Here is a 57272-nt window from a genome sequence, read left to right as displayed (position 1 = left end):
AATTGCCATTAAAGGCAAACAAAAATTATGGTAAATGGATAAGCGTAGCAGCAGTAGCGGCAATAGTTTTTAGTCTTTATTTTGGAAATTTATACCAAGAAAAGCAAGCAGAACAAGAGGAAGCACAATATGCGTATAACCAAACAAAAAAAGCATTAGACCTTTTGGCACAAAATTTTAGTAAAGGAACACGGAAAGTTGCTTACTTAAATCAATTTGAACAAACAAAACAAAAATTATACAAAAAAAAATAAATTAATATTATGAAAAAGTTCCTAATTATAACAGTGATAGCACTAATGCCTTTAGTGGGTATGTCTCAATCATTATTTGATAAATATGAAGATTTAGATAATGTAAGTGCTGTAGTAGTAAACAAAAGTATGTTTAACCTTTTAAGTAAGATAGATGTTGAGGTAGACGATCCAGAAGCGCAAGACTTTATGGATATAGCTAAAAGTTTAAAAAATTTAAAAGTTTTTATAACAGAAGATAAAGCAATATCAGCAGATATGCTTAAGTCTATGAATTCTTACTTAAAAACCGCAAAGCTAGAAGAGCTTATGCGTGTAAAAGATAAGGATGCTAACGTGAAGTTCTATATTAAAGAAGGTAAAGATGCAGATCATGTAAGCGAACTTTTAATGTTTGTTACTGGTATAAATAATGCCGATATAGAAATGAACGGAAGAAAATTTGAAACAGTATTATTGTCTTTAACTGGCGATATAGATTTAAACAAGATAGGTTCTTTAACCAATAAAATGAATTTACCACAAGAATTAAATAAAGCTGGAAAAAAGAACAATTAAAAAAATTCCTGATTCTTCAGGAGTAATTAATAACATCAATCAATTTAATAATCAATCCTATAAATTTCCCTTTTAATCAAATAGGGAATAGGATAAAAAACAAAGTAGTCATGAGAAAATTTAGTTTAGTAGTAGCAATCGTTTTAGTACCGTTTTTTGGTTTAGCACAATCTATGTTCGATAAATATGAGGATATGGATAAAGTAGGAACCGTAGTTGTTAATAAAGGAATGATAAATTTGGTTAGTAAAATAGGAAGCATGACCGATGATCCTGAAGCACAAGATTTTGCAGAAGTAGCTAAAGGTATTAAAGGCATTAAAGTTTTTATTACGGAAGACAAAGCGGTATCAGCAGATATGACATCTACAGTAAAAAAGTATTTAAGAAAATCTTCTATGGAAGAGTTAATGCGTGTAAAAGACAAGGATGTTAACGTAAAGTTCTATATTAAAGAGGGTAAAGATGCAGACCATGTAAAAGAACTTTTAATGTTTGTGTCTGGTATGAAGAATATGGATGTAGATGTACACGGAAGAAAATTTGAAACAGTACTGGTTTCCATGACAGGAAATATAGATTTAAACAAGATTGGCCAAATTACCAATAAAATGAATCTCCCAGAAGAATTAAACAAGGCAGGAAAAAAATAAAAAACAATTTGCTACTGAGAACTTATGTGCTCAGTAGCATTTTTTAATTAAAAAAAATGACAACAATAAGGAAAAGTATTTTGGCCTTTGTAATTCTTCTTTTAGTAGGGGCATGCTCATCCACACAAAGTTTACAAGAATATTATGTAGACAACTCTGAGAACCCTAATTTTATTTCTTTTGATGTTCCTGCAAGTGTATTGAGTTTAGAGAAAGCAAATTTAACGGATACTCAAAAAGAGGCTATAGGTTCTTTAAAGAAACTTAATATTTTGGCTTTTAAAAAATCGAAAGAAAATGAAGCCGATTTTGTAGCTGAAAAAACACAGGTTAAAGCTATTTTAAAAAACAAGAAATTTACCCAGTTAATGAAAATGAATACCAGTTTTGGTAAAGCAACTATTACATATTTAGGAGATGAAGAAGCTATAGATGAAGTTGTTATTTATGGAGATAATGATGAAAAAGGTTTTGCTTTAATAAGAGTTTTAGGGGATAATATGAATCCAGCTCATTTAGTAGAGTTAATAAAGGCAATGGAGAAATCTAATTACAACGGAGAAGGTTTTAGCAAACTTAAAGGATTCTTAGAGTAAGAGATTTAATAAAAGTTAGAAAGTCCTGTTGTGAGTTTTGTCGCAACAGGACTTTTTGCATTAAAATAATATTAAATTTTTAAAAAATAGGTAAGAATTAGTGACCTTCTATATATATTCGTGTCTCAAATACTAAACACTAAAAACTTTTAAATTATTATGGAGAACACAGATGTAAGCTCATGGATGAGTAAAGGAATGGATTTTATAACAGAATATGGGCCTAAGGTAATTGGTGCAATTATTATTTATATAATTGGATCATGGGTTATAGGTAAAATCGTGAAACTTGCCAAAAAGGGAATGGCTAAGAGTAATTATGAAGAATCTTTACAGAAGTTTTTGCTAAATCTTATTAGCTGGGCATTAAAGATATTTCTAATTATTATGGTAATATCTAAACTTGGTGTAGAAACAACAAGTTTTGCAGCTATTATTGCAGCAGCTGGTTTGGCAATTGGTTTAGCTTTACAAGGTTCTTTGTCTAATTTTGCAGGAGGTGTTCTTTTAATGATTTTTAAGCCTTATAAAATTGGAGATTTAGTAGAAGCTCAAGGAGTTTTAGGGGCTGTAAAAGAAATTGAAATTTTTACAACTAAATTAATAACGCCACAAAATAAATTAGCAATTGTACCAAACGGAGCAATGGCTAATGGTAATATTATTAATTATACCGCAGAAGGTAAAATGAGAGTAGATACTACTGTTGGTATTGGATACGGGGAAGATATGAAAAAAGCAAAAGAGGTGCTTTTGGCAATGTTAGTTGCTAACCCTAAAGTATTAAAAGATCCAGCACCATCTGTAAATGTTGAAGAGTTAGCAGATAGTTCTGTAAACTTAGCGGTACGTCCTTTTTGCAAGCCAGAGGATTACTGGGATGTGTATTTTGCTACAATTGAAGGTTCTAAAACGGCACTAGATAACGCTAAAATTGAAATTCCTTACCCACACGAAGTTCAAATTAATAAGTAATTAATTTATTTATTTCTAAAATTTAAAAAGACCGCTAATTGCGGTCTTTTTTAGTTTTTCTTTTTTGCTTCAATAAATAAAACAATAACAGCTATAAAAAATATAATATAGGCTATATTCATTAAATGACTTCCTGTTATAAAATTTAGGAATACCCAATGTAAAATTTTTACAGTACGTCCTATAAGATAAAATACTAAAGCAATTATTACTAAATAATGCCCAGCTTTCATATTAAATACCAGTATAATTACTAGGTGTTATAGCTTTTAGTTCCGTTTTAATAGTATCTGATACTTCTAGGGAGTCTATGAAGTTAGCCATAGAATCTTTAGTTATTTTTTCATTAGTACGTGTTAAACCTTTTAATGCTTCATAAGGATTAGGATACGCTTCACGTCTTAAAATGGTTTGTATAGCTTCTGCAACTACAGCCCAATTATTCTCTAAGTCTTGTTCAAACTTTTCTTTGTTTAAAAGAAGTTTATTTAAACCTTTTAAGGTAGACTGAAAAGCAATAAGAGTATGAGCAAATGGTACACCAACATTTCTAAGAACAGTACTATCTGTTAAATCTCTTTGTAGTCTAGAAACCGGTAGTTTGGCAGATAGATGTTCAAAAATAGCATTTGCTATTCCTAAGTTTCCTTCTGAATTTTCAAAATCTATAGGGTTTACTTTATGTGGCATTGCAGAAGAACCAACTTCCCCTTTTTTAATTTTTTGTTTAAAATAATCCATAGATACATAGGTCCAGAAATCTCTATCTAAATCTAGGATAATAGTATTTATTCTCTTTAATCCATCAAACAAAGCAGCCATATGGTCATAGTGCTCAATTTGTGTAGTAGGGAAAGAATGGTGTAATCCTAATTTTTCTTGTACAAACTTCTCTCCAAATGCTTTCCAATCTATACTTGGGTAAGCAACTAAGTGAGCATTGTAATTACCCGTTGCTCCTCCAAATTTAGAAGCACTTGGTATATCATTTAATAAATTAAATTGTTCTTTTAAACGGGTAACAAAAACATTAATTTCTTTGCCTAATCGAGTAGGGGAAGCAGGTTGCCCATGTGTTCTTGCTAGCAATGGTATAGCATCCCATTCTTTAACCAATGCTTCAAGCTTAGCAACTACTTCTAAATATTGAGGAACATAAACCTCATTCATAGCTTCTTTTATAGAAAGCGGAATGGCAGTATTATTTATATCTTGAGATGTTAATCCAAAATGGATAAATTCTTTATGAGCACTTAATCCTAAAGAGTCAAAAGCTTTTTTGATAAAATATTCAACCGCTTTTACATCATGGTTGGTTACCTTTTCAATATCTTTTATTTCTTGTGCATCCTGCGCGTTAAAATTGGTGTAAATTTCTCTAAGAGCTCCAAATTTAGATGTGTCAAAATCTGATAATTGTGGTAAAGGAATTTCACATAAAGCAATGAAGTATTCAATTTCTACTCGTACTCTATATTTTATCAATGCTTCTTCAGAAAAGAATGGAGATAATGAATTGGTTTTACTACTATATCTTCCGTCTATAGGAGAAATTGCATTTAGTTGCGTAAGTGACATTTGCTTAAGAATTGATTAGTAATTAACAAGGCGCAAATATACTTATAACTTAAGGAGTTTAAAAGTCTATAAAAGTTTAATCTGATGTTCTATTTTAGGTATATGTTATAGAGAAAACTTATTTAATTTTTTCTAACGTCATTCTGGCTCTTGCTTTATAAGCGGCACTACCTTTGGCATAATTTTGTTCTAAAACCATACGTAGTTCTGGGTAAATCCAGTCAAATTTACGGCCAAGAAGGAGTAAAGATGTCATGGAATATGCTTGGGCAGCTACTTTGTGTTCTCCTATTAGCCAATCAAAACAATTACTTGCTATAATTTCTAAATGCTTATCAGACAGACTTTTAATGCATTTTGCATCTTTTTTTTGAAAATAACTCTTTGTTAAATACTCGCAAATTTTTGCCATAGGTCTTAAAGAGGGCTGTAAGTGTAATTTATGTAAGGATTTGGTGAAGTCGTTTAAATACGGTAGTATAAAATCTAAATTTTCTTTAGCGGTAAACTCTAAAACCCAGCAGGCTCTAGAAGAAATTGGATTGTCAACAGTAAATGCAATAGAAAGTAAAGGTTCTATTAAATGTGGGGTTGTGAGAATTAGAGTAGCCATCTCTTGGCGTTTCTCTCTAGAATGATTAACATAATCTAATGCATTAAAAAGAGCTTCTTTATTCATGAAAAAAATGTATTTTTATGGAAATTTGTTTCCCCAAATGAAAATACTAAAAAAAACTGCAATTATCCTACTTGTTGTTTTTGTTGCTATCCAATTTTTTAGACCAGCGCAAAACATATCTAATGGTAATCATACAAAACAATTTATTTCAGAAACTAACCCTTCTGAAACAGTAAAAGTTATTCTAGAGCAAACCTGTTATGATTGCCATAGCGATAATACTAATTATCCTTGGTATAATAATGTTGCTCCTGTTTCTTTTTGGATGTCTGACCATATTAAAGATGGAAAAAAGCATTTAAATTTTTCGGAATGGCAAAGCTACTCTAATAAGAAAAAAGACCATAAGTTAGAAGAGGTTATCGAAACATTAGATACTAGTGAAATGCCTTTAAAAGAATATACTTGGACACATAAACAAGCTAAACTCACTGAGAAGCAAAAGGGTTTGGTAAAAGAATGGGTACAACGTTCTAGAGCATTGTATCAATTAGAAACTTTACAATAGAAGGAACCCCTTTTGTAGCAGATTCTGTCAAAATATTTAAATTAGAATAATTATTTTCCGTAATACTTGGTTTAGGGTCTATAAAATATATGGGTGTGTTTACAGGCGCATAATCTATTAACCCAGCTGCAGGATATACTTGCATGGAAGTGCCGACTATTATTAAAACATCGGCTTTTTCTGTTATCTGCATAGCTTCATCCATCATAGGAACATCTTCTCCAAACCATACAATATGTGGCCTTAACTGTGAGCCTTTGCTGCAGAGATCCCCTAAATTAATATCTTTTTTCCAAGGTAATATTATATTTTCATCTATAGAACTTCTTACTTTTAATAATTCCCCATGTAAATGAGTAACTTGTTTACTTCCAGAACGTTCATGTAGGTCATCTACATTTTGAGTTATAATATGTACATTAAAATAATCTTGCAAATGTGCTAATGCATAATGAGAGGCATTAGGTTTTACAGTCAATAACTGTTTTCTTCTTTGATTATAAAAATCTAATACTAAGGAAGGATTATTATTGAAACCTTGTGGAGTGGCAACCTCCATAATATCGTGCCCTTCCCATAAACCATCAGCATCTCTAAAAGTTTTTATTCCGCTTTCGGCACTTATTCCGGCACCTGTAAGGACAACTATATTCTTTTTCATGAATATAAAAGTATACTTTTTATTATATTGAGCATATGATTGATGAAAAGCTTTTAGCTTATTTGGAAGAAATGATAACTCCAGAACGTATAGAGCGTTTTAAGGAAATACTAGAAGAGCGAACAAAATATATAACTGTAGCAATTGAAGACGTTTTTCAAAGACATAATATGAGTGCAGTAATTCGCAGTTGTGAGGTCTTTGGAATACAAGATGCTCATGTTATAGAAAGAAGAAATGCTAAATGCTTAGATGAGGAAATTTCTATGGGAGCCCAGAATTGGGTAGATGTTTATGAATATAAAGACACCATGAAGTGCATAGAAAGTTTGCGTAAAGAAGGGTATAAGATAATAGCAACAACACCGCATAATGATTCTTGTTATTTAGATGATTTTGAAATTGATGATAAGGTGGCTCTTTTTTTTGGAACAGAAAGAGACGGTTTAAGTCCAGAGGTTATTGAAAATGCAGATGGGTATTTAAAAGTGCCTATGGTTGGCTTTACAGAAAGTTTAAATATATCTGTCTCTGCAGCAATAATATTACAAAGTTTAACTAATAAACTTAAAACTAGTAATATAAAATGGGAGTTAACAGAGGAAGAGAAACAAGAAAAGCAATTAGATTGGACAAAAAAGTCTATAAAAAGTATTGATGCAATACTTGATAGGTATTCTAAAAAAAGCTAAGTTTTTATTATATTTAAGAGAAACAACCAAACTTATACAAATATGACAGCTGTTATTTACATACTTGGCGGAATTATACTACTATTGTTGATTTTAGGGATAGTAGCTCCAAAAACTTATAATGTTTTTAGAACTATAAAAATAAATAAGCCAAAGACCCAAGTTTTTGAACACCTTAAATACTTGAAAAAACAACAAGAATGGTCTCCTTGGGCAAAAAAAGACCCCAATATGGAGAAAAAATTTACAGGAACAGATGGTGAAGTTGGGGCAATTAGCTATTGGAACGGTAATAAAGAAGTAGGGGAGGGAGAACAAGAAATAACTAAAATAATAGAAGGAGAAAGAATAGAAGGGGAGCTTCGTTTTTTAAAGCCATGGAAATCTACATCTGATTGTTATTTTGATGTAAAGGAAGTGGATAAAGAAACAACGGAAGTTACATGGGGCTTTTCTGGTTATAATAAATTTCTTGTGAGTATAATGATGCTTTTTATGAATATGGATAAAGCTGTTGGAAAAGATTTTGAAGAAGGTCTGGCAGCTTTAAAAGAACAATTAGAAGCGTAATATTTTTAAATTTTTTCTGTTTAGGAATGCTCAGGGCATTTGTTGCAGGTGCATTTTCCTTTTTCACATTTACATTCTTTTTTGTCTTTACAAATGCAAGTTGTTTCTTTTTTAGAACTTTTACTATGTTCTGGGCACGTACTGCAAGTGCATTTTCCGTCTTTGCATTTACATTCTCCTTCATGAGAAGCACATTTACAATCCTCAGAATGGCTTAGTGTTTTTAGGTCCATTTTACACACAGGGCAGTTATTTTCTTCTGTATATATTTTGCCATTTTCACAATCCATAGGGCATTGGTACAATACAGTAGCAGTATCCTGTTTGGCTTTTTCTTTACAGGAAAAAACTAATGTACAAAGTAGTATAAGTGAAAAAAGTCTGGCCATACTAGTGAGGAATAATGGTTGAATACAATGCAATTTAAGGTTTTATTTTGAATACAAAAACCTTCTAGTGCGTAAAAAGTTTTTATCTCTTTTTACCTCTGTTAAGAACTTTAAAATCTTCATAACAGCCACTAATGGCGTCTAAGATTTGTAAATCATTAGCTGTTGTGATAAAGGATTTAGAGTAGTTACAATTGTTTAAAATGTCCTCTATGTCCATTTTTTCTATTTGTAGAAGTTCTATTAAAGTTTCTCTATCAAATTTTGAAGCAAGGAGATTTCTTATTTGGTCATCTTCTTTAATTTTTCTCAGTTTTCGCATTTGGTTAGGTTTTTTACCAAATAAATTACGGAGTAAATCTGCAGGATTTAGAATAGCGCCTAGCACCTTGGTTACAGCACTTGGGTTTTTGTTTCCTGCCTCATAACCAACTGAAAGACCGGATATGCTATATTGATATGCATTATTAATAGGAAGATTTTTAACATCAATCTCTAGGTAACCTGTAAGTTGGTAGGGTCTTACTATTACTTCTTCTAAGGCATACGCAAGTTCCGTTAAAGATATTTTGGTATCCTTAAACTTAAACATATCATTAGTAATTCTAATTTTTTGCGATTTAAATCCTAGAAAGGAAAAGTATAAAGTATCGTTTACTGCAGCAGTTAATGTAAATTCCCCTTTCTCATTAGTAATAGTTCCTTTTACTTGATTAAGGTTTACAATATGCACGCTTTCCATAGGAGCGTCTGTTTGCGCATTAATAACTATTGCGCTTATTTCTGTTTCTTCGTTGGTTTCTGAATTTTCTTGACTAAAAACAACACTGCTTATAAAGCAAAGTATAACGAGTAATTTTTTTCCCATAATTCTAATATACATCAATAAAAATGCAAACAAAACAAAAAAATACGCCGAAGCGTATTTTTTAATATAGGTTTAACTAAAAGAAGTCTGTATTTCTTTTTTTGCTTCTTCGTTTGCCAGAGAAAGTTCCACCGCCGCCTTGAGAAGAATTTTCATCTCTTCTTCGGCCTCTTCCACCATCTCTTCCACGGTCTCTATCTCTTCCACGACCTCCGCCGCCTCCGTTTCTTCTTCCGCCGCCTCTTCTTCCGCCACCACCAGGGTTTTTAGAAACTTCAACGTTTACAAAACGTCCATCTACTTTAAATTCAGTAAACGTAGATAGTATTTGTTCAGTAACAGCAGCATCGGTATTAAAGAAAGAAAAACTTTCTTTACAATCTACTTTAAAAACATCTTCTTTTCCTAATTGTACTGTATCACGAATAAAATCTTTTAGAGACATCCAATCGTAACCATCTTTTTCGCCAACATTAATAAAGTAACGCACTGAGCCACTTGTAGGAGCTTCTCCGCCTCTTTCTCTTCTATCATTTCGGTCTCTTCTGTCTCCACCAGAATTTAAATCTTTGGCTTTGTTGTAGTAGTTAAAGAATCGTGTAAATTCTGCAGAAACAATTTTTTTAATAAGTTCTTCGCGATCTACATCTGCTAAAATTTCATTAATAGCAGGTAAATGGCTTTCTATTTCTTCATTAATTTCTGTGTCTTTTATCTTATTTGCTAAGTGTTGTAGTTGTATTTCGCAAATATCTTTTCCTGTTGGAACCGTTTTAAGTAAGAATTTTTGATTTATTTTATTTTCAATTGCTCTTATCTTACGAGTTTCGCTTCTGGTTACTAAAACCATAGAAATCCCAGATTTACCAGCTCTACCAGTACGACCACTACGGTGTGTATAGGTTTCTATCTCGTCTGGTAATTGAAAGTTAATTACATGTGTAATATCATCTACATCAATACCACGAGCAGCAACATCTGTAGCAACAAGCATTTGTATTTGCTTTTTACGGAAAGAGTTCATCACCAAATCTCTTTGGTTTTGACTCAAATCTCCATGTAATGCTCCAGCGTTGTAGCCATCTTCAATTAGCATTTCTGCAACGCGTTGCGTGTCTCTCTTGGTTCTACAGAATACTACAGAGAAAATACCAGGGTTAGTATCAGCTAGCCTTTTTAAAGCAGGGTAGCGGTCTCTACCACTTACTTGGTAATACTCATGTTGTACTGTAGATGCCCCAGAATTTTTAGCACCAACCGTAATCTCTTTTGGAGAATGCATAAATTTCTTAGCAATTGTAGATACTTCTCTTGGCATGGTAGCAGAAAATAACCATGTAGATTTTTCGTCTGGTGTATCCGAAAGAATATCTTTAATATCTTCAAAGAACCCCATGTTAAGCATTTCATCTGCTTCATCTAAGACACAGTAATCTATTTTGGTGATATTTACTAAGCCACGGCTTATCATATCTTTCATACGACCAGGAGTTGCTACAATAATCTGTGCACCTCTTTTAATTTGTCTTGCTTGGTCTGTAATACTTGCGCCACCATAAATGGCAACAACGTTTACATTTTTTTCGTATTTAGAATATAGTTTTAATTCGTTTGTTATTTGCAAACAAAGTTCTCTAGTAGGAGATAGGATTAACCCTTGTGTGGTTCTACTATCACTATCAATTTTTTGAATAAGTGGAAAACCAAAAGCTGCAGTTTTACCTGTACCTGTTTGTGCAAGTGCAACCAAATCGGTTTCGCTTTCTAATAAAATTGGAATTGCTTTTTCTTGTACTTCGGAAGGTTTCTCAAAACCTAAATCTGTAACAGCGTCTATTAAGGACTGATCTAGTCCTAAATCTGTAAATTTTGTCATAATGTTTAAAATGTTAATCGCAAATATGAATGTTGCATAGAGCGATTAACTTGTAACCCATTTAGACTCAGCGCAACACATGCTATACCAGCGGCGTTTAATAAAGCCGCAAAGGTACTCTATTTAATTAGAATAGGAAAATGTGTTTTTATATTTAGTTAAGGTGTTGTAAAACGCCTGTTAACAACCTATTGTAGCTGTTTAAAAAGTTTGTTTAGGTGTAAAATATTTCTTGTAATTAAATTAATGCAAACTTTTTTCTACAGTTAGAAAGGCTTTGCGTGTAAATACTTTATTAATTGGTCTATAGCTTTTCCTCTGTGGCTTATTTTATTTTTAGTGTCTAATGGTAGTTCTGCAAAAGTTTTATTATACCCGTTTGGTTTAAAAATAGGATCGTAACCAAAACCTTTTTTTCCATGTTTTTCTTTTGTGATTTCTCCTTCTGCAATACCACTAAATAAAGTCTGTGTATTGTTTAAATTTAATGCAATTACGGTCTTAAAGTGTGCAGTTCTATCTGTTTTATTACTAAGTTTTTGTAATAATAGGTACATGTTATCCTCAGGGGATTTTTGTTCTCCAGCATATCTTGCAGAATATACACCTGGCGCTCCGTCTAAAGCTGTAACTAATAAACCTGTATCATCAGCAAAACAAGGTAGATTATATTTTTTTGTAATATAATCCGCTTTAATTTTGGCATTACCTTCTAGGGTATTTGCTGTTTCTTCAATGTCTTCTGTGCAGTTTATATCCTTTAACGATAGTAGGGTAATAGTCTTTGGAACTAGTAATTGAACTTCTTTTAATTTGTTAAGGTTGTTTGTAGCAAATACAAGTTTCATTTATAAGTGGATTGTGTTCTATTTTACAAATCAAAAATAGTAATTTTATAAGATGAAATTAAAATTACCTCCTGTAGTTGTTTTAGGCATATTTGCTTTGTTAATGTTCCTTTGTGTAAAAGTGTTGCCTTTTGGGAATTTTAATTTTTTTGGGCGTATTTATTTAATGTACGTTTTACTAAGTGTTGCTTTGCTCATTGGTTTTTTTGCTGTTGCGCAATTTTACACACAAAAAACTACGGTAGATCCAATGAACCCTAATAAAGTTTCTAGTTTAGTAACAGGTGGTTTATATAAATTTTCTAGAAATCCTATGTATTTAGCTATGCTTTTGGTATTAATTAGTTTTTGTTTGTGGCTTGGTAATGCTTTTAACTCACTGCTAATTGCTGGTTTTGTTCATTTTATGAATAAATTTCAAATTATTCCGGAAGAAGAAATTTTATCTAATCATTTTGGAAAAGCGTATAAAGCTTATTGTGCAAAAGTTAGAAGGTGGTTCTGAAAAAGCTTATATTTATAAATATTAGTTTATTTGCTTATATTTTTATATATTAGCGTTTTAACTTATATATTATGATTGCAGTTATTACAGGTGATATTGTTAATTCGGAGAATTATAATTCTTTAGATTGGATGCCTATTTTAAAAAACTATCTAGAAACTTTAGGAGCTTCTCCGTTAGATTGGGAGGTATATAGAGGAGATGAATTTCAGATTAAACTTCCTGTAAATATAGCATTAGAGTCAGCAATACATTTAAAGGCGCAAATAAAAAAAGTAAAGAATTTAGATGTAAGAGTGGCTATAGGCATAGGTTCCGAAACCTATGTTGGGAGTAGTGTAAGTGAATCTAATGGGGAAGCATATAAGCGTTCTGGAAGAATATTTAATACCTTAAAAGCGTCTAAATTAAATTTAAAGATAGCCACTGGAGACAAACAACATGATAAGGTATTAAATTTGATGTTTAAGTTGGCTTTAGATTTTATGGACGATTGGAGTGTTGTCTCTGCAGAGATTGTAACAATAGTACTTAATAATCCGAATGTATCACAAAAAGAAATTGCTAAGCAACTAGGAATAAAACAGTCTGCAGTAAGTCAACGATATAAAAGAGCAAGATTAGATTTGGTTTTAGATATGTTAGATTTTTATCAAGAATTACGTAAAGAAATAAAGGAATGATATTTTTTATAAAACTGTTTTTAGCACATTTAATAGGTGATTTTATGCTACAGCCTACAAAATGGGTAATACATAAAGAAGCAAATAAGGCAGGATCTAAGTACTTATACTTGCATATTTTTTTACATTTTTTAATTACCATGATAGTTTTATGGGATTTTTCTATGTGGAAAATAGCCCTAATAATTATGGTTTCTCATTTAGTTATAGATGTAGCAAAACTTTATACCACACCGTTTTTTAAAAATAAAAGTATTCCATTTTTTATAGACCAGTTATTACATATTTTAGTGTTGTATTGCTGCGCATTTTATGAGAATTTATATGAGAATACAATAACTGTTTTTGAAAATTTAGATTGGGCTTTAGTAACTGCAGTAGTATTTGTTAGTTTTCCTGCGGCAATACTAATGGGAAAACTTTTAGAAGCAATGTCTAATCAAATACCAACAGACCATAAATCACTCCCAAATGCGGGTAAATATATAGGAATTTTAGAACGCCTATTTGTTTTAATATTTATAGTTCTAGGCAGGTGGGAGGCAATAGGATTGTTAATTGCAGCAAAATCTGTTTTTCGTTTTAACGATTTAAAAGAGAGTAATAACAGAAAGCTAACAGAGTATATTCTAATAGGAACATTAGTGAGTTTTGGCCTTGCAATTTTAGCAGGTATAGCCTATACTAGTATTAGTTTGTAAAATATTTTTTTAGATTGAATTTTAAACTTCTATGGAGATTTTATTTTTATTACTATTTGTCTGTTTTCATGTGTAAATAACATCAAATTGTAATCATTTTGTTTTATTTGCCTTTTCGGCTATTATCAGATAGAAATAAGTTTTATTTTTACAGCTTAATTTTTTTAAAAAAAATCAATTACTGTGGGAAGGAAATACGTTTTCGATTTTGATAGCACCTTAACAAGAGTAGAAGCATTAGACGTTCTAGCAGAAATGACATTAGAGGGGCGCTCTAATCGCGAAGAAATTATTGAGGAAATACAAAAAATAACTAATTTAGGGATAGACGGTGATATATCTTTCACCGAGTCTTTAGAGCGTAGAATTAAGCTTTTAAATGCGCATAAAGATGATTTAGGGCCTTTGGTAACAGAGTTAAGGCAAAAAATATCTAAATCCATAGAATCTAATAAAGAATTTTTCGAAAAATTCTCGGATGATATTTATGTAATATCCTGTGGTTTTAAAGAATTTATAGTTCCTATTGTAGAAGAATACAATATTCCTAAGGATAGAGTATATGCTAATACTTTTGAGTTTAATGAAAAAGGAGAAATAATTGGTTTTGATAATGACAATGTGTTATCACAACACAATGGAAAAATTGACTGCCTAAAACAAATGAACTTGGACGGAGAAGTGCAAGTTATTGGAGATGGCTACAGCGACTATGTAATGCGCGAAGCTGGTATAGCAGATAAGTTTTTTGCTTATACAGAAAATGTGCATAGAGAAAAAGCAGCGAGTAATGCTGATTATATTACACCTAACCTAGATGAATTTTTATTTGTGAACGATTTGCCAAGAAATATATCATACCCAAAGAACAGAATTAAAATAGTATTATTAGAAAACATTCATCAAGATGCTTACCAATTACTTACTGATGAAGGTTTCTCTGTAGAATTAATAAAACACAGTCTTCCGGAAGAAGAGCTAATAGAAAAAATAAAAGGCGTACATGTTTTAGGGATACGTTCTAAAACACAGGTAACCAAAAAAGTTTTAGCAGCAGCAGATAAACTATTAGTAGTTGGAGCTTTTTGTATAGGAACCACACAAATAGATTTAGAAGAGTGTAAGAGCAAAGGAGTAGTTGTTTTTAACGCACCTTATAGTAATACGCGTTCTGTGGTAGAGTTAGCAATAGGGCAAATAATAATGCTTATGCGTTCTGTTTTTCAACGTAGCTCAGAAATACACTCAGGACAATGGAATAAGACGGCAGCAAACTCTAGAGAAGTTAGAGGTAAAAACCTTGGTATTGTTGGTTATGGTAATATAGGAAAACAATTATCTGTCTTAGCAGAAGCTATAGGTATGCGTGTGTATTATTATGATGTTGATGATAAATTGGCTTTAGGTAATGCAGTAAAATGTAATACATTAGAAGACTTGCTATCTGTTTCTGATGTAGTTACATTGCATATAGATGATAATAAAGCAAATAAAAACTTCATAGGAGAAAGAGAAATAAACCAAATGAAGAAAGGAGCTATGCTAGTAAACCTTTCTAGAGGTTTTGTAGTAGATATAGAAGCATTAGTTGTTGCTCTTAAAAGTGGACAAATAGGAGGGGCGGCAGTAGATGTTTATCCAGAAGAACCAAGAAGTAATGGAGATTTTATAACGGGTTTACAAGGACTTCCAAATGTAATTTTAACACCACACGTTGGAGGTAGTACGGAAGAAGCACAAAGAGATATTGCAGATTTTGTACCTAATAAAATTATGGATTACATAAACTCTGGAAATACGGTAGATGCGGTTAACTTTCCTAATATAAGACTTCCAAAGCAAAATAAGGCGCATAGATTTTTGCATATACATAAGAATGTACCAGGTATAATGGCAAAAATAAATGAAGTTTTAGCTAAGTATGAGATGAATATTTCTTCACAATACCTTTCTACAGACAATGAAGTTGGCTATGTGATTTCAGATTTAGATAAGGAATATGATAAAGAAGTTTTAAAGGCTTTAAAAGAAGTAGACAATACAATTAAATTTAGAGTTCTATACTAGTAAAGTGTAAATTCAAATAATAAGAAAATCTAAGTTATTTTAAATAGCTTAGATTTTTTTATTTGCAAACTGTTTGTACACCATGAAAAAATGTATTTATACAACATTTAGTTGGATGCATTTTTTTATCTCCATAAATTGTGGGAAAAATCTTATATATCATAATGAAGATAATCCCAGAAATAGTAAAAAGTTTTTTTAAAAAGAACTTTAGGAAAGGTTTTAATGCATATTACCTTTTAGTGCTTACTATTATATTACTTACTATAGGTACACAATCTATTGTGCAATATTCATTGGCAAAACAAAGTTCCGATGCTGTGGTAATAAACATTGCAGGTAGGCAACGTATGCTTTCTCAAAAAGTAGTAAAAGAATTTTACAATTGTAGGTATGGGGAAAAATGTGAGTATGGGGAATTAAAATCTGCACTTGCTTCTTTGAGAAGGGTAGATACAGATTTACAAGAAGGAAATGATAAAATTGGGATATTTCCTTTAAAAAATGAAGAAATTAGGATGAATTTTGCTATGCTTCGCCCTTATTTAAAAGGGATTCTGGGAGCTTTAGATAATGTGCAAGATATAGAGAATGTGTCTGTTAGTGATTTACAATATAACGAAAAACAGTTTGTTCTTTTAATGGATAAAATTGTTTGGCAATTTCAGAAAGAATCAGAGAAAGATGTAAGGAATATGATGGTTTTAGAAAAATATTTAGCAATACTATCTGTTTTAATTGTTTTGGTAGAAATTATATTTATTGTAAACCCTATAATTAATAGAATAGTAAAACAGAATAAAAAGTTAGAAGAAATTGCTTGGCATCAATCTCATGCATTTTCTAACCATGTTAAAAATATTAAAGACCATCAATATGTTTTAAAAGTAGAGAAAAACCCAGAACGGCAAAAAGAGATTATAAAATTTGTTGTCGAAGAATTAGATGGGGTAGAGCAAGTATCAGAGTTTATGGTAAAGGCTTTAAAAAAAGCATAATTATTACCTATGATGATACGGTTCGTTTTTAAGAATGGTATAGCCTCTATATAATTGTTCAACCATAAATAACCGAACCATTTGGTGTGAGAATGTCATTTTAGATAAACTAATTTTCCCTTGTGCTTTTTGGTAAACACTTTCACTAAATCCGTAAGGGCCTCCTATTACGAAAACCAATTGCTTGTTACCTGCGTTCATTTTTTTTTGTAAAAAAACAGAAAAATCTATTGATGTAAATTGTTTCCCGTTTTCATCTAATAAAATCAATACATCTGTAGAGGTTATAGTTTTTAAAATAAGTTCTCCTTCTTTTTCTTTTTGTTGCTTTTCGGATAAATTCTTTACATTTTTTATATCGGGGATAATATCTAAAGTAAACTTTATGTAATGTTGCAAGCGGTTGGTATAAATATGTATTAATTCTTGTAGTTGCTTGCTATCTGTTTTTCCAATAGCTATTAATTTTATAGTCATGCTTCAAAGTTAAATTATTTCTATAAAAACATCCAAGAATTAAACGCAAAGCGGGGATTAAATAGAGTATGTTTTTAGTATTTTAGCATAAAGCAATATAAAATAAATGATTTCAGAGGCACAATTTAATATAGAGGTAGAAGGAATAATAAAAAATGCTATAAGAGAAGATGTTGGAGACGGGGATCATAGTTCCTTAGCATGTATTCCGGAAACGGCAACAGGCAAAGCAAAATTATTAGTAAAAGATGATGGTATAATTGCCGGGGTAGAATTTGCAAAACTAGTTTTTAATTATGTAGACTCCAGTTTAAAGATTGAAACATTAATTAAAGATGGGGCTACGGTAAAGTATGGAGATATTGTTTTTTATGTAGAAGGTAGCTCACAAAGTATATTAAAAGCAGAAAGATTGGTTTTAAATGCAATGCAACGAATGAGTGCAATTGCAACAAAGACAAACTTCTTTGTAAAGTTATTAGAAGGTACGGGTACTAAGATTTTAGACACAAGAAAAACTACCCCAGGAATAAGAGCTTTAGAAAAGTGGGCTGTAAAAATAGGTGGTGGTGAAAACCATAGATTTGCTTTGTATGATATGATTATGCTAAAAGATAATCATATAGATTTTTGTGGAGGCCTTACGCAGGCAATTGAAAAAACGAAGCAATATTTAAAGGAGAATAATAAAGATTTAAAAATCATTGTAGAAGCAAGAGATTTAAATGAGATTAGAGAAATATTAAAAACAGAAGGAGTTTATCGTATTCTTATAGATAATTTTAACTATGAAGATACGCGAACTGCAGTAAAATTAATAGGAGATACTTGTTTAACAGAATCCTCTGGAGGTATAAATGAGGAAACAATAAGACAGTATGCAGAATGTGGCGTAAATTATATTTCTTCGGGAGCACTAACACATTCTGTTTATAATATGGATTTAAGTCTTAAAGCAGTATAAATGTCCAAAGAAATAGAGGAAAAACTTAATAAAATACCTGTTGTAAATACAGTGGTTTCTCTATTAAAAAAAATAAAATTACCTGGGTTTAGAGGACTTTCTGGTTATGATTTAATAGAAATGTATGTAGTAGGCGTGGGGCAAGGAGCCTTGTCTACAAGAGCTAGTTCTATTGCTTTTAGCTTGTTTATGGCTTTATTCCCTTTGTTAATTTTCTTATTAACCCTTGTGCCTTGGATTATACCTTATGCAAGTGTAGGTAACGAAAATTTTGATGCGCAATTTTTAATGTTTTTAGAATCTTTTTTACCATCTGCCACTAGTGATTATTTTGGAGATATTTACCAGCAAATAAAAGACCAGAAACAAGGAGGTATTCGTTCTTCAGCATTTTTAATATCTATATTTTTAATGGCTAATGGCGTAAATGCTATTTTTGGAGGTTTTGAAAATTCATACCATATAAGTTTAACACGTAACTTTTTTAGACAGTATGCGTATGCGCTATTAGTAGGTTTGCTTTTGTCTTTACTACTTATAATAGGTGCTGTTGCTTATGTATATTTTGAGTTTTATATAATAGATTATTTAAGTGAGTGGGCTGCGAAGACACGGGGATATGACTTAACAGATAATGATATAGTTGGTGCACAAATAGGGAAAGTGTTATTCTTTATTATTCTATCTTACTTTACCACAGCTATTTTATATTATTTTGGAACTGCAGAAGGTAAAAAAGCAAGATTTTTTTCCTTAGGAGCTTTAATGACTACATTGCTCTTTATGGTAACATCTTATTTATTTGGTGTTTATGTAGAAAAATTTGCAAGATATAATGAGTTATATGGTGCCTTAGGAGGATTGTTAATTTTAATGGTGTATATCTGGTTAAATTCTAATATATTGCTACTTGGGTTTGAGCTAAACGCTTCTTTAAATTCCCTGAGAAAAATATCTTATAAGAATGATGAAGTTTAATAAAGAGGTAATAATTGTATTATTTCTATTAGCAGTTAATTTAGGTCAGTCTCAGAGTGTTTTTGGAAAATGGAAAACCATAGATGATAGAACAGGTTTACCAAAAGGTGTTATAGATATTTACAAAAAAGATGGCCTTATGTATGGCCGTTTAATAAAAGTTTTAGAGTCAGGAAAGGAAAATATGCTCTGTGGTAAATGTGAAGGAGATTTAAAAGATAAGCCAGTTTTAGGAATGACTATTATTGATGCTGCCGAAGAAAATGAAGATGGAGAATGGAAGGGGAAAACACTTTTTGATCCAGAACAAGCAATGACTTTTCGCTGTAAAATATGGTTAAACCCTGATAATGAAAATGAATTAAAAGTAAGGGGTTATTTAGCTTTTATATATAGAACCCAAACTTGGGTACGTGTAGAAGAATAATAAATGAGTTATTTTATTGATGTAATATTACCAATACCTTTAGAAAGGCTATTTACTTATAGTGTCTCAGCAGAAGAAGCTCAGATATTACAAGCGGGTATGCGTGTAGCAGTACCATTTGGAAAATCTAAAATATACACAGCTTTAGTGCATAATGTGCATACTACAGCGCCTACAGTTTATGAGGCTAAAGAAATACATCAAATTTTAGAGGATGAGCCTTTGGTCAATACTTTTCAGATTAAACATTGGGAGTGGTTGGCAGAGTATTACATGTGTACTATTGGGGAAGTTTTTAGAAGTGCCGTTCCGAGTGCTTTTTTATTAGAAAGCGAAACCCTTATTTTAAAAAATGAAAATACAGATATTAAAGATGCAGATTTAAAGGATGATGAATTTTTAGTATTTGAAGCATTAGAACATCAGCCTATATTAAAAGTACATGAGGTAGCTGCAATTGTGGAGCGTAAAAATATACTACCGATAATAAATAGATTGCTAACAAAAGAGGTTATTCTTTTAAAAGAAGAAATATATGCGCAATACAAACCAAAACTAGTTTCTTATGTGGCTTTAGGGCAAGCGTATACCACAGAAGAAGCATTGGAGAAATTATTGCAATCTTTAACAAGAGCGCCAAAACAAAGCCAGGTAGTATTATCTTTATTTCAATTACAAGCATCTTCAAAGAAACCCATAAAAGTTTCTGATTTAGTAGAGCGTAGTGGTAGCTCTAATACTATAATAAAATCGTTAATTAAAAAAGGAATACTAAAAGATTATAAAATACAGACCGATAGGGTTTCCTTTAGTTCAGATACAGAAAAATCTACTTTAAAAGAATTAAATGAATTTCAAAGCACAGCATTAGAAAGTATAAAGGCGTCTTTTATTCAAGAGAAAGTTACTTTGTTAAAAGGAGTTACTTCCTCTGGTAAGACAGAAGTTTATGTAAAACTTATTAAGGAGTGCATAGAAGAAGGTAGGCAGGCATTATATCTGCTTCCAGAAATAGCACTTACAACACAGCTAATAGGTAGGTTGCAAAATTACTTTGGAGAGCAAGTATCTGTGTATCATTCTAAATATAGCATTCATGAAAGGGTAGAAGTGTGGAATAATGTATTAGCTCAAAAATCTAAGGCGCAAGTAGTAATAGGGGCAAGGTCTTCTTTGTTTTTACCATTTAGTAATTTAGGTTTAGTTATTATTGATGAAGAACATGAAAGTTCTTTTAAACAATTTGACCCAGCACCAAGATACCATGCAAGAGATGCAGCAATAGTATTAGGGAAGTTACATAAAGCAAATATTCTTTTGGGTTCTGCAACACCAAGTATAGAGAGTTATTATAATGCTATACAAGGTAAATATGGGTATGCAGAGATAAATAAGCGTTTTGGAAATGTATTAATGCCAGAAATTGAATTGGTAGATATAAAAGAAGAAAGCCGAAAACGAAAAATGAAAGGCCATTTTTCAGAACGTTTATTAGAGAAGATTACCGAGACTTTAGATCTAGGAGAGCAAGTTATTCTTTTTCAAAATAGAAGAGGGTATGCACCTATAATGGAATGTTCTACTTGTGGTCATAGTCCGCAGTGTCCTAATTGCGATGTTAGTTTAACCTATCACCAACATAGAAAACAATTACGTTGTCATTATTGTAGTTATTATATTCCGCTGCAAGAGAGTTGCCAAGCTTGCGGTAGTGCTAAGTTAGATACTAAAGGTTTTGGAACAGAGCAAGTAGAAAAAGAATTGCAAGAACTTTTTCCAGAAACTAAGGTTGGTAGAATGGATTTGGATACCACGAGAGGAAAATATGGATATGAGAAAATAATTACTGCTTTTGAGCAACAAGAGATAGATATTTTAGTAGGTACGCAAATGCTTACTAAGGGACTAGATTTTAGAAATGTAAGTCTAGTTGGGATTATGAATGCAGATTCGTTACTAAATTTTCCAGATTATAGAGCACATGAAAGAACGTTTCAATTACTAACCCAAGTTGCAGGTAGAGCGGGGAGAACAAAAAAAAGAGGAGAGGTTTTAATACAGACGTATAATCCATACCATCAAATATTAAAACAAGTTTCTGTGCATGATTATGAAGGAATGTATAAAGAACAATTATATGAGCGTAGGCAATTTAAATATCCGCCTTTAAATAGAATTTTAAAAATAACATTTAAACATAAGGATTATAATAAGTTAAATGAAGCTGCAGAATGGTTTGGTAAAGGTTTGCGAAATGTATTTGGAGAGAATGTGTTAGGGCCAGAATATCCGCCTGTGGCAAGAATCCGTAATCAGTACATAAAACATATAACTGTAAAGATTCATAAAGAAGCACATTTGGGTAAAACAAAAAATAGCATTAAAAGAATTGAAAAATCTTTTAATGCTATTGCACACTTTAGAAGTGTAAGAGTAATCTACAATGTAGACCACATATAAGTTAAACGTTACTAAGCGCTTCTGCTAGTTCTGTTTTCTTGTTTCTACTTAATGGTATAGATCTACCGCTAACTTCAACATTTTTACTGTTGAACTTTTCAACTTTTTCTAGATTCACAATGTAGGATTTGTGTATTCTAAGAAATTTTTCTTCTGGCAATTGCTTTTCAAAAGATTTCATTGTTGATAAGATTACGATATTTGCTTCATCAGTAACTAATTTTATGTAGTCACCAAGAGCTTCAATCCACTTAATATCATTAAGTATAACTTTTCTCTTTTTAAGATTACTTTTAACAAAAATATGCTCTTCATCTTCATGAACTTTGTTAGCTTGTTCAAACTTTGCTACGGCTCTTTTAACAGAAGCATCAAAACGAGCCATAGTAATTGGCTTGTGTAAATAATCTGTTACGTCATAGTCAAATGCTTTTAAAGCATAATCTGGTTTTCCGGTAATTAATATTACCTGAGGACTGTTATCTAGGGACTCGAGTAGGTCGAACCCAGTAATGATTGGCATCTCAACATCAAGAAAGATTAAATCTATCTCATTGTTTTTAATTCCATTCTTAGCCTCAATTGCGTTGCTGTATTCGGCCACTAATGCAAGATTGGGATGGTTGTTTACCAACTTGGCAACTGCCATCCTCTGCATAGAGGAGTCGTCTACAATAATACTTCTTAATTTCATAAAACGGCTGATTTGTGGGGTTAAATCATCGACAAATAACAGAAAAAACAAGATGAATTGCAACAAAAGATGTAAACAATGCATTGTTTATTGTGTAATTGGTAATGATCATATATTAAAGATTTGGTTAATTTATATTAAATTGATTCCTAGTTATAACGATGAAATTTCTCTTTTCGTGTAATAAAACGTAAATAATATCATTTTGTGTGATATATAAAATAATATTCCTATTTTTGCAGACCTTAAAAAATAAAGTATTATGAATCATTACGAAACTGTTTTCATTTTGAATCCCGTTCTATCTGATACGCAGATAGAGGAAACAGTTAAGAAATTTGAAGATTTCTTAATTAAGAATGGTGCCAAAATGGTAGCCAAAGAAAATTGGGGGCTAAAGAAATTAGCTTACCCTATTCAACACAAAAAGAGTGGTTTTTATCACTTGTTTGAATTTTCAGGAGAAGGAGATATAGTTACTCCTTACGAGCAAGAATTTAGACGTGACGAGCGTGTTATGCGTTTCTTAACGGTTAAGTTAGACAAACATGCAATTGCATGGGCAGAAAAAAGAAGAACAAGAAACAAAACTACTAAAGCGTAAGGACTATGGCATCTATAGAACAACAGGCAAAAGGAAAAAAAGATGGAGAAATTAGATATTTAACTCCGCTTAATATTGAAACCAATACACGTAAAAAGTATTGTCGTTTTAAGAAATCAGGTATCAAATATATAGATTATAAAGATGCAGATTTCTTAATGAAATTAGTAAACGAGCAAGGTAAATTACTTCCAAGAAGACTTACAGGTACTTCTTTAAAGTATCAAAGAAAAGTGGCGCAGGCTGTTAAAAGAGCACGTCATATAGCATTAATGCCTTACGTTGGTGATTTATTAAAATAATAAAGAAAAAGAACCATGGAACTAATATTAAAGGAAGACGTACAAAACTTAGGTTTTAAAGACGACGTAGTTAACGTAAAGAACGGATATGGAAGAAATTTTCTTATCCCTCAAGGTTTAGCTGCTCTAGCTACAACTTCAGCTAAAAAAGTTTTAGCAGAAAATTTAAAGCAAAGAGCACATAAAGAAAAGAAAATTGTGGAAGCAGCAAATAAAACTGCAGAAACTCTTAAAGGACTAGAATTAAAAATTGCTGCTAAAACTGGTGCAGGAGACAAATTATTTGGATCTGTTACTACTATAGATTTAGCTGCAGCTTTAGAAAAAGAAGGCCAAACAATAGAGAAAAAATACATTAGTATTAATGGAGGTTCTGTAAAAAGAACAGGACCATATAATGCTCAGATTAGATTACATAGAGAAGTAATTGTAGAATTTCCTTTCGAAGTTGTTGCTGAGAACAAATAAAGTTAACAAAACGTTAATAATTTTAAGAGCTATGCGTGCATAGCTCTTTTTTTTGGGTTAAATTTGCGTGACTCAAAAAATATACTTTATGAAAAAACTGATGCTTTCAGCTTTATTGCTGGTATTTACTTTTACTTCTGTAATTGCGCAAGTTACTACTTCAAATATTAGAGGTAGTGTATTAGATAACGAAGGAGTACCTTTATTTGGTGCTAATGTTGTAGCTGTCCATACACCTACAGGAACTAAGTATGGTTCTATTAGTAATGAGGATGGGCGTTATAACTTACTAAACCTTAGAGTAGGTGGCCCTTATGAACTAACTGTGTCTTATGTAGGTTTCCAAGATTATAAACATGGTGATATTTATTTAAGTTTAGGAAAAACTTTTAATGTAGATGTTACACTTTCTAGTTCTGCAGAAGCTTTAGACGAAGTTGTAGTTGTTTCAGATCGTAGTGGAACATTTGGAAGTGATCGTACAGGAGCAGAAACTAATGTTGGTCGTAGAGAGCTAACAAGACTGCCAACTATTACTCGTTCTGCACAAGATTTTACACGTTTAGAACCTACCGCTAGTGGAAATTCTTTTGGAGGTCGTAATGATCAGTATAATAACTTTTCTTTAGATGGTGCAATTTTTAACAATCCTTTTGGATTAGATTCTCCAACACCAGGAGGACAATCTGGTGCACAACCAATTTCTTTAGATGCAATTGAGCAAATACAAGTATCTACTGCGCCTTATGATGTTACACAATCAGGATTTACAGGAGCATCTGTAAATGCAGTAACTAAGAGTGGTACTAACGAGTTTCATGGTACGGTATATGGTTTTTCTAGAAGTGAAAGCCTAACAGGAGGTAAAATTAAAGGAGAAGATGTTACTAAACCGGATCTTAATCAAAGTCAGTACGGTTTTAGTATTGGTGGGCCAATTGTAAAAGATAAATTATTCTTTTTTGCAAATTTTGAAAAAGATGAAAGAGATGATTTAGGTTCAAATGGTTGGATTCCAAATACTGGCTCAGGTGCTATTAACGAATCTAGAGTATTAGAAAGCGATTTATTAGCAGTACAGTCAGGTTTAGCAGGAATTGGTTATAATACTGGGGCATATGAAGGATATACATACGCTTCAGAATCCACAAAAGGTATTTTTAAACTAGATTGGAATATTAATGATAAAAATAGGCTGGCATTAATTTATAATTTTCTAAATGCTTCTAAGGAGCAACCAGCACACCCAACGGCAATAACAGCTAGAGAACCTAGCTTTACAACTTTGCAGTTTCAAAACACTGGATATCAAATAAATAATAAGCTAAACTCTATACAGTTAGAGTTAAATTCTACTTTATCTGATCAAGTAACAAATAAATTGCAAGTTGGTTATACCCATTTTGACGATTTTAGAAACCCTTTATCAGCTCCAGCTCCATCTATTAACATAACAAAAGATGGTGTTAATTATATTATTGCCGGACATGAACCTTTTTCAATACATAATAGATTGGATCAGAAAGTATTTCAGTTAACTAATAATATGAATATTTTTAAAGGAAACCATACGTATACTATTGGTTTTGCTTTTGAAAAATTCCAATTTGACAATTCTTTTAACTTGACTGCTTATGGTTTTGATTTATTTGGAAGTGTTGATATAGCAGATTTTGACGCAAATAACTATGCAGGGGCATTAGCAGGAGCACAAGCAACATTTAATGACAATAATAATTTTGAAGACGGAGAGCCGGGAAAATGGTCTTTAGCAGAAACTAATGTAGGTCAATTATCTTTTTATGTACAAGATGAATGGAGTGCAACAGATGATTTTAAATTAACCTATGGTGTGCGTTTTGATAAACCATTATACTTTGATACTAAAGATAAGATTACAGAGAATATAGATAGGAAAGGAACATACCAACCAGACAATGTGTATTTTAATCCAAACACAGGAGAGCCAACAACTATAGATTCTGAGCAATTACCAAGTAATGATTGGTTAATTTCGCCAAGAGTTGGTTTTAATTGGGATGTAAAAGGAGATAATACAACACAATTACGTGGTGGTACAGGAGTATTTACTGGAAAATTACCTTTTGTATGGATGGGTAACCAAGTACAAGGAGTAGATTTTTTCTTTTACCAAGCTGTAGATCCAGATTTTAAATGGCCTCAAGTTTGGAGAACCAATATAGGAGTGGATCAAGCTTTTGAAAACGGTTTGGTAGTTACGGCAGATGTAGCTTATACTAAAGATTTAAACGCTGCGCACGTACAAAACTGGGCTTATTCAGATCCTTCAGGAACTTTAAATGCTCCTGGAGATAACCGACCAATATACCAAGCAAGTGATGTTTCTACTAATGCATTTGGAGGACCAACAAGTGCGTATGTTTTTACAAATTCTGATAAAGGTAGAATCTGGAATGTATCTTTAAAAGCACAAAAGAATTTTGATAATGGTTTGTATGCTAGTTTAGCATATAGCTATTTAAATGCAAAAGATATTAACTCTGTAGAAGCAGAAATTACAGGAGATGCTTTTGATTTTAACCCAAATTTAGGAGATGCTAATGCAGATGTATTATCTTTTTCTAAGTACGGAGATACACACCGTTTTATAGGGGTTGGTTCTAAGCAATTTGTTTATGGAACAAATGATAAGTGGGCAACTACCATTTCTACGTTCTTTGAATATGCACAAGGAGGAAGGTTTAATTATACCTATGCAGGGAACATAAATAATGATAGTTCTTTTCAGAATAACGATTTATTATATATTCCAACAGAATCAGAAGTACAACAAATGCAATTTTCTGGAGCAGGACAAGCAGAAGCTTTTGAGTCTTACATTCAGCAAGATAATTACTTAAGTGATAATAGAGGTTCGTATTCTGAACGTTACGGTGCTTTAGCTCCATGGAGAGGTAAGTGGGATATTAAAATTTTACAAGATTACAATTTTAATGTAGCTGGTAAAAAACATACCATTCAATTAAGTTTTGATGTATTGAATTTTGGAAACTTATTAAATTCAAATTGGGGACTTATTCAGCAGCCAAACAATTTAAATCCTTTATCTGTATCTGTTGATGCTAATACAAATGTACCAACCTATACTTTTAATCCAGAGTTAACAGAAACTTTTGGTTACGATGCTAGTTTATTATCTAGATGGCAAGGACAATTTGGTGTTAGATACATTTTTTAAACCCAAATAATTATATTTTATTCTATAAAGGCCGTACTTATCGTACGGTCTTTTTATTTTTGCATTATTAAAAAAGGAATTGCTTTGAAATATACGAGATTAACAAAAGAACAATTAAACGAGCTACAGCCTGAGTTTGTAAATTTTTTAGCTACCCAATCTATAACAGGGGAGGAATGGAAAAAAATAAAAGAGGATTCACCTGAGGTTGCAGAAGATGAAGTAGATGTTTTTAGTGATTTAATTTGGGAGGGTGTTTTGTCTAAAGTTACCCACTTAGAAAATATTTCGTCTAATCAAATGCATTTATTTTCTCTAGAAGAGAAAGAAATGAAATTAATATCTGTTAAAGTTAGAAACCCTAATATAGATTTAACGAATCAGGAAGGGTTTTCTTGGTTTAAAAAGAACTGGCAATCCGATTTTGTAGATTATTTAACAGCTTCTAAAGCTTATACTGAAGATAAAAATTTAGACAAATTTGAAATTATAAAGCAAGGCGCAGTAATTACAAAAGGAGATTTGTATAAGTGGTTTGATAATGTAATAGAATAAACCAAGTTTTTAGCACCTTCATTTTTAATAGAATTAAATAGAAAGAGATATACCTAACATGGCACAAAAACCATCTATACCTAAAGGAACAAGAGATTTTTCACCTTCAGAAGTAGCAAAACGTAATTTTATTTTTGATACTGTAAAAAAGCATTTTAAAACTTTTGGTTTTCAGCCTATAGAAACACCATCTTTTGAGAATTCTAGTACCTTAATGGGTAAATATGGAGATGAGGGGGATCGTCTTATTTTTAAGATTCTTAATTCTGGAGATTTTATTAGTAAGGTAGATGATGTAACCTACAGTTCTAAAGATTCTAAGTCGCTTACTCCAAAAATTTCAGAAAAAGCATTACGTTATGATTTAACCGTACCTTTTGCGCGTTATGTGGTAATGCATCAGAATGAGATAGATTTTCCTTTTAAACGTTATCAAATACAACCAGTATGGCGAGCAGACCGACCACAGAAAGGTAGGTTTAGAGAGTTTTTTCAGTGCGATGCAGATGTGGTTGGTGCAAATTCACTATTACAAGAAGTAGAATTTATTCAATTGTATGATGCTGTTTTTGCAGATTTAGGTTTAAGCGGAGTAAACATCAAACTAAATAATAGAAAAATATTAGCTGGTATTGCAGAAGTAATAGGAGCTAAACATTTACTAATAGATTTTACAGTAGCATTAGATAAGCTAGATAAAATAGGAGAAGAAGGTGTTAAGAAAGAAATGTTATCTAAAGGAATATCGGAAGCTTCTATAGAAAAAGCCGCACCTTTATTTACGCTTTCTGGAACCAATTTAGAGCAATTACAGAGCCTTAAAACGTTATTGTCAAATTCTGAAGAAGGTACAAAAGGAGTAGAGGAGCTAACGTTTATTATAGAATCTATTACTACTTTAGGGTTGCAATCTGCTTCACTTTCTATAGACGTTACTTTAGCTCGAGGACTTAACTACTATACAGGAGCTATTTTTGAGGTAAGTGCTCCAGAAGGTGTTAAAATGGGTTCTATTGGTGGCGGTGGTCGTTATGATGACCTTACAGGTGTGTTTGGTTTAAAAGATGTTAGCGGTGTTGGTATTTCTTTTGGTTTAGACCGTATTTATTTGGTTCTGGAAGAATTAAATCTTTTCCCAGAAGCCATAGATCAATCTTTGGATGTATTATGTTTAAATTTTGGAGATAAAGAAGCTTTGGCTGCTTTAAAATTAATAACGCAATTAAGAGCATCAGGTATTAAGGCGGACTTATATCCATCTAACACAAAAATGCAAAAGCAGTTTAAATATGCTAACAATAGAAAAGTGCCTTTTGTAATTTTATTAGGAGATTCTGAGTTAGAAAACAACTCTTTTGTGGTTAAAAATATGGAAGAAGGCTCCCAAAAAGAATACAGCTTAAAAAAGATTGAAGACTTTATTAATTACTTAAGCTAACTTCTTTAAAATCAGATAAATTTTTACTCGATAATCGAGATTTAAATGCTCCAAGGCTTGCCTCGAAATCGAAATCAGTTTCCTATAAATGTCTCGTGGGCTTGCCCGAGGTAGTTTACTAAGTTATTTTTTGATTATATTTGGTTAACCAATCTGGTTGTGCAATTTTGTATTGTATAATTGATGCGGGTATAAATCAAAACAAAATCAAGTTTTATAATTAAAAAATCATGACGAATAGTAACAAGTTATCTGGAAAAAATATACTCATTACTGCTGGTGCGCAAGGAATTGGAGAGGAAATAACAAAACACTTTATTGATAGTGGGTCTAATGTTGCAATTCACTATTTTTCTAGTGCAGACACCGCTAATGAATTAGTTGCTTATGCAGAAAGTAAAGGGCAAAAAGCAATTGCTATAAGTGGAGATTTAACCAAAGAAGAAGATGCAAATACGATGATTAAAAAAACAGTAGAAGCATTGGGAGGGTTAAATATTTTAATAAATAATGCTGGTTCTCTTGTTGCACGTAGATTATTAAGCGAAATGGAAACTGAGTTCTGGCATAAAGTAATGGATATAAACCTAACCTCTATGATGTTTGTAACACGTGCGGCATCTCCTTATTTGGCTAAAAATGAGAATAGTAGTATAGTTAATTTAGCATCATTAGCAGGGCGTAAAGGTGGGCATCCTGGGTCACTTGTTTATTCTACAAGCAAAGGTGCAATTTTAACTTATACAAGAGCATTATCTACAGAGTTAGGAGCACAGGGTACTAGAGTTAATGCGGTTGCACCAGGGCTTATTCTTGGAACATCGTTTCATAATACGCATACTACAAAAGAATCTGCAGCGGAAACAACAGCGGGTATTCCAATACAAAGAGCGGGTAATGCAGCAGATGTAGCTAGAGCAGTTTTATATTTAGCATCGGAATATGACGGATTTATTACAGGAGCTACTTTAGACATAAATGGGGGTGTTTACAATATGTAATTACTTCTTAAAATATGTAAAGCACTAATGCTATAGGGTTTCTAGTGCTTTATTTTTTTTAAAATAGCTTCATAATAGGATGCTTTGTGCGGTACATAGCTATTTTTTTCTTTACCTTTTAATTCCCTTTTCAATTGATTAATAGCAATAAGTTTTAAGTTCTCCACTTCACTTTCTTGTTTTTTTAAACTATGTAAAGGGACTTTTAATTCCGTTATAAAAGTATGATGAAACTCACAGTCTATAAGGGTTTTACTGTGTTTATGAATAGATTTAAAAACACCAATTTTTTGTAATTCTTGTTTGGAAATTTGTAGACCAATTTCTTCTTCAATTTCTCTAAGAGCTGAAATTTCTATGGATTCTCCGGCTCCAATATGGCCAGCAACAGAAACATCCCAAAGTAGAGGAAAGGTAGCTTTGTTTTTTCCACGTTGTTGTAATAATATATCTCCAGTTTTAGTATAAAACCAAATATGTACAGTTTGGTGAAATAGTCCCTCTCTATGTGCAACAGATTTCATTTCTGTTTGTTCTGTTAAATGTCCATCAGAATCTAGTATATCAATTAACTCATCCATATTAAAAAGAATATAAAAAAATCCCTCCGATTAAGGAGGGACTAAAAGTTTTACTCGATAATCGAGATTTAAATGCTCCGAGGCTTGTCTCGAAATCAAAATTAGTTTCCTAATAAATACCTCGTGGGATTGCCCGAGGTAGTTTACTCAAAATAACTAAAGGTTTCTCCTTCTTTTATAGTTAGTAATGTTTCGTATATAAGTTTTATGACATTCTCTACATCATCTTGATGTACTGTTTCTACAGTGGTATGCATGTAACGTAATGGTAAAGATATTAAAGCAGAAGCCACACCGCCATTACTATATGCAAAAGCATCGGTATCTGTTCCTGTAGACCTAGAAGCTGCCATTCTTTGAAAAGGAATTTTCTTTTCTTCTGCAGTTTCAATAATACGTTCTCTTAATTTATTTTGTACCGCTGGTGCATAAGAAATAACAGGTCCGGCACCAATTTCAGTATGCCCTTGTATCGCTTTATTAATCATAGGGGTAGTGGTGTCATGGCAAACATCTGTAATAATAGCTACATCTGGTTTAATAGTATGTGTAATCATTTCTGCGCCACGTAACCCTATTTCCTCTTGTACAGAGTTTGTAATGTATAATCCAAAAGGTAATTTTTCTTTATTCTCATGTAATAAACGAGCAACCTCTGCAATCATAAAGCCACCGGCTCTATTATCTATAGCTCTACAAACAAACTTATTTTTATTTAAAATTTGAAACTCATCTGGGTAAGTAATAACGCATCCAACATGAACTCCTAATTTTTCAACTTCTTCTTTTGTAGTAGCACCAACATCAACCGTAATATTTTCAATTTTTGGAGTTTCTTCCTTAGGACCTTTTCTAGTATGTATTGCTGGCCAACCAAAAATGCCTTTTACAATTCCTTTTTTTGTGTGAATATTTACCCATTTAGATGGTGCAATTTGGTGGTCACTACCGCCATTACGAATTACGTGTATGAGTCCGTTATCTGTAATGTAATTAACATACCAAGAAATTTCATCAGAATGCCCCTCTATAACTACTTTGTATTTAGCATCTGGGTTAATAACACCAACAGCAGTACCGTAGGTATCTGTAATAAATGTATCTACGTATGGTTTTAGATATTCCATCCATATTTTTTGCCCTTCCCACTCATATCCAGTAGGAGCAGCGTTATTTAGATATTTTTCAAAGAAATCAACAGATTTCTTAGTAAGTATTTTCTTTGAAGCCATAAACTTATATTTTATATACAAACTTACTAATATTCACTAATTTTAAGTAATATCACACGCTTTTTATCGTTAATTTTGGCAAGACTTTTGCTTTGTTAAAAAAGATGAAAAAGATATTCTTATTTTTTATTATAGTAAATATTACTGTTGTTGTTTATGGTCAAGTCCAAGAACAGCAAAACGATTCTATTTCAGAAAAGTTTATAAAAATAGAGGGAGACTCTGTTTTTCAGAGTTCTATTCCTTTACATGAGGCTTATGTTTTTGGTAAACTAAAGTTTAGTAATTACGATGCTAAGCTTAAATATTATATTCTTAGGCGTAAGACTATAAAAGTATACCCATATGCTAAATTAGCGGCAGAACGTTTAGTAGAATTAAATGATACACTTCTTCTTATTAAGAGAAAAGGAAAGAGAAAAAAATATACGAAAGAAGTTCAAAAATCTATTGAAGATGAATTTTCTGAAAAGCTTAAAAAGCTAACAAGAACCGAGGGACAGATTTTAGTAAAACTAGTGCATAGGCAAACAGGAAACACAAGTTTTGATTTGGTGAAAGACCTTAGAAGCGGTTGGCGTGCCTTTTGGTATAATACAACTGCAGGCTTTTTTAATATTACAATTAAAGCTGAGTATGACCCAGTAAATGTACATGAGGATTATCTTATAGAAGATATTTTGCAACGTGCTTTTGCTGCTGGAAAATTAGAAAGGCAAGAATCTGTTTTGGATTATGAGTATGGTTCATTAATTAATAAATGGAAAGGTACAGCCACTAAAAAATGATTAACGTTTTGGTTTTTTATTAAAAATACCGTCCATTATTACTTTTATACTATAGAACCCCATAACAATTGCTCCAAGGGCAAGTATTGCACCAACAATAAGTACTGGCCAGAAAAAAGGATGACCTTCATTTTTAAATGCTTGGTATAAAGCTACAGGAGCAGTAAACATAAGAAGCACGGTGTATGCCATATACTTTACACCTTTCATCATTACCTCTTTATTTGTTCTCATATTTTTTATTCTATAATTATTGATTTAGAAAAAGATTGGCAAACAGCAAAGTAGCCAAATGCAAAGTTTTTGGTATCTACTTTTATATCATTAATATCTGTTGTTCCTGTAATGTTTGTAATATTTCCTTTTACTGTAGCTACTGGGGTCTGAAAAGGACCCTGAGAGCCGCCACTTTGAACAATTACTAAATCCATATAATTATAGAAAGCTTCATCTACACCCAATAAATTAATATTAATTTCCATACCAGAAGTAATATCATCATTATAAAAATAAGAAAATTCAAAAGATTTTCCTTTATAAAAATCATCTTCGGTTACTAAATATTCATTAAAGTCAAGGTCAAATAAATAGTAGTTGTCCTTATTTGGAATATCTGTAAAAGCAATGATAATTTCTGTTTCGTTACCCTCAAATAAAGTGCCGTTTCCTTGTTCTAATTTTGTTATCTCTGAGGCTTCCATATAAGTAGCTCTTGCTGCATATGTTTGGTCTTCGTGTTCTATATATAAAGCTAATTCGCCATTGGTAAAGAAGGTAGTGTTTTGTACACCAACATATATTCCAGGTTCTGATTCTTGTAAAAATAAGGAGGTTTCAGTTCTTAGGTTTGTAATAACTATTTGGTTTAGTTTCGCTGGTTTTAAGTCATCAAAAAAAGAACTTGTAAGCCCAGCTATAACTTTAACTGTAGTTCTTGTTTTACTAGTGTCAACTCTAATTAAAGCATCAATATTAAGCTTAGGAGTTTCACTAGGAGCATCTACTTCTATAACATCTTCGCAAGAGAAAAAAAGAAAACCTAGAATTAGAATGGGTAGAAGGTTCTTCATGATTCTAAAATTTAAAATTATAAGTTACTGCAGGTACTATACCAAAAATTGAGGTACGAATGGCTTCGTTATTTCCTGTTTCTGTATTTCTGTTAAAATTAATTGAGGCAGCATTTTTTCTATTATATAAATTGTAAATGCTAAATACCCATTCGCTTTTTATTTTTTTGAAAGTGCTTTTTTTTGGAGTTAGAGTTGCCGAAAGGTCTATTCTATGGTAATTTGGTAAACGTTCATTATTTCTAAGGCCATAGTAAGGCACTGTTAGCCCTTGAAATTGAAATTGACCAACAGGGTAATTGGTAGGTTGCCCAGTTTGGTATATAAGGTTAGAGTTTATGCTCCACTTTGTATTTAATTCATAACTGGCATATAAAGAAAAATCATGCGTTTTGTCATACGCAGTGTTATACCATTCTCCAAAATTTATACCGGTTTCTATTGGAGTTCTTCCAGGTGTTTGTTGTTCAGATTTAGAAAGGGTATATGCTAACCATCCTTTTAGCTTCCCTTCATTCTTTTTAAATAAAAACTCTACACCATAAGCCCTAGCTCTTCCGTTTAAAATTATTTGTTCAATAGCATCATTAGCTATTAAGTTGGCTCCATTTATATAATCTATTCTATTTTTGATTTTTTTATAAAAAACTTCAGTTTCTATACTGTATTTATTTTCGTCTATGGTTTTAAAATATCCTAATGCAAACTGGTCTAAGAGTTGTGGTTTAATAAATGGACCACTTGGAGTCCAAACATCTAATGGAGTAGGGGAGCTTGTGTTAGATAGTAAATGAAGGTATTGTGATAATCTAGTGTAGCTACCTTTTATAGCATTATTTTTAAAAGAATAAGAAAATCCTAATCGAGGTTCTACATTAGTAAAAGTTTTTAGACTTCCTTTTTTTACATTACTAGTTTCTGTTGGGTTTGCAGAATAATATAATTGAAATTCTTCATTGAAAAGTATGGCTTCATTATTTTCATATACATTAATTTCATCTTGACCTAATCTATTAAAATGGCTAAACCTTACTCCATATTGTAGACTTAGGTTTTTGGTGATATTTTGCTCTATATCTATATATGCAGCAAACTCATTTGCAAATTTTTGTGTTAATTGTTCCTCAATAATTCCAGAGTTAGTATTACTAGGTTCTATTTTTCCAGGGTTAAATTTGTAGTAAATATTATTAATACCATAATTTACTTGTAAATCATTATTTAAGTAGTGTTTTAAATCGTATTTAATATTAAAATTTTGTATGCCTGAGTTCCAATTGAAGCCTACAAAATCTAATTTCAAACCATAGTAATAATCAGAATATATTAGGGATAAGTTAGAAAATAACTTATCTGAAAATAAATGATTCCATCTAAAATTCCCAACAGAATTACCATAAGTATTTACAAAACTATCACTAATGCCAAAAACATCTCTTCCAAAATAGCCTGATAAAAATAGGTTGTTATTTTGGTTTATTTTGTAATTAAGTTTTGCGTTAAGGTCAAAAAAGTATGCTGTATTATCTAAATTAAATAAAGGAAAAAAAAGATGTGCATAAGAAGCCCGACCACCTATTAAAAATGCAGATTTATCTTTAATTATTGGTCCTTCTACCAAAAGTCTGCTAGCAACTAAGCCTAATCCTCCGTTTACTTTAATTTCTTTGCTGTTTCCTTCTTTTTGAAAAATATCTAATACAGAGGATACTCTGCCACCATATCTTGCTGGGATACCACCCTTATATAGTTTTATATTTTTAATTGCATCTGGATTAAAAACAGAAAAGAATCCAAATAAATGAGAAGAGTTAAAGATTGTAGCCTCATCTAATAAAATTAAATTTTGGTCTGCCGAGCCTCCACGAACATTAAATCCTGAAGCACCTTCGCCAGCATTTGTTACTCCTGGTAAAAGTAAAATTGATTTAATAATATCTGCCTCTCCTAATATTACAGGAATATTTTTAATAGTTTCTGCCTTTAGAGTGTTAACACTCATTTGTGGTTTTCTAATATCTATACGCTCTTTATCTTCGATAACAATAACTTCTTCTAGCTGTTCTGCTTCTTCTTTAAGTTGAAAGTTTATTTTTTTATTATCTGTTAGTGTAATGTCTTTTTTTATTTCTTGGAAACCTAAATAATTAGTTACTAATGTGTAGTTACCTTCTGGTAATGTAATAGAATAAAAACCATATTCATTTGTTATTACTCCTGTTTGTAATTCTGGAATTGCAATAGTTACACCAATAAGAGTTTCATTACTGTTTTTTTGGGATACAATACCGCTGAGTGTAAATTTTTGTTGTCCAAAGGATAAATAGGAAGAGCTTAAGAAAATGAAGAGGCAAACTCTTATATGAAACTTCATTGTAGTTTTTTTATAAAAATAGTCAGTAAAAACAAGGTAATCTTACACTTAACATTTATTTAATAAATGAAAAAACCCTTGTTGAAAAAACAAGGGTTTTTATTTATGTAAAGAACATAACTTATATTTTATCTAATATGCTATTAAAAGTTTTACTTGGTCTCATTGCTTTAGCAACAAGTTCTGCATCTGGGATATAGTAGCCACCGATATTATTTTCTTTTCCTTGAGAATCTATTAATTCTTGAGCAATAGTATTTTCATTCTCAGAAAGTTCTTTGTAAATGCCATTAAATAATTTTTTTAGTTCTGCATCTTTATCTTGCTTAGCTAAAGCTTCTGCCCAATATAAAGAAAGGTAAAAATGACTTCCTCTAGTATCTATCTCATTTACTTTTCTAGAAGGAGATTTGTCATTTACTAAAAACTTTTCTGTAGCGGTATCTAAAGTTTCTCCAAGTACTTTTGCTTTTGTATTGTTTTCTTTTTCTCCGAAAAATTCTAAAGATACTCCTAGTGCTAAAAATTCTCCTAAAGAATCCCAACGTAAGTGTCCTTCTTCTATAAATTGTTGTACATGTTTAGGGGCAGAGCCGCCTGCGCCTGTTTCAAATAAGCCGCCACCATTCATTAAAGGAACAATAGAAAGCATTTTTGCACTTGTACCAACTTCTAAAATTGGAAATAAATCGGTTAAATAATCTCTTAATACATTCCCAGAAACAGATATTGTATCTTCTCCTTTAATAATTCTCTCCAGTGTAAATTGAGTAGCCTTAATTGGAGATAATATTTGAATATTTAAACCATTTGTATCATGGTCTTCTAAATAGGTTTTTACCTTTTTTATAAGTTCTGCATCATGAGCTCTATTTTCATCTAACCAAAAAATTGCAGGTACTTTTGTAGCTTGTGCTCTAGAAACCGCAAGTTTTACCCAATCTTGAATAGGAGCATCTTTTACTTGACACATTCTCCATATATCACCTTCTTCAACAGGGTGTTCTATTAGTGTATTTCCGTTAGCATCAATAACCTTTACAATACCTGCGTTGTCTATTTTAAAAGTTTTGTCATGAGAACCATATTCTTCAGCTTTTTGAGCCATAAGTCCAACATTAGGGACAGTTCCCATTGTAGTAGGATCAAAAGCACCATGTTTTTTACAAAACTCAATAGTAGCAGTGTATATTCCTGCATAACTACTATCTGGAATAACTGCTTTTGTATCTTGTGCTACACCTTGCGCATTCCACATTTGTCCAGAGTTACGAATCATTGCTGGCATAGAGGCATCAATAATTATATCACTAGGAACATGCAAGTTTGTAATACCTTTATCAGAATTTACCATTGCTAAATCAGGACCATTTTCAATTGTAGTAGCAATATCCTTTTCAATTTCGGCTTTTTTATCTGCAGATAAATTATTTAATTTAGTGTATAAACTTTCTAGACCATCACTAGCCTTAATACCTAATTCGTTAAAGGTGGCTTGGTGCTTTGAAAAAACATTTTCAAAATAAGCTTCTACAGCATGCCCAAATATAATAGGGTCCGAAACCTTCATCATAGTAGCTTTCATATGTAATGAAAAAAGGATGCCTTTAGCTTTGGAATCAGCAACTTGTTCTTTAAGAAAAGAAACAAGTGCTTTTTTATTCATAACAGTTGCATCTATAATTTCGCCGTCTAATAAATCTATTTTTTCTTTTAAGATAGTTGTAGATCCATTATTTGCCGTTAATTCTATTTTTACACTGGTAGCTTTTGGAATAGTAACAGATTTTTCATTTGCCTGAAAATCACCCTCACCCATAGTAGCAACATGGGTTTTAGAATCAGCGCTCCAAGCTCCCATTGAATGTGGATTTTGTTTTGCGTAATTTTTCACAGCTTTAGGAGCTCTACGGTCAGAGTTTCCTTCTCTTAAAACAGGGTTTACAGCACTACCTTTAATTTTGTCATATCTAGATTTTATGTCCTTTTCTGCGTCTGTGGTTGCATTATCTGGGTAACTAGGAACTTTGTAACCTTTATTTTGTAATTCTTCTATTGCTTCTTTAAGTTGGGGGATTGATGCGCTAATATTTGGAAGCTTAATAATATTGGCCTCTGGCTGTTTTGCCATAGTACCCAATTCTACTAAATCATTAGTAATTTGTTGGTCTTTTTCTAAGAAATCAGGAAAAGTAGCTCTTATTCTTCCTGCTAAAGAAATATCCTTAGTTTCTATTGTAATTCCAGAAGTTTTTGTAAAAACACTTACTATCGGTAAGAAAGATTGTGTAGCTAAAGCTGGCGCTTCATCAGTTTGGGTATAAAAAATTTTTGGCATGTATGTATTTCATTAAGTTTAAGCAAAACAAAGATACGATATAAAAGGGTTTTTGTTAGCATGTTAAATGTGCTAAACTTTAAGATTTAAAAGAATTTTGTGAATATTAAAAGCCATATCCTATACATGTATGGGATATGGCTTTCTAGAAATAGTTTGTAAACCTGTTGTTTTATTTTTTAATAAAACGGCAACCATTGATTGCATTTAGACCACTATTTCAACGTTTATAGAAATTAAGTTTTAGTGTTTTATAGCTAACTCATTAATTACTATTTTTTTGTCATGCAATATATAAACGAATAGTAGCTATGAGGCTTTTTTCATTTTTATGTATAAGTGAAAAAATATTATAAATATAAATCTCACTTTCTCTTAATTAAAAATTTAAAAATGCAAGAGCTTTTTTATAGTTTAAAGAAGAGTGCATAACAATATAAAGAACGTAAACTTTATAATAGATTGCTGTAATCTATAACCTAAAGTTAAGAAATTTTATACAAAAGAATAATGCTTTTATGTAGTTAATAATCAACAGTTTATGAACTATTGTTATTAACAATTGTTTATAACGTAAAAAAGCACTGTTAGGAACAGTGCTTTTTAATATGTGTAATAAATTTGGTTGTAAATTATTTACGAACCTCTTTAATTCTAGCTTTTTTACCAGTTAAACCTCTAAAGTAGAATATTCTAGATCTACGAACTTTTCCTCTCTTATTAAGCTCTATTTTTTGCAAAGCAGGTAAGTTTATTGGAAAAATACGTTCAACACCAATAGTACCAGACATTTTTCTAATAGTAAAAGTTTCTGTTGCGCCACTTCCTCTTCTTTGTATTACTACACCTTTAAAGAACTGTGTACGTGTTTTTTCACCTTCTTTAATTTCGTAGTATACTGTTATTGTATCACCAGCAGAAAAATCAGGGAAATCTTTTTTAGGAACGAATTCGTTTTCTACAAATTTTATTAATGATTCCATTTTAATATTTTATTTTAAAATAATATACAAATAACATTCACGATTTTCGTCAGAGGTTATTTTAATAGTTTGCAAAAATACATATATTATTAATACTGGCAAGAATATTTTATTCTATTTTTTTGTAAATGAATAAGAGTTACTCTAATAAATCTGGTCTTAATTCTTCTGTTCTTTTAATGGCTTGATTTTCTCTCCACTCTTCAATTTTTGGAAAATTCCCTGATAAAAGTATTTCTGGTACTTTATGGCCTTTATATTCTGCAGGTCTTGTATATATTGGAGGAGCTAAAAGATTGTCTTGGAACGTATCTGTTAGGGCAGAAGTTTCGTTGCTAAGAACTCCTGGAATTAACCTAATAACAGCGTCACATAAAATTGCAGCTCCTAATTCTCCACCAGATAAGACATAATCTCCAACAGATATTTCTTTGGTAATAAATAAATCTCTAACGCGCTGGTCTACACCTTTATAATGCCCGCATAATAGTATTATATTTTCTTTTAGAGAGAGTCTGTTTGCTAGTTTTTGATTTAAAGTTTCACCATCAGGAGTCATATAAATAACTTCATCATAGTTTCTTTGACTTTTTAGGTTACTTATGCATTTGTCTATTGGCTCCACCATTAATACCATTCCAGCTCCACCTCCAAATTGGTAATCATCTACTTGATTGTAACTTTTATCTGTGTAATCTCTTAAATTATGAAAATGAACTTCTACTAACCCTTTATCTATAGCTCTTTTTAGAATAGATGCTTCAAAAGGGCTTTTTAGTAATTCGGGTAGTACCGTTATTATATCAATACGCATCTAACAATAGCTTTTTAGAATAAAAAGTCAAAAGTAGTAAAACTATATGATTATTAATATTTAGAAGAGGGGCTAACTCTTACCTTCTATATTTATTGTATAAAAAAAGCTCCTAATGGAGCTTTTTAATTATTTGTTTTTCTTGTATTTGTTTATTTCATCTTGTAGTTGCCTACTTATTTTTTGTTCTCTTTCTAATGCTCTTCTTCTATGGTCTTCATATTCAGTTTCTACTTCAGATAAAGCTAATTTTGCTTCTTGCGTAAGCACGTTACTTTTTCTAAACTTGTATATGAATCCTAATAAAAGCAGGAGTAAGCATGCTATGACTGTCCATAAGATAGCATTATAGGTTCCTTTTGAAACTAAAATGCCTAGAAAAGACATACTATCTTTTTCTTCGGTAACAGAAGAAAGGTTATTTGTTGTTTCATTTAATTTTTTTTCTAAAGAAGATATTGTTGTTTCGTGTCCTGTAATAGTAGCTCTTAAGCCTTCTTCTTTTTTGCTATAAACATTTAAGGAGTCAAGCACATTTTGTTTTAACTTGTCTAGAGAAATTACTCTAACAACTTCATACCTTTTTCCATCTGCTCTATAATTACCAGATTTTTTATAAACATATTCAAACTGGCTATTAATATTTCCTTTGTCTAAAGACAATTCTTCTTGGTTGCTTTCTTCTTGTCCGTAGTGTAGGTTAATTGTGAACAAGGCGATTACTGCAAATAGTATTCTTAAACCTTTCATTTGTTAGTGCTTTCTATATTAATAATAGTGATTTAGAGGGAGGTAAAAGTAATTCAATAATATCAATTAAGAAAAAAATATTAAAAAAAGGTTTTATTTTAGTAAGCATGTTACTAAAATAAAACCTTTGAATTTGTTGGTTGTACTAGTAATAGGTAAATCTTCTTACTTTAGATATATATTTAGCTAATCGTATTACTTGGTGGGAGTATCCGTATTCATTATCATACCATATATAGAGTATAATATTTTTTCCAGTACTATTAACTATAGTTGCTTTGCTATCGTAAATAGATGGGGCAGAAGTACCTATTATGTCAGAAGAAACCATTTCTTTGCTTAGAGAATACTTTATTTGCTCCACTAAGTTTCCTTCTAAGGCGTATTTTTTTAAAATTGTATTTATTGCACTTAAAGAAGTTTTGTTTTTAGTTTCTAAATTTAAAATTGCAAGAGAGCCGTTAGGTACAGGGACACGAATTGCATTAGAGGTTAATTTTCCTTCTAGTTCTGGTAAGGCTTTGGCAACAGCTTTTCCGGCTCCAGTCTCGGTAATTACCATGTTTAAACCAGCAGCTCTTCCTCTACGGTATTTGCTATGCATGTTGTCTACTAAATTTTGGTCATTAGTGTAAGCGTGTATTGTTTCTAAATGCCCTTTTCTAATTCCTAGAGAATCTTCTACAACTTTTAAAACAGGTGTTATTGCATTTGTAGTACATGAAGCTGCAGAAAATATATTTGTTGTGTCTGGGTCATATTCTGTATGGTTAACCCCATGTACAATATTAGGAACTTCTTTTCCAGGGGCGGTAAGCAATACTTTGGATGCTCCTTTAGATTTTAAGTGTCTACTTAATTCTGTTTTATCTCTATAAGCCCCTGTGTTATCTATTATTAAGGCATTGTTTATACTATATTTAGTGTAATCTATGTCTTCAGGTTTAGAGGCGCTAATAATGTGTACTGTTGTACCGTTAATTAGTAGCGCTTTATTTTTAGAATCTATATCTACAGTACCATTAAATTTGCCATGAACAGAGTCTATTCTTAGTAGATTAGCTCTTTTTTCAAGAATTTCTTCTGTTATTTCTCCTCGAGTTACAATTGCTCTTAAGCGCATTTGGGTACCCTTACCAGTTTTAGCCATAAGTTCTCTGGCTAAAAGTCTACCTATTCTTCCAAAGCCATATAATACAACATCTTTTGGTTGTATTTTTTCAGTTTCGTTTGCGTTTTTTAATTTGTCTATTACAAATGATTTTACATTGCTATAGTCATTACTATCCGAATGGTATTCGTAGGTTAGTTTACCAATATCTAACTTAGAGGGAGGTAGTTTAATATCGTTAATTGCTCTTAAAATTTCAACAGAGTCAAAAATAGAAACAGGTTTTTGAACAAATTCACCTGCATATTCATGAAGGTTAATTATATCGCTAACGTTTTTGTCTATAACTTGATTTTTAAAAAGTACGGTCTCTATAGATTTATCGTACCAAAGGTCACTAGCGAGTTTAATAAACTCTGTAGTTGCTTTTCTTCTGTCCGCTTGGAATGCAAGCTCTTTTTCGTAAGATTTATTTTTTGCCATTATGACTTTTTCAAAAGTTAATTTGCTTGCAAAAGTACTTATTTCAAACGTTTTCGTAAAGAAAAAATGAAATAAAAAAAGCACCTTAAAATAAGGTGCTTTTTTTATTTTTTAATGGAGTTTATTTACTGAAAAATTAGACGTTCTCTTTCTCCTTTACTATTTAACATGGTAATACTAGTTTTTCCATATCTGGAGATGCGTCCAAAAAGTGTTTTTGCTTCTTGAATATTGTTTATTTTTTCATCGTCAACAGATAATAATATTTTACCATATAAACCATACCCTCTATAGGTTTCTGGAACTCCAATAATTTTAACACCAGTTTTTGTGTTAAAATTTTTCATATCCTCTTCGGTTAAATTTTTAATTTCAATGCCCATAACAGGAACAATAAGGGTTTGTCTTTCTTTTAATGTTACTGGTATTTCTAAAACTTCATTATCTCTGTCTAAGGTTAAAATAACTTCATCTCCAGGTCTTTTTGCGGATATATACCCTGTAAGGTCTGCAAATTTCTTAACCTTTATATCGTCTATTTTTTTTATTATATCACCAGACTGTATTTCTGCATCTTCTGCTCCAGAGCCAGAGGTAACACCATCTACATAAACTCCTTCAATTTCATTTATTCCATTTTCAATAGCGTAGGGAGAATTCATATGCGGAGTGGTAATACCAATAATTCCTTTAAGAACGTTACCGTACTCCATAATATCTTCTACTACTTTTTTTGCAATATTACTTGGAACAGCAAAAGAGTACCCCACATAAGAACCTGTTTGTGAGGTTATTGCTGTGTTTATGCCAACCAAATCTCCATTAGTGTTTACTAATGCTCCACCGCTGTTTCCTGGGTTTACTGCGGCATCAGTTTGTATAAAAGATTGGTCTATTTGTCCAAGTGCCCTAGCTTTAGCACTTACAATTCCAGCAGTTACAGTAGAGGTAAGGTTAAAAGGGTTTCCTACAGCAAGAACCCATTCTCCAATTTTTACATTATCAGAATCTCCAAATGCTAAATATGGTAAATGTTTTTTAGCATCAATCTTAAGTAATGCTATATCTGTATTTGGGTCAGTTCCAATTAATTCCGCATCATATGTTTTGTTATTGTTTAAAGTAACTTGTAGTTTGTTTGCTTTATCTATAACATGGTTATTTGTTACAATATATCCATCCGAAGAAATTATAACTCCAGAGCCAGTTCCTACTTGCGGAGTTTGACTAGATTTTGAGCCATAGAAAAACTCCATAATATTGGTTGGTCCAGAACTTAAAGTTACATTTTTTACGTGTACTACAGCGTTAACAGTTGTTTCTGCTGCAGTTGTAAAATCTAACTCATTTATACCAGCTCCTTTTGGAGAGGTTGGGGTGTAGTTTGTTTTAAAAGTAGTGTTTTCTCCTTCTTGGGTAACTACTTTGTAATTGGTGTTTTCAAAAAAAAGCTTGTAAGCTCCAAGCGTAAATGCACCAGCAAAAACTGCTACTAACAATAGGCTGCTAATTTTTTTCATTTTATATAATTTAATTCTAATAGTATTCTATTGTAAAATTAATAGTTTTTATAGTTCATTTAGTTTCTTTAACGTGTTTTTAACTGCTAAAAAAATCTTAATAATGTTTTATCTTTGTTTTAATTATGGATAAAATGGATATTACTTTTTATAAATACCAAGGTACAGGAAATGATTTTGTAATGATTGATAATAGGGATTTAAAATTTCCTAAAGACAATACAAAATTGGTTGCTTTTTTGTGTGATAGAAGATTTGGTGTTGGTGCAGACGGACTTATATTGTTAGAAAAGGATACTGCTGTAGACTTTAAAATGGTTTATTATAATTCTGACGGAAATGAAAGTACCATGTGTGGTAATGGAGGTAGGTGTATAGTGGCTTTTGCAGAATTTTTAAATGTTTTTAAAAAAGAAACAACATTTAATGCCGTAGATGGTTTGCATAATGCAATTATAGAAGGTAGTTTGGTTAGTTTACAAATGTTAGATGTTGATGAAATTAAAACAAAGCCTAATGCCATGTTTTTAAATACAGGTTCACCACATCATGTACAAGAGGTGGTTAATCTTTCTGAGTTTCGTGTAAAAGAAGAAGGTAAAAAGTTGCGATACGGTTTATATGGAGAGGCAGGGAGTAATATAAATTTTGTAGAATCTGTAAAAGAAAATGTGTTTGCAGTTAGAACTTATGAAAGAGGAGTAGAAGATGAAACACTTTCTTGTGGAACTGGCGTTACTGCAGCGGCGATAGCTATGCATAAATCTGGCAAGGTAAAATCTAATCATGTTTTTATAAATGTTTTAGGTGGTAATTTAGAAGTGAAATTTTCTGTAAATGATGCTATGTATTCTGATGTTTTTTTAATTGGAGATGCTAAACAAGTTTATAAAGGAGAAATAGTATGCAACATTTAAAAGGAGAGCAAGTATATTTAAGGGCTCTTGAAATGAGCGATTTGGATTTTTTATATACTTTAGAAAATAACACCGATTTATGGGAAATAAGTGGCACTATTACCCCATATTCCAAACAGGTTTTAAGACTGTATTTAGAAAATGCTTATAAAGATATTTATGAAGTAAAGCAGCTTAGGTTGTGTGTTTGTTCTGCTAATGGCACTGTTATTGGTTTAATAGATTTATTTGATTTTGATCCTAAAAATAAACGAGCAGGTTTAGGTATTGTAATATTAAATGAAGAAGAACGTAATAAAGGGGTGGGTTTTGATGCAGTAAGTGTTTTATGTAGCTACGCTTTTTCTACTTTAGGATTGCATCAAGTTTATGCCAACGTTTTAGAAGATAATTTGGCAAGCATACATTTATTTAAAAAAATAGGTTTTAAACAAATAGGAGTAAAAAAAGATTGGATTTTGTCTGGAGGTAATTTTAAAAATGAAATTTTATTTCAAAAATTTAATACATGTATATAAAAAAAATAGTATTAGCAATTGTCTTTATAGGTTTAATAGCTGGCGGAGCATTTGCTTATATGGTGTATGGTGCTTTTTTTACACCTAATACAAATTTTAATAATGACAAAGCATATGTTTATATTCCTACAAACTCTAGTGTTGGAGATTTAGAAAATATTTTAGAGCCTTTAGTAAAGGACTTTTCTTCGTTTAAATCTGCTGCGGACCGTAAAAAATACACTTCTAATATTAAAGCAGGTAAATATGTTTTAAAAAAAGGAATGAATAATAATGAAATTATTGGGATTCTTAGAAGTGGTAATACTCCTGTTAAGGTTGCTTTTAATAACCAAGAAACTATAGAAAATTTAGCAGGTAGAATAGCATCTCAAATAGAACCAGATAGTATTAGTTTGTTAAAAGCTTTTACGGATATAAATTTTTTAAAGGAAAACGGTTTTAATAAAAATACCGAGCTTGCAATGTATATTCCTAATAGCTATGAATTTTTCTGGAACATTTCTGCAGAAGGTTTTCGTAATAGAATGTTAAAGGAATACAGGCGTTTTTGGAATGAAGATAGGTTAGCCAAAGCAAAAACTATTGGTTTAACAGATAAAGAGGTGGTAACATTAGCTTCTGTTGTTCATAAAGAAACTGCTAAAGTAGAGGAGCGTCCTAGAGTGGCAGGGGTCTATTTAAATAGGTTGAGAAAAGGTATTTTATTGCAGGCTGATCCTACAGTAATTTATGCAATAAAAAAACATACGGGAGACTTTAATAAGGTAATTAAGAGGGTTTTGTATAAGGATTTGGAGTTAGATTCCCCTTATAATACCTATAAATATGGTGGTTTACCTCCTGGGCCAATTGCAATGCCAGATATTTCTGCGATAGATGCAGTTTTGAACTCAGAAAAACATAATTATATATATTTTGTAGCAAACGTGGAGAATTTTGGGTATCATAAATTTGCTAAAACACTTGCGCAACACAACCGAAATAAAGAACAATACATCCGTTGGATTAATTCCAAAAAGATAAATAGATAGTAAGTTATCTTATTTTTTTGACCTGTTAACTGAAATTGTATAGTTTTAACAAAACTTTCTAAAATTAGAGAACAATTTAGTTCTAACTTTGCTCCCTCAGAAATTTAAGCACACTTTTTAGGAAGAGGTAAGTCTTAAGAAAACAATTATATGAGAAGATGGATATACGTGAGTAGTCCTCTTATCGTGATGTTTATTTTTATAAGTTTTGGTTTTAAAACCCAGGAAGTTACAGTTCCAGAAACTTTAAAAGTAAAAGAACCTACTAAGGTTTTGTTTCCCAAAAACAAAACTTACTTTACAAACCTAGTTATAGTGCCTCCTTTTTTAGGAAGCTCTTATATTGGTTTTAAAGAAGCCTTGGCGTTTAAAGAATCTCAAGGTAATTATTTTGTAACAAATACTTTAGGGTATTTGGGCAAATACCAGTTTGGTGTAGAAACATTGGAGTTAATGGGGGTTTATAATCCAACAATTTTTTTAAACGATCCTGTTTTACAAGAAAGAGTTTTTTATACGAACGTATCTAGAAACAAATGGATTCTTAGAAGAGATATTCGGCGTTTTGTAGGTAAAAAAATTGGTGGTATTGTTGTAACAGAGTCAGGAATGTTAGCTGCTGCTCATTTAGCAGGTGCGGGTAATGTTCAAAAGTATTTGCGTTCTTATGGAAGTCATAATGTAGCAGATGCTTATGGGTCTACTGTTTCAAAGTATTTAAAAAAGTTTTCGGGTTATGATATTTCTTATGTATCTCCTAAGAGGAACCCAAAAATATAGAAGAGTAAGTTTATTATGAAAATGGTTAGCCTTGACAGTTAGAATGGTCAAGGCTTTTTTTTATGCCTGAATAATAAAAATGGCTGGTCTTTTGTGTAGGTCTACTTTAGTTCTGGACCAATCAACTATTTTTTTTGTAGCAATATATTCTGTTGGTAATGTAATATCACAAGCAACACATAAATGTGTGCCTTCTGCAAGTGTTTTAATTAATTCTTGCAACATTTTATCATTTCTGTAGGGGGTTTCTATAAAGATTTGAGGTTGTTGTGCCTCTCTAGATTTTTTTTCTAAACCTTTTATTGTTTTTTTTCTTTCTGAATTGTCAATTGGTAAATAGCCGTTAAAAGCAAAATTTTGACCGTTAAAGCCACTGGCCATTAGTGCAAGTAATATAGAAGAAGGGCCAACAAGAGGTACTACTTGGATGTTTTTTTGATGCGCAATTTTTACAACATCGGCTCCAGGGTCTGCTATTCCTGGGCAACCAGCTTCAGATAGTATGCCAACATTAATTCCATCTAAACATGGTTCAAGAAAAGTTGGTATTTCTTGGGCTTCTGTAAATTTGTTTAAAAGGCTTAATTCTAAATTAGGTTGGGACTTTCTTGGACTAATTTTTTTTATAAATCGCCTTGCTGTTTTTTCATTTTCAACAATATAGTGATCTATACTTTCTATGGTTTGTTTTATAGATATTGGTAAAACTTCTAAAGGTTCATTGTCTCCTAAAGTTGTTGGTATTAAATATAATTTTCCTTTTTCGTTTTCCATGGTTATAATTTTTTAGCAATTGCTTCGCAAGCCTTGTCTATTAATTGAAAAACTATTTCAAAACCTTCGTCTTTATCGTAGTATGGGTCTGGAACTTCTTTTGTTTCTATAGTTATTTCAGAAAGTAAAAGTTTTACTTTAGAAATGTCTTCTTTGTTTTTTGCTAGAGCTATAATGTTAGAATAGTTGCTATTATCCATAGCATATATTATGTCAAAAGCATTAAAATCTTTAGAGGTAAACTTTCTGCATTTTTGTTGGTGTATATCTATACCATATTTTTGAGCTACAGCAATAGAACGAATATCGGGCATATTACCAACGTGATACCCCGCTGTTCCAGCAGAATCTACAAGTATTTTGTTAGAATCTACTTTGCTTTTTAAAATGCCTTCTGCTAATGGAGACCTACAAATATTTCCTAGGCAAACCATTAGTATTCTGGTTTTCATAGCAATAGTATTAGGATAATTTTTTAGTTAAATCGTCTATGTATTTACGAAATTGTTTATCTGTTTCAGCAAGATTGTCTACTGTTTTACAAGCGTGTAATACTGTGGCGTGGTCTCTTTTTCCTATTTGAGATCCAATACTTGCAAGAGAGGCTTTAGTGAATTTTTTTGCAAAAAACATAGCTAATTGTCTTGCTTGTACAATGTGTCTTTTTCTAGTTTTAGATTGTAGTGTTGCTACATCCATTTCAAAATAATCCGATACAACTTTTTGAATATAATCTATAGATACTTCTCGTTTCGTATTCTTAACAAATTTTTCTACAACTTGTTGGGCAAGTTCTACAGTAACTTCTTTCTTGTTAAAAGAAGATTGTGCTATAAGAGAGATGATAGCTCCTTCAAGTTCTCTAATGTTAGATTTTATATGTTTGGCAACATACTCTACTATATCATTTGGCATTTCTACACCATCTCTGTATAGTTTATTTTTTAAGATAGAAATTCTTGTTTCGTAATCTGGATTTTGTAATTCTGCTGATAATCCCCATTTAAAACGAGAAAGTAACCGTTGTTCAATATCCTGCATGTCTACAGGAGCCTTGTCAGAGGTTAATATAACTTGTTTTCCGTTTTGGTGTAAGTGGTTAAAAATATGAAAGAATACATCTTGTGTTCCGGACTTACCAGATAAGAATTGTACATCATCTATAATTAAAACATCAATTAATTGATAAAAATGAATAAAGTCATTTCTTGTGTTCTTTTTTACAGATTCTATATATTGTTGTGTAAACTTCTCTGCAGAAATATATAAAACAGTCCTTTCAGGGTATTTGTCTTTTATTTCTACACCAATTGCATGTGCTAAATGTGTTTTTCCTAAACCAACTCCTCCAAATACTAAAAGCGGGTTAAAAGAAGTTCCGCCTGGTTTATTGGCAACAGCCATGCCAGCAGAACGTGCTAAGCGGTTAGAATCTCCTTCTAAAAAATTATCAAAATTATAATTTGGATTTAATTGAGATTCAATTTTAATATTTCTGATACCAGGAATTACAAAAGGATTTCTTAGTTCTGGATTTTTAGATTTAATGGGTACATCTAATTCTTGTGATGCTAAATTACCTCGATTAGAACTTGGAATTTTTTCTGTAAAAGGTTCTTTATTACCGTAGGTATTTTCCATACGAATAATGTAAACCAATTTTGCAGTTTCTCCTAACTCTTTTGTAAGAGCAACTTTAAGTAGTTTTACATAATGCTCTTCTAGCCACTCGTAAAAAAATTTACTTGGAACTTGAACACTTAAAGCGTTTTCAGATAGTTTAATAGGTTTAATGGGGTCAAACCATGTTTTAAATGCCTGCGGTTGGATATTATCTTTGATAAAGGCCAGACAATTGTTCCAAACGGAATTAGCAGTAACATTCATTCTTAAAGTTCTCTTGTTTTGGTTTTTGCAAAAAAAAATAATGAATTAGTGCAAAAATTGGTTATTAGTATTCTGTTTATAGTAGAGCAAATATGTGAACAAATTATCTAATAAAAAAATGAAATTTTATTGAATTTTAGATATTTTTTTCTCATGTTCGTGGAACGTACAAACAAAGCTTTTAAATATATAATATTTACTTGATATAATATGGATTTTAATGAAATTTCTTTTAGGGTTAGATACGCAGAGACCGACCAGATGGGTGTTGTGTATCATGGCAATTATGCTCAATACCTAGAGATGGGTAGGGTAGAATGGTTAAGAAATAAGGGGATTTCTTACAGTAGTATGGAAAAAAACGGAATAATGCTGCCAGTAATATCTTTGCAAACCTTTTTTAAGAAATCTGCACTGTATGATGATTTAATTACTGTACGTACAATTTTGAAGGGAAAACCCTCGGTCAGAATTGAATTTGACTTTGAAATTTATAATGAAAAGAAAGAAATTTTGGCCAAAGCGAATGTAGTTTTGGTTTTTATGGATAAAGAAAAAATGAAACCAATGCGATGTCCAAAATATATTCTTGATAAAATTGGGTTTTAGTAGAAAATATTAGAGGCTAATTTTTTTAATTTTTATTTCGTGGTTTGCTTTAAAAATAGTTTCAATTTTATTGGAATCTTTTTTACGAACTGAAAAATGTATGGAACAGTTCATTTCCATTTTTTGAGACACTATTTGTAATTGGTTTTGCTTTATTATTCGCATTACTTTATCCATTTCTTTATAATCAAAAGTAATTTCAAAAGTATTTGTTAGTATTTGCTCTACAATTTTGGCTTCATTTAAAGCTAATTCTGCAGAGTTTCTATAAGCGCTTATTAAGCCACCAACACCCAATTTGGTGCCTCCAAAGATTCTGACTACAGCTATAAGTACATTTGTTACATTAAAAGATTTTATTTGCCCGTAGATTGGCATTCCTGCAGAATTATTGGGTTCACCATCATCATTTGCTCTATAGTTTACTTTTTCTACTCCTAACTGCCATGCGTAACATACATGATTAGCAGTGTGGTGTTTTTTACGAAGCTCTTCTATAATTGGTTTTGCATCTTCTTCTTTTTGAATAGGAAATACATAGCTATAAAATTTGCTTTTCTTTTCTTTAAAAAGAACTTCATTAGAAGGTTTTAAAACAGTTTTATATGTGTCTTTTTCTATTTGCATTACGCTAAAGCTACTAAAAGTATACTAATAACTGCTAAAGCAATACCTCCCCAATTTTTTGTGCTAATCTTTTCTTTAAAAAGTAATATACCTAGCAGTGTAGAAAACATAACTACTGCAACATTGTTAAGAGTAAATATAGATGCGCTATTAAACTCTGGATTGTTTAGTGCTTTTAGAAGGAAAAAAACAGAAAAATAATTTGGGATACCTAAAACAACACCTCCAATACTATTTTTAAAATTTATTTTTAGAGGTTTCTTTGGGGATTGTATTAAAATAAAAAACACACCAATTACAGCTGCAGAGCCAAAAATCATAGCAGAGAAAAGAGGAAATTCTGAAGGAGTAACATGTTCTTTTTGAAAAAAGTTAATAGTAGTGTCAATAATACCAGAACCAAAAAAAACAAGTGCAGGCAATAATAAAACTGAAAAATTAATTTTAGTATTGCTCTCTTTTATAGAGGCAAAGTAAACCGCTCCCATTGCCAAAAATATACCTATTACTTTGAAAACACCTAAGTGTTCCTTATAAGCAATTACACCAATTATTGCAGGTATAACAAAAGACATTTTTGTTGCTACAGATGCTACAGATACCCCCACTTTTTGAGCGGTAGCAGCCATTAGGTTAAAAACTACAATAAATAAGCCCCCTAGAATTAAGGTGCCTAAAAACCAAGGTTTTTCTATCACAGAAGAAATGGTGACCGATTCTTTATATAGAAAAAGGCCAACACTGCAGGCAACAACATAATTTGTTATAATAGCATATAATGTCTGAACCTTATAAATGCTAAATAGTTTAAATATGACAAATATTAAACTAGAAAATAAAATGCTTAAACATAGATTTAACATTAAGGTAATTTGGTTTTTATATTAATAATGTCGTCAGAGCCAACAAGTAAATTCCAACATGTAATCCCTAATTTTTCTGCGGCATCGGTATTTTCTTTAGTATCATCAATAAAAAAAGTTTCTTCTGCTTTCAGATTATTTTGTTCTAAAACAAACTCGTAAATAGTTGCATTTGGTTTACGTAATTGTATTTCATGAGAAAGATAAAATTTTTCAAAACAATTTTTAAATCGGTTGTAATTTTTTTCTCCCATTGTTTTTATTACATGAGATATATGAAGTTCATTGGTGTTACTTAATAAGAAAAGGCGATAATTTTTTTCTTGCGCAAGTTCTTCTATAAAGTTTAACCTGTATAAAGGAAAGTCTAATAAAATAGAATTCCAGGCTTTTGTTATTTGGTCTTCATTAGCAGAAGGAAATATGGTTAGTAGTTTAGCTGTAAAGTCTTTAGTGGTTACTAAACCTTGTTCATATTCTTTTGCTAGAGTGTCTAATTCTGGAGTTAGTGTTTTAAAACCATACTTTTCTAGTTCTTTAAAAATAGCTTCTTTGTCTAGATTGATGAAAATATCACCAAAATCAAAAATAATATTGTTAATCATTCTTTAGTAAAATTAGTTGGTCTGTATCTATTTGGGTAGTTTGAAGATTTATTCCTTTAATAATAGGAGCTTTAGTTCCTGCACTAAAGTTGTTTATTCCTTTAAAAATTCGAGCTTCATCCCAAAGCTTAGAAGCAATAAAAGTTTGTAACGTTTTAGCGCCACCTTCAATTATAACACTTGTTATATTTAATTTAAAAAGAGAATCACAAATAGTATTAGCTAAACTACCATCAAAAGGAACTTCTATCTGTGTTGTATTAAAGCCAGCTTTTGAAGCATCCTTTTTTTCTGTAAATACAATAGTTTTAATAGTGTTATCTAATAAGAACGAATTTTTATTTACTTTCAAGTTCTTATCTAAAACAATACGAATAGGGTTTTTTCCTTTCCAACTTCTTGTATCTAATTTTGGATTGTCTTGTATAGCGGTATTTGTGCCAACTAAAATAGCTTGTTCTTCGGAGCGCCATTTGTGTACTAGTTGTCTAGAATATGGGTTGGTAATCCAAAAAGGTTCTGGGTTTTTCTTTCTTAAAGAGGTTTCAGGTGCTATAAAACCGTCCAGGGTTTCTGCCCATTTTAAAATAATATATGGACGTTTTTTTACATGAAAAGTTAAAAAACGTTTATGGTGTTCTTTGCATTCTTCTTCTAAAACACAAGTGATTACAGTACAACCAGCTTCTTTTAGTCTTTTTATTCCTTTTCCGGCAACTTTTTCATGAGGGTCTAAGGTGCCAATAACAACCGTTTTAATTTGTTTTTGTATTATTAAATCTGCACAAGGTGGCGTTTTTCCGTAATGCGAACAAGGTTCTAAAGTAACATATATGGTTGCTTCTTTTAATAGGGAGGTGTCTGTAACCGAGTTAATTGCATTTACTTCGGCGTGGGAGCCACCATAAGCACTTGTGTGGCCTTCACCAATTATTTTATCATTGTAAACAATAACACTACCAACCATAGGGTTGGGAGCAGTATTTCCTAAGCCTTTTTTGCCTAGTTGAATACAACGTAACATGTATTTTTCATGTATCTTCACTTCGCAAAAATAGAACATATACTTCTTCTAACTAAAATTTTTAAGTTTAGAAATGAAATGATTGTATAGTGTTGTTAAGAGTATTAGGAATGAATACAGCATTTATTAGAGAAATAAAGGAGAAAGACAATGTAGAGGTAGCAAAAGTAATACGTAAAGTATTAATAGAAATGGGGGTTCCTAAGGTTGGTACCGCATATGCTGATAAGGCTTTAAATTCTATGTTTGAAAATTACAGTGTACCTAAGGCTACTTATTTTGTAATAGAGTTAAGCGGTTCTATTATTGGTTGTGCTGGAATTGCACAATTGGAAAATCATGAAGGTAATGTCTGTGAGCTTCAAAAAATGTATTTTTTAAAAGAGGCAAGAGGTAAAGGGTTAGGAGCTAAGATGATCGCAGTATGTCTTACTAAAGCAAAAGAATATGGTTTTGATAAATGTTATTTAGAAACTATGCCATATATGAAAGCTGCTCAGAAATTATATGTAAAGAATGGATTTACCTATTTAGAAGATAAGATGGGAAATACAGGGCATTATTCTTGTCCTGTTTGGATGATAAAAGAGTTGTAGTCTATGTTATTACGAGAGATTAAAAATATTTATGAGTTAGAGTTAAAGGAGCTATATCCTATAACTGAAATTCAAAGCTTTTTTTATTTAGCAATAGATTTTTATTTAAAATTGCCACGTTTTGTATTAGCTACAGAGCCTAATTTAACTATTACAAAAGAAGAGGAGCAACCTTTATTTAATGCCCTAAGTAAACTAAAATTACAAGAGCCAATCCAGTATATTTTAGGAACTGCAAATTTTATGGATTTAGATTTTGTAGTAGATTCTAATGTGTTAATTCCAAGACCAGAGACAGAAGAATTGGTATATTGGATTTTAGAAGATGTAAAGAAGAGAAGCAATCAACAAATTCGTATTTTAGATATTGGTACTGGCAGTGGTTGTATTGCTATTTCTTTAGCTAAAAATTTACCACAAGCAAAGGTATATGCTATAGATGTTTCTACAGGAGCGTTACAAATTGCTAAAAAAAATGCTACCAATAATAGTGTAAATATTGACTTTATAAAAGAAGATATTTTACAAATAAAATCTATTGCAGTAGATTTTGATATAATTGTATCTAATCCTCCTTATGTTAGGGAGTTAGAGAAGATGGAAATGGCAGAAAATGTAAAAAAACACGAACCAGATTTGGCTTTATATGTACCAGATAATAAGGCACTTATGTTTTATGAAGCTATAGGTGTTTTTGCAAAAGAAAATTTAGAAGAAGACGGATTTTTGTATTTTGAAATAAATCAATACTTAGGAAAAGAAATGAAGGTTCTTTTGGAAGAAAATAATTTTTCAGAAATTGAACTTCGAAAAGATATGTTTGGTAACGATCGAATGTTAAAAGGTGTAAAAAGTATAAAGTAAATGAATGTAAAAGAACAAATAGAAGCTTTGCGCAAAGAATTAAGAGAGCATAATTACAATTATTATGTTTTAGACAATGCTACTATATCCGATTATGATTTTGATATAAAACTTAAAGAACTACAAGTTTTAGAAGAAAAGCATCCGGAGTTTTATGATACTTCTTCACCAACGTTAAGAGTGGGGGGAGAGGTTACCAAAAATTTTGCAACAATTGTACACGAAAACCGCATGTATTCTCTAGATAATTCCTATTCTAAAGAAGATTTAGAAGATTGGGAAAAAAGAATACAGCGTGTATTAGGAGGCGTAGAGGTACAGTTTACCTGCGAATTAAAGTATGACGGAGCATCTATAAGTTTAACTTACGAAGATGGGAAACTAAAGCAAGCGGTTACTCGTGGCGATGGTTTTCAGGGAGATGAAGCTACGACAAATGTAAAAACGATAAAATCTGTTCCATTACAGTTAAAGGGCGATTATCCTCCAAAATTTGAAATTCGAGGCGAAATTGTTTTGCCTTTTGAGGGGTTTAAAAAAATGAACGAAGAGCGTATTGCTGCAGGAGAGGACCCATATATGAATCCTAGAAATACGGCTTCTGGGAGTTTAAAGTTGCAAGATAGTGCGGTGGTAGCACAACGTCCGTTAGATTGTTTGTTATACGGTATTGTTGGTGAGAATACAGGAGTTACTTCACAATTTCAAATGTTAGAAAAAGCAAGAGATTGGGGGTTTAAAGTACCAACAATTGCAAAACTTTGTAAAACCACTACGGAGGTGATGGAGTTTGTAGAATATTGGGATATTCATAGACATGACCTACCTTATGAGACAGATGGTGTTGTTATAAAAGTAAATAGTTTGCGTTACCAAGAAGAATTAGGATATACTTCTAAATCTCCGCGATGGGCAATGGCATATAAATTTAAAGCAGAACAAGTTTCTACGGTTTTAAATGAAATTACCTACCAAGTTGGTCGTACGGGAGCAATAACTCCTGTAGCAAATTTAGAACCGGTGCTTTTAGCTGGTACTACAGTAAAGAGAGCTTCTTTGCATAATGCGGATCAGATAGAAAAGCTAGATATTAGGGAGAGAGATACGGTTTTTGTAGAAAAAGGAGGGGAGATTATTCCTAAAATTATTAAAGTAGATTTAGAAAAAAGACCACAAGATTCCGTCCCAACTAAATATATTACACATTGTCCAGAATGTCATGAAGAATTGTTTAGAACAGAAGGAGATGCAAAGCATTACTGTGTAAATTATTATGGATGTCCACCACAAATTACTGGGCGTATTCAGCATTACATTTCTAGAAAAGCAATGGATATTGAAGGTCTTGGTGGTGAAACGGTAGAGTTGCTTTTTAAAGAAGGATTAATTACCAACTACGCGGATTTGTACACGCTTACAAAAGAAGATGTACTGCCTTTAGAGCGTATGGCAGAAAAGTCTGCAGAGAATTTAATTGCTGGTGTAGCAACTTCAGTAAAAATACCTTTTGAAAGGGTAATGTTTGCTTTAGGAATTAGGTTTGTTGGAGAAACAGTAGCAAAAAAGCTAGCTAAAGCCTATAAAAATATAGATGCCTTAATGGCTGCAACGGTAGAAGAATTAATTTTAGTAGATGAAATTGGACAACGTATAGCGGAGAGTGTCGTAGAATTTTTTCAGAACGAGAAGAATGTAGAAATAGTAAATAGGCTAAAAGAATATGGCGTGCAGTTTGAAATTTCGGCGGACAAGCTATTAAATCAAACAGAAAAGTTAAAAGGACAAACTTTTGTGGTTTCTGGTGTTTTTGAAACGGTTAGTAGAAATGATTTAAAGAAAATGATAGAAGATAATGGAGGTAAAGTAGGTTCTTCTATTTCTTC

At 31.5% G+C, this 57272-nt stretch carries 60 protein-coding genes (2 of these 60 running past the window's edge); 33 read left to right on the top strand and 27 right to left on the bottom strand.

Annotated features, from left to right (window positions below):
• The 5 genes from CLV91_RS10680 to CLV91_RS10660 all read left to right on the top strand — a co-directional run.
• Positions 1 to 254, top strand: the 3' portion of a protein-coding gene (locus tag CLV91_RS10680; protein ID WP_121067648.1) for a hypothetical protein. Its footprint begins 178 nt before the window's first position; only the last 254 of its 432 coding nucleotides appear in the window; its start codon lies beyond the left edge, outside the window; the stop codon is at positions 252 to 254.
• Positions 255 to 263: 9 nt separating this feature from the next.
• A complete protein-coding gene (locus CLV91_RS10675; protein ID WP_121067645.1) occupies positions 264 to 812 on the top strand; it encodes a DUF4252 domain-containing protein in 549 nt (182 codons plus the stop codon).
• A 110-nt stretch (positions 813 to 922) separates the two neighbouring features.
• Positions 923 to 1465: a DUF4252 domain-containing protein gene (locus CLV91_RS10670; protein WP_121067642.1), complete on the top strand. Its 543-nt coding sequence runs from the start codon at positions 923 to 925 to the stop codon at positions 1463 to 1465.
• Between the two features lie 56 nt (positions 1466 to 1521).
• Positions 1522 to 2061 (top strand): DUF4252 domain-containing protein, encoded by a 540-nt coding sequence (locus tag CLV91_RS10665; protein ID WP_121067639.1) that lies wholly within the window; start codon positions 1522 to 1524, stop codon positions 2059 to 2061.
• A gap of 159 nt (positions 2062 to 2220) precedes the next feature.
• Positions 2221 to 3036, top strand: a complete 816-nt coding sequence (locus CLV91_RS10660; RefSeq protein ID WP_121067636.1) for a mechanosensitive ion channel family protein — start codon at positions 2221 to 2223, stop codon at positions 3034 to 3036.
• A gap of 234 nt (positions 3037 to 3270) precedes the next feature.
• Here CLV91_RS10660 and purB read toward each other — a convergent pair whose 3' ends face one another.
• The gene (gene purB / locus CLV91_RS10650) at positions 3271 to 4614 is read right to left on the bottom strand and encodes an adenylosuccinate lyase (protein WP_121067631.1); all 1344 of its coding nucleotides are present in this window, start codon (positions 4612 to 4614) and stop codon (positions 3271 to 3273) included.
• Positions 4615 to 4732: 118 nt separating this feature from the next.
• Entirely contained in the window at positions 4733 to 5293 is a 561-nt protein-coding gene (locus CLV91_RS10645; protein WP_121067629.1) for an adenylosuccinate lyase, read from the bottom strand.
• A gap of 37 nt (positions 5294 to 5330) precedes the next feature.
• Between CLV91_RS10645 and CLV91_RS10640 the strand changes: the two genes are divergently transcribed.
• Positions 5331 to 5801, top strand: a complete 471-nt coding sequence (locus CLV91_RS10640; protein WP_121067891.1) for a heme-binding domain-containing protein — start codon at positions 5331 to 5333, stop codon at positions 5799 to 5801.
• On the opposite strand, the gene CLV91_RS10635 is transcribed toward CLV91_RS10640, so the two are convergent.
• Positions 5767 to 6462, bottom strand: coding sequence for an SIR2 family NAD-dependent protein deacylase (locus tag CLV91_RS10635; protein WP_121067626.1), 696 nt, complete (start codon positions 6460 to 6462; stop codon positions 5767 to 5769). The two genes, CLV91_RS10640 and CLV91_RS10635, sit on opposite strands and share 35 nt — an antisense overlap.
• A gap of 35 nt (positions 6463 to 6497) precedes the next feature.
• Between CLV91_RS10635 and CLV91_RS10630 the strand changes: the two genes are divergently transcribed.
• Both CLV91_RS10630 and CLV91_RS10625 read left to right on the top strand, forming a co-directional pair.
• The gene (locus CLV91_RS10630) at positions 6498 to 7154 is read left to right on the top strand and encodes a TrmH family RNA methyltransferase (RefSeq protein WP_121067624.1); all 657 of its coding nucleotides are present in this window, start codon (positions 6498 to 6500) and stop codon (positions 7152 to 7154) included.
• Positions 7155 to 7196: 42 nt separating this feature from the next.
• Complete coding sequence (locus CLV91_RS10625; protein ID WP_121067621.1) at positions 7197 to 7724, top strand: SRPBCC family protein; 528 nt, start codon at positions 7197 to 7199, stop codon at positions 7722 to 7724.
• Between the two features lie 20 nt (positions 7725 to 7744).
• Here the strand turns inward: CLV91_RS10625 and CLV91_RS17090 are convergent, their stop codons facing one another.
• From CLV91_RS17090 to CLV91_RS10605, 4 genes are all read right to left on the bottom strand, one after another.
• A complete protein-coding gene (locus CLV91_RS17090) occupies positions 7745 to 8113 on the bottom strand; it encodes a heavy metal-binding domain-containing protein (RefSeq protein WP_121067618.1) in 369 nt (122 codons plus the stop codon).
• An 82-nt stretch (positions 8114 to 8195) separates the two neighbouring features.
• On the bottom strand, positions 8196 to 8981 hold the full coding sequence (locus tag CLV91_RS10615) for a carboxypeptidase-like regulatory domain-containing protein (RefSeq protein ID WP_121067615.1): 786 nt from the start codon (positions 8979 to 8981) through the stop codon (positions 8196 to 8198).
• A gap of 76 nt (positions 8982 to 9057) precedes the next feature.
• Complete coding sequence (locus CLV91_RS10610) at positions 9058 to 10857, bottom strand: DEAD/DEAH box helicase (protein ID WP_121067612.1); 1800 nt, start codon at positions 10855 to 10857, stop codon at positions 9058 to 9060.
• A gap of 266 nt (positions 10858 to 11123) precedes the next feature.
• Entirely contained in the window at positions 11124 to 11705 is a 582-nt protein-coding gene (locus CLV91_RS10605) for a non-canonical purine NTP diphosphatase (protein WP_121067609.1), read from the bottom strand.
• A gap of 52 nt (positions 11706 to 11757) precedes the next feature.
• Here CLV91_RS10605 and CLV91_RS10600 point away from each other — a divergent pair, with 52 nt between their 5' ends.
• The 5 genes from CLV91_RS10600 to CLV91_RS10580 all read left to right on the top strand — a co-directional run bounded on the left by CLV91_RS10600 (position 11758) and on the right by CLV91_RS10580 (position 16659).
• Positions 11758 to 12210 (top strand): methyltransferase family protein, encoded by a 453-nt coding sequence (locus CLV91_RS10600; RefSeq protein ID WP_121067606.1) that lies wholly within the window; start codon positions 11758 to 11760, stop codon positions 12208 to 12210.
• A 71-nt stretch (positions 12211 to 12281) separates the two neighbouring features.
• Positions 12282 to 12893 carry a SatD family protein gene (locus CLV91_RS10595; RefSeq protein ID WP_121067603.1) on the top strand — a complete coding sequence of 204 codons (612 nt, stop codon included), beginning with the start codon at positions 12282 to 12284 and terminating at the stop codon, positions 12891 to 12893.
• On the top strand, positions 12890 to 13594 hold the full coding sequence (locus CLV91_RS10590) for a DUF3307 domain-containing protein (protein ID WP_121067600.1): 705 nt from the start codon (positions 12890 to 12892) through the stop codon (positions 13592 to 13594). Before CLV91_RS10595 ends, CLV91_RS10590 begins: the two co-directional genes overlap by 4 nt.
• 183 nt (positions 13595 to 13777) lie before the next feature.
• On the top strand, positions 13778 to 15661 hold the full coding sequence (gene serA / locus CLV91_RS10585) for a phosphoglycerate dehydrogenase (protein ID WP_121067597.1): 1884 nt from the start codon (positions 13778 to 13780) through the stop codon (positions 15659 to 15661).
• A 164-nt stretch (positions 15662 to 15825) separates the two neighbouring features.
• Positions 15826 to 16659, top strand: a complete 834-nt coding sequence (locus CLV91_RS10580; RefSeq protein WP_121067594.1) for a type IV pili methyl-accepting chemotaxis transducer N-terminal domain-containing protein — start codon at positions 15826 to 15828, stop codon at positions 16657 to 16659.
• 3 nt (positions 16660 to 16662) lie between these two features.
• On the opposite strand, the gene rlmH is transcribed toward CLV91_RS10580, so the two are convergent.
• The gene (gene rlmH / locus CLV91_RS10575; RefSeq protein ID WP_121067591.1) at positions 16663 to 17136 is read right to left on the bottom strand and encodes a 23S rRNA (pseudouridine(1915)-N(3))-methyltransferase RlmH; all 474 of its coding nucleotides are present in this window, start codon (positions 17134 to 17136) and stop codon (positions 16663 to 16665) included.
• A gap of 106 nt (positions 17137 to 17242) precedes the next feature.
• On the opposite strand from rlmH, the gene nadC reads away from it, so the two are divergent.
• Genes nadC through priA form a run of 4 tightly spaced genes read left to right on the top strand, consistent with a single transcriptional unit; the run spans position 17243 to position 21965 of the window.
• Positions 17243 to 18100, top strand: a complete 858-nt coding sequence (gene nadC / locus CLV91_RS10570; RefSeq protein WP_121067588.1) for a carboxylating nicotinate-nucleotide diphosphorylase — start codon at positions 17243 to 17245, stop codon at positions 18098 to 18100.
• Positions 18101 to 19078, top strand: coding sequence for a YihY/virulence factor BrkB family protein (locus tag CLV91_RS10565; RefSeq protein WP_121067585.1), 978 nt, complete (start codon positions 18101 to 18103; stop codon positions 19076 to 19078). It abuts the gene before it with no gap.
• A complete protein-coding gene (locus CLV91_RS10560; RefSeq protein ID WP_317124773.1) occupies positions 19065 to 19505 on the top strand; it encodes a DUF2147 domain-containing protein in 441 nt (146 codons plus the stop codon). Before CLV91_RS10565 ends, CLV91_RS10560 begins: the two co-directional genes overlap by 14 nt.
• A gap of 3 nt (positions 19506 to 19508) precedes the next feature.
• A complete protein-coding gene (gene priA / locus CLV91_RS10555; protein WP_121067579.1) occupies positions 19509 to 21965 on the top strand; it encodes a replication restart helicase PriA in 2457 nt (818 codons plus the stop codon).
• 1 nt (position 21966) lies between these two features.
• Here priA and CLV91_RS10550 read toward each other — a convergent pair whose 3' ends face one another.
• Entirely contained in the window at positions 21967 to 22659 is a 693-nt protein-coding gene (locus tag CLV91_RS10550) for a LytR/AlgR family response regulator transcription factor (protein WP_121067576.1), read from the bottom strand.
• A gap of 262 nt (positions 22660 to 22921) precedes the next feature.
• Here CLV91_RS10550 and rpsF point away from each other — a divergent pair, with 262 nt between their 5' ends.
• The 7 genes from rpsF to CLV91_RS10515 all read left to right on the top strand — a co-directional run bounded on the left by rpsF (position 22922) and on the right by CLV91_RS10515 (position 30247).
• The gene (rpsF, locus tag CLV91_RS10545; RefSeq protein ID WP_121067573.1) at positions 22922 to 23263 is read left to right on the top strand and encodes a 30S ribosomal protein S6; all 342 of its coding nucleotides are present in this window, start codon (positions 22922 to 22924) and stop codon (positions 23261 to 23263) included.
• 5 nt (positions 23264 to 23268) lie between these two features.
• Positions 23269 to 23565, top strand: a complete 297-nt coding sequence (gene rpsR, locus CLV91_RS10540) for a 30S ribosomal protein S18 (protein WP_121067570.1) — start codon at positions 23269 to 23271, stop codon at positions 23563 to 23565.
• 15 nt (positions 23566 to 23580) lie between these two features.
• The gene (gene rplI / locus CLV91_RS10535) at positions 23581 to 24033 is read left to right on the top strand and encodes a 50S ribosomal protein L9 (RefSeq protein ID WP_121067567.1); all 453 of its coding nucleotides are present in this window, start codon (positions 23581 to 23583) and stop codon (positions 24031 to 24033) included.
• Positions 24034 to 24121: 88 nt separating this feature from the next.
• Positions 24122 to 27253: a TonB-dependent receptor gene (locus tag CLV91_RS10530; protein ID WP_121067564.1), complete on the top strand. Its 3132-nt coding sequence runs from the start codon at positions 24122 to 24124 to the stop codon at positions 27251 to 27253.
• Positions 27254 to 27337: 84 nt separating this feature from the next.
• Positions 27338 to 27808: a DUF6495 family protein gene (locus CLV91_RS10525; protein WP_121067561.1), complete on the top strand. Its 471-nt coding sequence runs from the start codon at positions 27338 to 27340 to the stop codon at positions 27806 to 27808.
• 58 nt (positions 27809 to 27866) lie between these two features.
• Positions 27867 to 29246 carry a histidine--tRNA ligase gene (gene hisS, locus CLV91_RS10520; RefSeq protein WP_121067558.1) on the top strand — a complete coding sequence of 460 codons (1380 nt, stop codon included), beginning with the start codon at positions 27867 to 27869 and terminating at the stop codon, positions 29244 to 29246.
• 230 nt (positions 29247 to 29476) lie between these two features.
• Positions 29477 to 30247 carry an SDR family NAD(P)-dependent oxidoreductase gene (locus tag CLV91_RS10515; protein WP_121067555.1) on the top strand — a complete coding sequence of 257 codons (771 nt, stop codon included), beginning with the start codon at positions 29477 to 29479 and terminating at the stop codon, positions 30245 to 30247.
• A gap of 41 nt (positions 30248 to 30288) precedes the next feature.
• On the opposite strand, the gene CLV91_RS10510 is transcribed toward CLV91_RS10515, so the two are convergent.
• On the bottom strand, positions 30289 to 30828 hold the full coding sequence (locus CLV91_RS10510; protein WP_121067552.1) for an NUDIX hydrolase: 540 nt from the start codon (positions 30826 to 30828) through the stop codon (positions 30289 to 30291).
• 143 nt (positions 30829 to 30971) lie between these two features.
• The gene (locus CLV91_RS10505) at positions 30972 to 32060 is read right to left on the bottom strand and encodes a M42 family metallopeptidase (RefSeq protein ID WP_121067549.1); all 1089 of its coding nucleotides are present in this window, start codon (positions 32058 to 32060) and stop codon (positions 30972 to 30974) included.
• Between the two features lie 104 nt (positions 32061 to 32164).
• Here CLV91_RS10505 and CLV91_RS10500 point away from each other — a divergent pair, with 104 nt between their 5' ends.
• Positions 32165 to 32848, top strand: a complete 684-nt coding sequence (locus CLV91_RS10500; RefSeq protein ID WP_121067546.1) for a DUF4294 domain-containing protein — start codon at positions 32165 to 32167, stop codon at positions 32846 to 32848.
• On the opposite strand, the gene CLV91_RS10495 is transcribed toward CLV91_RS10500, so the two are convergent.
• The 9 genes from CLV91_RS10495 to CLV91_RS10455 form a co-directional block, all read right to left on the bottom strand.
• The gene (locus CLV91_RS10495) at positions 32849 to 33082 is read right to left on the bottom strand and encodes a DUF6095 family protein (RefSeq protein ID WP_121067541.1); all 234 of its coding nucleotides are present in this window, start codon (positions 33080 to 33082) and stop codon (positions 32849 to 32851) included. It abuts the gene before it with no gap.
• Positions 33083 to 33087: 5 nt separating this feature from the next.
• Positions 33088 to 33918, bottom strand: coding sequence for a DUF4249 family protein (locus tag CLV91_RS10490; protein WP_121067538.1), 831 nt, complete (start codon positions 33916 to 33918; stop codon positions 33088 to 33090).
• A gap of 4 nt (positions 33919 to 33922) precedes the next feature.
• On the bottom strand, positions 33923 to 36292 hold the full coding sequence (locus tag CLV91_RS10485; protein WP_121067535.1) for a TonB-dependent receptor: 2370 nt from the start codon (positions 36290 to 36292) through the stop codon (positions 33923 to 33925).
• A 121-nt stretch (positions 36293 to 36413) separates the two neighbouring features.
• Complete coding sequence (locus tag CLV91_RS10480; RefSeq protein WP_121067532.1) at positions 36414 to 38630, bottom strand: NADP-dependent isocitrate dehydrogenase; 2217 nt, start codon at positions 38628 to 38630, stop codon at positions 36414 to 36416.
• Between the two features lie 632 nt (positions 38631 to 39262).
• Complete coding sequence (rplS, locus tag CLV91_RS10475) at positions 39263 to 39613, bottom strand: 50S ribosomal protein L19 (RefSeq protein ID WP_121067529.1); 351 nt, start codon at positions 39611 to 39613, stop codon at positions 39263 to 39265.
• A gap of 139 nt (positions 39614 to 39752) precedes the next feature.
• Positions 39753 to 40427 carry a tRNA (guanosine(37)-N1)-methyltransferase TrmD gene (gene trmD, locus CLV91_RS10470; protein WP_121067526.1) on the bottom strand — a complete coding sequence of 225 codons (675 nt, stop codon included), beginning with the start codon at positions 40425 to 40427 and terminating at the stop codon, positions 39753 to 39755.
• Between the two features lie 129 nt (positions 40428 to 40556).
• Positions 40557 to 41177, bottom strand: a complete 621-nt coding sequence (locus CLV91_RS10465; protein WP_121067523.1) for a tRNA (guanine-N1)-methyltransferase — start codon at positions 41175 to 41177, stop codon at positions 40557 to 40559.
• Between the two features lie 145 nt (positions 41178 to 41322).
• Positions 41323 to 42771 (bottom strand): glyceraldehyde-3-phosphate dehydrogenase, encoded by a 1449-nt coding sequence (locus tag CLV91_RS10460; protein ID WP_121067520.1) that lies wholly within the window; start codon positions 42769 to 42771, stop codon positions 41323 to 41325.
• A 125-nt stretch (positions 42772 to 42896) separates the two neighbouring features.
• On the bottom strand, positions 42897 to 44291 hold the full coding sequence (locus tag CLV91_RS10455) for a S1C family serine protease (protein ID WP_121067517.1): 1395 nt from the start codon (positions 44289 to 44291) through the stop codon (positions 42897 to 42899).
• Positions 44292 to 44425: 134 nt separating this feature from the next.
• Between CLV91_RS10455 and dapF the strand changes: the two genes are divergently transcribed.
• From dapF to CLV91_RS10435, 4 genes are all read left to right on the top strand, one after another.
• The gene (dapF, locus tag CLV91_RS10450) at positions 44426 to 45208 is read left to right on the top strand and encodes a diaminopimelate epimerase (protein ID WP_121067889.1); all 783 of its coding nucleotides are present in this window, start codon (positions 44426 to 44428) and stop codon (positions 45206 to 45208) included.
• Positions 45196 to 45726, top strand: coding sequence for a GNAT family N-acetyltransferase (locus CLV91_RS10445; protein WP_121067514.1), 531 nt, complete (start codon positions 45196 to 45198; stop codon positions 45724 to 45726). Before dapF ends, CLV91_RS10445 begins: the two co-directional genes overlap by 13 nt.
• The gene (gene mltG / locus CLV91_RS10440) at positions 45717 to 46760 is read left to right on the top strand and encodes an endolytic transglycosylase MltG (RefSeq protein ID WP_121067511.1); all 1044 of its coding nucleotides are present in this window, start codon (positions 45717 to 45719) and stop codon (positions 46758 to 46760) included. Before CLV91_RS10445 ends, mltG begins: the two co-directional genes overlap by 10 nt.
• A gap of 150 nt (positions 46761 to 46910) precedes the next feature.
• The gene (locus tag CLV91_RS10435) at positions 46911 to 47540 is read left to right on the top strand and encodes a hypothetical protein (protein ID WP_121067508.1); all 630 of its coding nucleotides are present in this window, start codon (positions 46911 to 46913) and stop codon (positions 47538 to 47540) included.
• 60 nt (positions 47541 to 47600) lie between these two features.
• On the opposite strand, the gene CLV91_RS10430 is transcribed toward CLV91_RS10435, so the two are convergent.
• From CLV91_RS10430 to dnaA, 3 genes are read right to left on the bottom strand one after another with little or no spacing between them, the layout of a single operon-like run.
• On the bottom strand, positions 47601 to 48314 hold the full coding sequence (locus CLV91_RS10430; RefSeq protein ID WP_121067504.1) for an SAM-dependent methyltransferase: 714 nt from the start codon (positions 48312 to 48314) through the stop codon (positions 47601 to 47603).
• Between the two features lie 2 nt (positions 48315 to 48316).
• Positions 48317 to 48766, bottom strand: a complete 450-nt coding sequence (locus tag CLV91_RS10425) for a low molecular weight protein-tyrosine-phosphatase (RefSeq protein ID WP_121067501.1) — start codon at positions 48764 to 48766, stop codon at positions 48317 to 48319.
• Between the two features lie 10 nt (positions 48767 to 48776).
• Entirely contained in the window at positions 48777 to 50201 is a 1425-nt protein-coding gene (gene dnaA / locus CLV91_RS10420) for a chromosomal replication initiator protein DnaA (RefSeq protein ID WP_121067498.1), read from the bottom strand.
• Positions 50202 to 50411: 210 nt separating this feature from the next.
• On the opposite strand from dnaA, the gene CLV91_RS10415 reads away from it, so the two are divergent.
• Positions 50412 to 50810 (top strand): acyl-CoA thioesterase, encoded by a 399-nt coding sequence (locus CLV91_RS10415; protein ID WP_121067495.1) that lies wholly within the window; start codon positions 50412 to 50414, stop codon positions 50808 to 50810.
• Positions 50811 to 50819: 9 nt separating this feature from the next.
• Here CLV91_RS10415 and CLV91_RS10410 read toward each other — a convergent pair whose 3' ends face one another.
• Genes CLV91_RS10410 through ribD form a run of 4 tightly spaced genes read right to left on the bottom strand, consistent with a single transcriptional unit; the run spans position 50820 to position 53950 of the window.
• The gene (locus CLV91_RS10410; protein ID WP_121067492.1) at positions 50820 to 51437 is read right to left on the bottom strand and encodes an IMPACT family protein; all 618 of its coding nucleotides are present in this window, start codon (positions 51435 to 51437) and stop codon (positions 50820 to 50822) included.
• Positions 51437 to 52300, bottom strand: a complete 864-nt coding sequence (locus CLV91_RS10405; protein WP_121067489.1) for a DMT family transporter — start codon at positions 52298 to 52300, stop codon at positions 51437 to 51439. The genes CLV91_RS10410 and CLV91_RS10405 overlap by 1 nt, the downstream gene beginning before the upstream one ends.
• Positions 52300 to 52905 carry an HAD-IA family hydrolase gene (locus tag CLV91_RS10400; protein WP_121067486.1) on the bottom strand — a complete coding sequence of 202 codons (606 nt, stop codon included), beginning with the start codon at positions 52903 to 52905 and terminating at the stop codon, positions 52300 to 52302. Before CLV91_RS10400 ends, CLV91_RS10405 begins: the two co-directional genes overlap by 1 nt.
• Positions 52898 to 53950, bottom strand: coding sequence for a bifunctional diaminohydroxyphosphoribosylaminopyrimidine deaminase/5-amino-6-(5-phosphoribosylamino)uracil reductase RibD (gene ribD / locus CLV91_RS10395; RefSeq protein ID WP_121067483.1), 1053 nt, complete (start codon positions 53948 to 53950; stop codon positions 52898 to 52900). The genes CLV91_RS10400 and ribD overlap by 8 nt, the downstream gene beginning before the upstream one ends.
• Positions 53951 to 54039: 89 nt before the next feature.
• On the opposite strand from ribD, the gene CLV91_RS10390 reads away from it, so the two are divergent.
• The 3 genes in view from CLV91_RS10390 to ligA are tightly spaced (at most 3 nt apart) and all read left to right on the top strand, a layout consistent with a single transcriptional unit that may run on beyond the window.
• Entirely contained in the window at positions 54040 to 54525 is a 486-nt protein-coding gene (locus CLV91_RS10390; protein WP_121067480.1) for a GNAT family N-acetyltransferase, read from the top strand.
• Positions 54526 to 54528: 3 nt separating this feature from the next.
• Positions 54529 to 55389, top strand: coding sequence for a peptide chain release factor N(5)-glutamine methyltransferase (gene prmC, locus CLV91_RS10385; RefSeq protein WP_121067477.1), 861 nt, complete (start codon positions 54529 to 54531; stop codon positions 55387 to 55389).
• Positions 55390 to 57272, top strand: the 5' portion of a protein-coding gene (gene ligA, locus CLV91_RS10380; RefSeq protein WP_121067474.1) for an NAD-dependent DNA ligase LigA. The gene runs 115 nt beyond the window's last position; only the first 1883 of its 1998 coding nucleotides appear in the window; the start codon lies at positions 55390 to 55392; the stop codon falls past the right edge of the window.

The organism is Maribacter vaceletii (genome assembly GCF_003634105.1).
GTDB lineage: Bacteria > Bacteroidota > Bacteroidia > Flavobacteriales > Flavobacteriaceae > Maribacter_B > Maribacter_B vaceletii.
This window is presented reverse-complemented; position numbering and strand designations above follow the sequence as displayed.

What these genes read in the sequence shown, in the direction of transcription:
- CLV91_RS10630 (WP_121067624.1), top strand. Translation starts at nt 6,498, where the DNA reads ATGATTGATGAAAAGCTTTTAGCTTATTTGGAAGAAATGATAACTCCA.
- rlmH (WP_121067591.1), bottom strand. Translation starts at nt 17,136, where the DNA reads ATGACTATAAAATTAATAGCTATTGGAAAAACAGATAGCAAGCAACTA.
- mltG (WP_121067511.1), top strand. Translation starts at nt 45,717, where the DNA reads ATGTATATAAAAAAAATAGTATTAGCAATTGTCTTTATAGGTTTAATA.
- CLV91_RS10640 (WP_121067891.1), top strand. Translation starts at nt 5,331, where the DNA reads ATGAAAATACTAAAAAAAACTGCAATTATCCTACTTGTTGTTTTTGTT.
- priA (WP_121067579.1), top strand. Translation starts at nt 19,509, where the DNA reads ATGAGTTATTTTATTGATGTAATATTACCAATACCTTTAGAAAGGCTA.
- CLV91_RS10465 (WP_121067523.1), bottom strand. Translation starts at nt 41,177, where the DNA reads ATGAAAGGTTTAAGAATACTATTTGCAGTAATCGCCTTGTTCACAATT.
- CLV91_RS10645 (WP_121067629.1), bottom strand. Translation starts at nt 5,293, where the DNA reads ATGAATAAAGAAGCTCTTTTTAATGCATTAGATTATGTTAATCATTCT.
- CLV91_RS10505 (WP_121067549.1), bottom strand. Translation starts at nt 32,060, where the DNA reads ATGGCTTCAAAGAAAATACTTACTAAGAAATCTGTTGATTTCTTTGAA.
- CLV91_RS10435 (WP_121067508.1), top strand. Translation starts at nt 46,911, where the DNA reads ATGAGAAGATGGATATACGTGAGTAGTCCTCTTATCGTGATGTTTATT.
- CLV91_RS10605 (WP_121067609.1), bottom strand. Translation starts at nt 11,705, where the DNA reads ATGAAACTTGTATTTGCTACAAACAACCTTAACAAATTAAAAGAAGTT.
- CLV91_RS10405 (WP_121067489.1), bottom strand. Translation starts at nt 52,300, where the DNA reads ATGTTAAATCTATGTTTAAGCATTTTATTTTCTAGTTTAATATTTGTC.
- CLV91_RS10425 (WP_121067501.1), bottom strand. Translation starts at nt 48,766, where the DNA reads ATGAAAACCAGAATACTAATGGTTTGCCTAGGAAATATTTGTAGGTCT.
- trmD (WP_121067526.1), bottom strand. Translation starts at nt 40,427, where the DNA reads ATGCGTATTGATATAATAACGGTACTACCCGAATTACTAAAAAGCCCT.
- CLV91_RS10660 (WP_121067636.1), top strand. Translation starts at nt 2,221, where the DNA reads ATGGAGAACACAGATGTAAGCTCATGGATGAGTAAAGGAATGGATTTT.
- CLV91_RS10665 (WP_121067639.1), top strand. Translation starts at nt 1,522, where the DNA reads ATGACAACAATAAGGAAAAGTATTTTGGCCTTTGTAATTCTTCTTTTA.
- prmC (WP_121067477.1), top strand. Translation starts at nt 54,529, where the DNA reads ATGTTATTACGAGAGATTAAAAATATTTATGAGTTAGAGTTAAAGGAG.
- CLV91_RS10495 (WP_121067541.1), bottom strand. Translation starts at nt 33,082, where the DNA reads ATGAGAACAAATAAAGAGGTAATGATGAAAGGTGTAAAGTATATGGCA.
- rpsR (WP_121067570.1), top strand. Translation starts at nt 23,269, where the DNA reads ATGGCATCTATAGAACAACAGGCAAAAGGAAAAAAAGATGGAGAAATT.
- CLV91_RS10410 (WP_121067492.1), bottom strand. Translation starts at nt 51,437, where the DNA reads ATGCAAATAGAAAAAGACACATATAAAACTGTTTTAAAACCTTCTAAT.
- CLV91_RS10485 (WP_121067535.1), bottom strand. Translation starts at nt 36,292, where the DNA reads ATGAAGTTTCATATAAGAGTTTGCCTCTTCATTTTCTTAAGCTCTTCC.
- CLV91_RS10430 (WP_121067504.1), bottom strand. Translation starts at nt 48,314, where the DNA reads ATGGAAAACGAAAAAGGAAAATTATATTTAATACCAACAACTTTAGGA.
- hisS (WP_121067558.1), top strand. Translation starts at nt 27,867, where the DNA reads ATGGCACAAAAACCATCTATACCTAAAGGAACAAGAGATTTTTCACCT.
- rpsF (WP_121067573.1), top strand. Translation starts at nt 22,922, where the DNA reads ATGAATCATTACGAAACTGTTTTCATTTTGAATCCCGTTCTATCTGAT.
- rplS (WP_121067529.1), bottom strand. Translation starts at nt 39,613, where the DNA reads ATGGAATCATTAATAAAATTTGTAGAAAACGAATTCGTTCCTAAAAAA.
- CLV91_RS10455 (WP_121067517.1), bottom strand. Translation starts at nt 44,291, where the DNA reads ATGAAAAAAATTAGCAGCCTATTGTTAGTAGCAGTTTTTGCTGGTGCA.
- CLV91_RS10595 (WP_121067603.1), top strand. Translation starts at nt 12,282, where the DNA reads ATGATTGCAGTTATTACAGGTGATATTGTTAATTCGGAGAATTATAAT.
- CLV91_RS10480 (WP_121067532.1), bottom strand. Translation starts at nt 38,630, where the DNA reads ATGCCAAAAATTTTTTATACCCAAACTGATGAAGCGCCAGCTTTAGCT.
- CLV91_RS10390 (WP_121067480.1), top strand. Translation starts at nt 54,040, where the DNA reads ATGAATACAGCATTTATTAGAGAAATAAAGGAGAAAGACAATGTAGAG.
- nadC (WP_121067588.1), top strand. Translation starts at nt 17,243, where the DNA reads ATGATTTCAGAGGCACAATTTAATATAGAGGTAGAAGGAATAATAAAA.
- CLV91_RS10625 (WP_121067621.1), top strand. Translation starts at nt 7,197, where the DNA reads ATGACAGCTGTTATTTACATACTTGGCGGAATTATACTACTATTGTTG.
- CLV91_RS10500 (WP_121067546.1), top strand. Translation starts at nt 32,165, where the DNA reads ATGAAAAAGATATTCTTATTTTTTATTATAGTAAATATTACTGTTGTT.
- CLV91_RS10615 (WP_121067615.1), bottom strand. Translation starts at nt 8,981, where the DNA reads ATGGGAAAAAAATTACTCGTTATACTTTGCTTTATAAGCAGTGTTGTT.
- CLV91_RS17090 (WP_121067618.1), bottom strand. Translation starts at nt 8,113, where the DNA reads ATGGCCAGACTTTTTTCACTTATACTACTTTGTACATTAGTTTTTTCC.
- CLV91_RS10530 (WP_121067564.1), top strand. Translation starts at nt 24,122, where the DNA reads ATGAAAAAACTGATGCTTTCAGCTTTATTGCTGGTATTTACTTTTACT.
- CLV91_RS10415 (WP_121067495.1), top strand. Translation starts at nt 50,412, where the DNA reads ATGGATTTTAATGAAATTTCTTTTAGGGTTAGATACGCAGAGACCGAC.
- CLV91_RS10445 (WP_121067514.1), top strand. Translation starts at nt 45,196, where the DNA reads ATGCAACATTTAAAAGGAGAGCAAGTATATTTAAGGGCTCTTGAAATG.
- rplI (WP_121067567.1), top strand. Translation starts at nt 23,581, where the DNA reads ATGGAACTAATATTAAAGGAAGACGTACAAAACTTAGGTTTTAAAGAC.
- CLV91_RS10490 (WP_121067538.1), bottom strand. Translation starts at nt 33,918, where the DNA reads ATGAAGAACCTTCTACCCATTCTAATTCTAGGTTTTCTTTTTTTCTCT.
- CLV91_RS10600 (WP_121067606.1), top strand. Translation starts at nt 11,758, where the DNA reads ATGAAATTAAAATTACCTCCTGTAGTTGTTTTAGGCATATTTGCTTTG.
- CLV91_RS10565 (WP_121067585.1), top strand. Translation starts at nt 18,101, where the DNA reads ATGTCCAAAGAAATAGAGGAAAAACTTAATAAAATACCTGTTGTAAAT.
- CLV91_RS10635 (WP_121067626.1), bottom strand. Translation starts at nt 6,462, where the DNA reads ATGAAAAAGAATATAGTTGTCCTTACAGGTGCCGGAATAAGTGCCGAA.
- purB (WP_121067631.1), bottom strand. Translation starts at nt 4,614, where the DNA reads ATGTCACTTACGCAACTAAATGCAATTTCTCCTATAGACGGAAGATAT.
- dnaA (WP_121067498.1), bottom strand. Translation starts at nt 50,201, where the DNA reads ATGAATGTTACTGCTAATTCCGTTTGGAACAATTGTCTGGCCTTTATC.
- CLV91_RS10400 (WP_121067486.1), bottom strand. Translation starts at nt 52,905, where the DNA reads ATGATTAACAATATTATTTTTGATTTTGGTGATATTTTCATCAATCTA.
- CLV91_RS10560 (WP_317124773.1), top strand. Translation starts at nt 19,065, where the DNA reads ATGATGAAGTTTAATAAAGAGGTAATAATTGTATTATTTCTATTAGCA.
- dapF (WP_121067889.1), top strand. Translation starts at nt 44,426, where the DNA reads ATGGATATTACTTTTTATAAATACCAAGGTACAGGAAATGATTTTGTA.
- CLV91_RS10670 (WP_121067642.1), top strand. Translation starts at nt 923, where the DNA reads ATGAGAAAATTTAGTTTAGTAGTAGCAATCGTTTTAGTACCGTTTTTT.
- CLV91_RS10590 (WP_121067600.1), top strand. Translation starts at nt 12,890, where the DNA reads ATGATATTTTTTATAAAACTGTTTTTAGCACATTTAATAGGTGATTTT.
- CLV91_RS10510 (WP_121067552.1), bottom strand. Translation starts at nt 30,828, where the DNA reads ATGGATGAGTTAATTGATATACTAGATTCTGATGGACATTTAACAGAA.
- CLV91_RS10675 (WP_121067645.1), top strand. Translation starts at nt 264, where the DNA reads ATGAAAAAGTTCCTAATTATAACAGTGATAGCACTAATGCCTTTAGTG.
- CLV91_RS10460 (WP_121067520.1), bottom strand. Translation starts at nt 42,771, where the DNA reads ATGGCAAAAAATAAATCTTACGAAAAAGAGCTTGCATTCCAAGCGGAC.
- CLV91_RS10515 (WP_121067555.1), top strand. Translation starts at nt 29,477, where the DNA reads ATGACGAATAGTAACAAGTTATCTGGAAAAAATATACTCATTACTGCT.
- CLV91_RS10550 (WP_121067576.1), bottom strand. Translation starts at nt 22,659, where the DNA reads ATGAAATTAAGAAGTATTATTGTAGACGACTCCTCTATGCAGAGGATG.
- CLV91_RS10610 (WP_121067612.1), bottom strand. Translation starts at nt 10,857, where the DNA reads ATGACAAAATTTACAGATTTAGGACTAGATCAGTCCTTAATAGACGCT.
- CLV91_RS10580 (WP_121067594.1), top strand. Translation starts at nt 15,826, where the DNA reads ATGAAGATAATCCCAGAAATAGTAAAAAGTTTTTTTAAAAAGAACTTT.